Source organism: Acidobacteriota bacterium (genome assembly GCA_022562055.1).
GTDB lineage: Bacteria > Actinomycetota > Acidimicrobiia > Spongiisociales > UBA5794 > BMS3BBIN02.
On sequence record JADFQA010000017.1, the window covers coordinates 1 to 56,362 of the forward strand.

Here is a 56,362-nt window from a genome sequence, read left to right on the forward strand (position 1 = left end):
CTCGCAGGGTTTCCGGTGGCACGCCCGGAGGGACTTGAACCCCCAACCTCCTGATCCGTAGTCAAAAGGTTTATCCGGGTCGGTGTTCCGCCCGGTTGGTATCTCAGGTCATGTGGCTTCGGTTATGAAGGACCGCATGTCGCTGGCGAGTTTCTCCAGTGACGGGAGGTGCACATACATCATGTGGCCTGCTTCATAGTATTCCATCGTCACGTTGTCGCGAATCTCGGGGTCGAGATCCATGTGGTTGAATGTGTACTCGGTGGCAAAGTACGGTGTTGCCAAGTCGTAGTACCCGTTGGTGACCAGCACCTTCATGTGACGGTTGCGTGACATAGTGTCTCTCAGTGTTTCTGAGACGTCGACGTAGGCGTTCTGGAACGCCTCATAGTTCCAGGGATGCACCCGATCCGACAGAATCTCGTAAGGAAGGTCGCTCTCGTAACCCAGGTCGGCGGGTAGGTAGTGGTTGAGCGCCGAACTGTATGCACTCGAAACAGCGTCGATGGAAGGGTCGTTCTCCATCGTGTCACCGTCCGTGAACCGGTCGATGCCGGTGTACCGGCTGTCGATCCGCCCGACCGTTCGGTTGCGGTCCCGCAACACTTCCCGGCAGTAGCGGAGGATCTCGATTCTCATGTTGTAGCGATCGAGATACTCCCGGCTGAGACCGGTGACACGTTCGAGCTCGTCGAGGATCGCAGCCTCGTCCTCGGTATCGATGCTGGTCCCCGCGAACAGTCCAAGCTGGTACGCAGAGGCGGCGAACTTCTCGACTACATCGAGCAATTCCCTCAGACTGAGCGCTTGCTCGGCGTCGCCAAGGGCACCGTGATAATGCGACGTGGCCGCGTACGTCGGCAGGAAGAGCGCATAGGGCAGGTCGTTGCCGCGCTGAAAGGTCCATGTCTTGCGGTCAAAACCGGCGGTCTGAAAGTTCAAGATGGCCGAAATCAGCAGCAACCCGTTGAAAGCCACCCCGTACCTGTTGAAGAGATGACCCGCCAAACCGACCGCACGGGTGGTCCCGTACGACTCGCCGGCGATAAATTTCGGTGAGTTCCACCGCATGTTGCGTGTGAGATAGAGTCGGATGAATTGGCCGACCGACTCGATGTCCTTCGTGAAGTGGTGGAAGTCTTTTGCTTTCTTTTCTGGGATCGCACGCGAATATCCGGTGGAGATCGGGTCGATAAACACGAGGTCAGCAACATCGAGAATCGAATGTTCGTTTGCAACAAGCTTTGACGGTGGCGGTAGCGTCCAGCCTTCGTCGGACATCAACACACGTCTCGGGCCGAGCGCACCGAGATGGAGCCACACCGAGGCCGACCCCGGGCCACCGTTAAACGAGAACACGATCGGGCGCGCGCTCACATCCTGAACGTCATCCCTGGTATACGAGACGTAGAAAAACGACGCTCGCTTCTTGCCTTCTTCTTCGGCGAGGATCATCCGTCCGGCGGTTGCCGTGTAGTTGATAGTTTCGCCACGGATCTCTACCGAATGCTGGGTGGCTACGGACTCGTCTTCGTGATGCGGCGGTGAATCGTCCTTGGAGGAGGTTTTGTTACCGTCGTCGGCTTGTCTTTGCTGGCTTTGTCTTCGTGCGCCATCACATCTCCCGCGGCTCGTTACACGGTCGCCAGACTGGAAGACTGAGCACCTCCGAAGTCCGACACACTGGCCCTGCTCGGCTGCCAAAGCAGGGGGAGAGGGAATCCTAGGCAGCGGTCATGAGATAGCGGTAGGCCACGACGAAGTGGAAACTCGACGCAACGATTGTGAGGATGTGGAACACTTCGTGGTACGAGAAGACCCGTGGCCACAACCGAGGTCGCTCGGTGACGAGGAACACCATCCCGACCGTGTACACCGCCCCGCCGATGCCGAGTAGCACAACTGGGAACATGCCCAGGCTTTGCGCGAGCGGATAAATCACCAGCACCGCCAGCCAACCAAGGGTCGCCTTGAGCGCGATTGAGAGCGCCATACCGGGAGTTTTCGTCAACATTTGATGGACGATGCCAACGATCGCAATCGTCCACCCGGCGACCAGAGCGATGATACGGACCTTCCCTTCGAGGCCGACCAGCGCGACCGGGGTGAATGTTCCGATGATGAGCACGAAGATCATCGAATGGTCAAGTCGACGCATCCTCTTCTTCCATACTTCACCCCACGGGATCGCGTGATACAACGCGCTCGTGAGGTAAAGCGCTACCAGGGCAATGCCAAACACGAGTCCACCAGCGAGTGTCACGCCAGAGTTCGCCCGTATCACGAGGAGGGGAAGCCCAACGGTCGCCGCCAAGAGGGCGGCACCGCCATGGAGAAACCCGCGTACCGGGTTTTGCATTCGGCCGAGTGATATTCGAGGTGTTTCCATCTGCATAGTGTACCGATGTAGGTGTGTAATGAGCCGTTGCTGATTGGTCTCGATCAACCAGTCGACGACTGCCACAAGGGATTGAGGAGTTACAAGAACCGGCAGTGCAAAAAGCAGCTGCCGGTTCTTGGGGGCTGGTGCCTTCGACGTCCAGGGGGGACGAGACGCCTCAGATGCACCAAATCTGTTATTACAAAGTCTACATAGTGCAAACCGAAAAGGGAACAGATTATTTCAAAACTTCCTCACCTCCGGTTGGCGGATCCGCGTCTCGTTATGCCGGACCTGACCGCTCGGGCGTCGTGATCCCACGCCCTCCCGCAAGCCGAGTGGTTGCGTGGTCGGCCTTTTTGTAGCTGCTGGAGGCTACTTCAGCAGGCTCTTGCCCGCCGAGCGAAGCTCCACGCATGCCTGCACAACTCGGTCAGCCATCCCGATTTCAGCCTTTTTCAGATACGACCGCGGGTCGTAAAACTTCTTGGTGCCGACGCCGCCGTCGATCTTGAGAACGCCGGCGTAGTTCGAGAAGAAGTGATCCGCAATCGGTCGCGAGAACGCGTACTGGTTGTCGGTGTCGACATTCATTTTGATGACGCCGTAGTCGATGGCTGCATGGATGTCTGCAATGTCTGAACCCGACCCGCCATGGAACACATAATCAAAGTGGGCATCGTTACCGAACTCGGCCCTGATTGCATCCTGACCTTCTTGTAAGACCTCTGGACGCAGTTTGACGTTGCCTGGTTTGTATACGCCGTGGACATTGCCAAATGTCGCGGCGAGCAGGTAACGGCCGTTTTCTCCGAGACCGAGCTTGTTTACGGTCTCGATCAGATCTTCGTTGGTTGTGTACAGCTTGTCGCGGGGCACGCCTTCAGCGCTCACGCCATCTTCTTCGCCACCCACGACGCCGACTTCAAGCTCGAGGATTATGTCCAGCTCTTGCATTTCGCCGAGCAGCTCGTGGGAGATATCGAGGTTAGGCGTCAACTCTATTGCGGAGCCGTCGAACATGTGACTCTGGAAGAGGGGACTTTCGCCGTTTGCTTTTCGATCACGACTGACCTGAAGCAATGGTCGGATGAAGGTGTCGACCTTATCCGCTTGGCAGTGATCGGTGTGGAACGCGACCAACACGTCATAGCGCTCGGCAAGGAGGTGGCCCATTTCGGCAAGCGCCTGGGCCCCGAGCGCCATGTCCTGCACGGCAGATCCTGATGCAAACGATCCTCCTCCATGGCTGATCTGGATGATGCCGTCCGACTCCGCTTCGGCGAAACCCCGTAGGGCGGCGTTCAACGACTCCGAGGATGAAATATTGATGGCCGCATAGGCGTACTTGCCAGCTCGAGCTGTGTCGAGCATTGCGCCGTATTGGTCCGGGCTTGCGACCGGCATGGTTTCTCCTTGTGAATTGTCATCAGTACACCCAAACCGTACCCAAGCAACGCTTGGCAACACAATTGCACGGCATCGGGCATACTGACCTCATGGCCCAGTACTCGTATCGTCCGGTGTTGCTCTCTGACGTTGAGGAACTCGCGGCTGTGCAAACGATCTCAGACGGTCACGACGGCAGGACTTGGGCGACAACGCCCCGGCAATTCGAAGAGATGCTGCTCAAATCATACGTCGACCTGCAACGGGACACCATCGCCGCCGTTGATGGATCTGAGATGATTGTGGGGTTTGGTTTTGCAACATACGATCACGGGGATGGAGCTGACCCCTTCGTTCAGCTCAGCGGGTCTACACACCCCGCCCATCGCGGGAAGGGTTTAGGGACTCACATGGTCTGCCATCTCGAGGAAGTAGCTGAAACTCATCTGCGAACCAACGGGGTCTTGGAGGCCGGTGGCGTTCGCACCTTCATCTTCGAAGGCGACGCGGTTCGCGACTCGCTGCTGTCGGACCGTGGATTCACCCTTGCGCGAATCTGGAGCGAAATGTCGCTCACACTCCCGGCCTACGTGAACCCGCGGGTGTTGCCGAGTGTCACGATTGTGGGTTGGAACGATGTGGACATCGACGTGCTGTACAAGGTCGAACAGGCCGCATTCCGCGGTCAGTACGCGGTCACACAGTTGTCGTTCGATGCCTGGCTTGAGTATTACGACTATCCGGGTTTTCGTCCCGACCTCTCCTTCGTGGCGGTCGACGATGAAGGAGAGGTTCTGGGGTTGTCCTGGAACTATGTCGATGTTGCCGACTTCGAGGTGAGTGGTCGCAAGGAAGGGTGGATCGGGCAGCTAGCCGTTGCCAAGGAAGCGCGAGGCCGCGGTATTGCGTCATGTCTGTGCGAGCACTCCTTCTCGGCGTTTCGTCGCGACGGTCTGGACTTCGCCATGCTCGCAGTCGACACTGACGACTCGACTGGTGCTTTACGCCTCTACGAGGGACTCGGTTTCGAGCGCATCCACGCCTCCATTGCATTCGAGAAGACCTTCTGGTCCGGTTCATGACACGCCGTGCAGTTCGGATTGCAAACTGTTCCGGGTTCTGGGGCGACAGGGCCACGGCGGCCCGAGAGATGGTTGATGGCGGTCCGATCGACGTACTCACCGGCGACTACCTTGCAGAACTCACCCTCGGAATCCTTGCTCAGCGGGTTAGCGGCGGCGGCAAGGGCTGGGTTCCGACCGGGGTAGCCCACATCGGCGGCGTGCTCACCGACTGTCTGGACCGAGGCATCAAAATCGTGATGAACACCGGCGGACTCGACCCGCTTGGCGCGGCGGCCGCTGTGAAGTCCACAGCCGACGCGGCAGGACTCACCGTCAGTATCGCTGCGATAACCGGCGATGATATGACCGCTGAAGTGGCGCAGTCACCCGAAGAGTTCTTCCACATGGATGAAAAGTGGTCGATCGCCGACCGACGGCTAACCGTCCTTGCTGCAAACGCCTACCTGGGTGCCTGGGGTATTACACGGGCTCTCAGCGAGGGTGCCGATGTCGTCATCACCGGCCGGGTGACCGATGCCTCCTTGGTCATCGGTGCAGCCGCCTGGTGGCACGGTTGGGCACCCGATGCCTGGGACGAACTGGCGGGAGCGCTGGTGGCCGGGCATCTCATCGAATGTGGGACACAGGTGACGGGTGGCAACTTCGCGTTCTTCCAAACCGTTGGGCCGCTCGACCACCTCGGTTTTCCGATAGCGGAGGTGGCTGCCGATGGGTCGGCGACAATCACGAAACATCCGGGAACCGAGGGGAGAGTCACCGGCGACACCGTGCGTGCCCAACTCCTATATGAAATCGGGTCGCCGGGGTACTTAAACCCCGATGTCGTTGCCGCACTCGACACTGTCGAGATAACCGATCACGGAGACGACCGGGTCGAGGTTTCCGAGACGGTCGGAAGCGCCCCGCCCGTAACGACCAAGGCTGCCTGCGTGACTCTTGCAGGGTTCCGCAACCAGGTGACTTTCCTCATCGCAGGTCTCGATGCCGACGCCAAAGCCGAGGCGGCTCTCTCTGCGCTGTGGGCCGGACTCGGTGGACGCGAACAGTTTGGTGATGTTGAGGTGCGATGGTCGCAAACCGCGCCCGTCGACCCGCCATCGCACGATGCCGCCATCAACCGGCTGACCGTACGTGTCACCGATCGTGACAGGGACAAGGTCGACAAGGGCTTTTCGCGTATCGCCGTCGAGTTGGCATTGGCCAACTACCCGGGTCTTGCATTGGCCGCGCCGCCCGGCGGGGCCACTCCCCATGTTGTGTACGTGCCATGCCTCGTCCCCCAGCGCACCCAAACCGTCCACGTGGGCGGCCGGACGATTGACATCGATCCAGCGCCGACGGCTGGTCACGATTTTGTGCCACAGCCCGCTCTTGAGCAAGCGGCCGAAACGGATGTTGCGGGTCGTAATCTGGTGAGTGTGGCGATCGGGAGGGTTGTTGGTGCTCGATCTGGAGACAAAGGCGGCGATGCCAATGTTGGCGTGTGGGTTGCTTCTGAGGCTGCGTACTCCTGGTTGTTTCGGTTTCTTACGGTTGAGAAATTTGCCGAGATGTTCCCGGACCTTGCACAGTTCCCGATTCAACGGTATGAGTTTGCCAATATTGGGGCTCTTAACTTCGTCATACGCGGGTATCTCGGCGATGGCGCACTTGCGTCAACCGCCGTGGACCCACAAGCGAAAAGTCTTGGTGAGTACCTGCGTGCCCGCATCGTCGAGTTACCAGAGGCGCTGCTCGCCATCTAGATGTGACAACCGCCTTACGTTGGCATCGATCTGTGCGGGTAGCTTCATGATCTAGTGCGCGGACGCACCCCGAACCATGAGCAGGTAGGTAGCATTCGGGTGGGCGCCCTGCGCGACGTTGTCGACAGAAAGTGTGTGGGAACCAGTGAGTGTTCGTGAGAGAGTCAAGTCGGTCCTGTACCGGGTGTATGAGCGACGTCTGCTCAACCAGCTCGACCGCTCAGCTCTGCCGCACCACATCGGGGTGATCCATGACGGACACCGTCGGTACGCCAAACAAGCTGGCCTGCCCGACTACGCCGCCAGTTACCAAGTTGGCATGGACAAGGTTCGTGAGTTCTTTGGGTGGGTAGAGGAGCTTGAGATACCCGCCGTAACCTGCTGGCTGCTGTCTCAAGAAAACTTGCAGCGACCGGCTGAAGAGTTGGAGCCGTACTACGACGTGCTGATCGATCTGTTTGCAAGCCTCCCCGGGGCGCTCCATGGCGCGACCTCCGTGAAGTTTGTGGGCAGTCTCGATCTTCTTCCCGAACGTCTGGTGTCCGCAGCGAAGGATCTCGAGTCCGAGTGCCCCACCGGCCACCGCCGGATCACGATTGCCCTGGGTTACGGGGGCCGTCAAGAAATCGTCGATGCAACCAAGGATCTCATCCGGTCTCTTGCCGATCAAGGTCTGGACGGACACAGCATTGCGGACCGGGTTGACGCCGATCAGCTTGCCAAACACATGTACATTTCTGACGTCCCCGACCCGGATCTCGTGATACGCACCAGCGGTGAGTCTCGGCTGTCAGGCTTTTTGCTGTGGCAGGCGGCGTACGCGGAGTTTTCGTTCGTCGACGTGTACTGGCCGGCATTCCGCCGCGTTGACTTTCTTCGCTCGATGCGAGACTTCACCGGCCGGTCGAGGCGTTTCGGAAAGTAGCGTCACCGGGTCCGCAGGTGTCGCGGCAAGTGTTCCACATCGTTAAAGGTACGGAGAGAAAACACGTGCCCGCCAGCAAGCGGAATGGCTCGAACTCGGGCCATTGAGCAGTGCCCGAGGACGAATCGTTCCCACTCCCACGGTGTCGGTTCGAGACCGAGCAGCCAACCGAGCGCCACCGCGTTGGTGCCACCGTGAGCAACGATCACGATTCTTTTCGCTTGCGAATCCACATGCCAAAGGTGCGGACGACCGCGTGAATCCTGTGTGATGCCCCGCTGGTTTAGTACATCAAGCATTGCGGTGGTAATTCGGTGATGGAAGTCGCCGAAGCTTTCGCCGCCATCAAGCCCGTCCCACCATTGGTCAGGGTCCCTATCCCGCGCCTCGCTAAAGATCTGCATGACCTTTTCCTCCGGCACACCGTCCCAGTCGGGCCTCTTGATCTCGGTGAGGTCATGAACGGTGATCGGCGTCACCTGGGTTGCTTCCGCCAGCGGGGTCGCGGTCTGTTGTGCCCGCAGGGCGGGTGACACGAGAATCTCCAACATGGGTGAGTCCTCGCTGGCGAGGCGCTGGGCAGCGAGCCGTGCTTGCTCGGTACCGCGTTCGGTGAGATTGGGATTCGCCTGGCTGATCCCCCCAACGGACCACGCGGGTTCGCCGTGCCGCAAGAACACGATCTCCACAGCTAGCCCTCGAGGTCAGCGAACGTGTCTTGCATGTTCGTGGCGCTGGCGAGCGCGAGGGATGCAGCGACCGCAACCTGCTCCGCTGGAACATCCCACATATCAGCGTTCAAGAAAATCGTCTGACTTACCACGTCCGCGTTGGATACCCTGCCCGGCGGGCGTACGTCGTCTCTGAGTTGCACCGCAACGCTGGGGCGCACACGACTCCCAGCGCCTGGAACACCGCGGTAGCCGACCGTAAGAATATCCTCCCACGGGATAAACACCAGGTCACCAGGTGCGATATTCATCTCAAGACCGTCGTCTGTGATCGCGAACTGGGTGGAACGTCGCACCAAACTGCCGACGCCGGCAAAGACCATCGCTGCCCCACCGACTCCGAGCACGCCTCCCCACATCAGGTCCGTACGCCTCTGTGTCTGGCCACGCGTCGTAAGGACGCCAGCGTCGTTGGTCTCGGGAAGCTCGGTGTACTTGCGCAGAATCGCCACCTCGTAGGCCGTTGCTAGTAGCAGCGCCCCGACGAGAACGAGCAGAACCAGCACATCCTTTCGGCGGCGAACAAGCACGTGTGTCATGCGACGATCCTAGCGCTGCTGGTAGTAATGGTCGTCAAGGGTAAGGTCGCGAAAAACGTCCTTACGTTTCTGGAAAACCCTTAAGGATCTACAAATATGGTCGATAACACCTTCAGACAGGATGCCTTCCTACCTCCCGTCTAAGCCCGAACCGATGGTCGCCTTTATGGCGGCCTTCGGTTCTATCTGGGGTCAGTTTCGGGACCTCGGAATGGCTCCTCGTGCGTGTTTGAGCGGTCGAAGTGTGCTCTATCCACATTTTTCATCCACCTCAATTCACAGTGCGCTGTTGCAGTCGTTTGCGATGAGAACAGCCTCAAGAGTTCGATTGTCGTCCGTCGGCGCCTGGTTTGGTGGTGCGTTACGGTATGTCCATGCTGATTGGCGCCCACACTCCCGCACAAGATCCGCTTGCCGAAGCTCGCGTTCGCGGTGCTGACGTGATTCAACTGTTCCTGTCCGCGCCGCAGTCGTACAAGAAGCCGGTTCCTCGTGATGACGCCGATGAGTTGCGTGCGTCACCGTTGCCGATTTTCGTTCATGCACCGTACGTCATCAATGTCGCGTCGCCAAACAACCGGATCCGCATACCCGCTCGTAAGACGCTGGCCAACGCCTGTGCGGCTGCGGAGAGCATTGGTGCGAGCGGTGTCGTTGTGCACGGTGGTCACGTCGGTGATGGTGAGGACATCGCCGTCGGGTTCGAGCGCTGGAGAAAGGCGATCGATTCGTTCACGACGACCGTGCCGATCCTCATCGAGAACACTGCCGGCGGTGACCATGCCGTCGTCCGATCCATTGCAAACTATGCACCCCTGTTTGCAGAGCTTGGCGACCGCAACGTCGGCGTCTGCCTTGACACCTGTCACGCCTGGGCGGCGGGCGAGGACTTGGCAACCATTGCTCGGACGATCCACGAGACTGGCAGCCGCATTGGCTTGGTGCACTGCAACGACTCGAAGGACCCCCTGGACTCGCGTCGCGATCGTCACGCCAACCTCGGCGCCGGGATGATTCCGCATCAGCTGCTTCTGCAATGTCTCAGGGACGCAGGCGCTCCTGTTGTGCTTGAGACACCCGGCGGCGCTAACGAACACACCGCAGACCTCGCCTGGTTGCGGGATCGCCTTGACGGCTAGCGCGGCGCTTTGACCCACCAAGATCGGGTTGCCACTGGTCAGGTCGCGCCATGTGTCGTTCGATTTGTCCGGACATCCAAAGCTGAACCTGACGTCGATCCCGATCGCGAGTCAGAAAGCGTCGCTGTCGTACTGCATTGCACCGATCGGATTACCGCTGGAGTCCTCGAAGAAAATTAGATGACCGACTCCAGCAATGGTGAACCGGTCCACGAGGATTTTCCCTCCGGCCGCCTCGACCGGGTTCAGAATGGCGATGCATAAAGTCGTCGGTCGTTGCATAACGGCGGCCAAGTGACTACCTTCGCGGGAGCTATGTGGGGACGAGAGCCACAGACAACGGACGGCTCCTTCGTGGGGGAGGGGCCGTCCGTTGTTGTCGTTCTGATGTGCCTAGGACGCCCGCAGCTTCCTGGCCAGGGCCTTGCCTTCCTTGGTCAGTGTGTATAGCCGTTTGGGCTGGGCACCGTGCTCTGGTGTGGTCCATTTGCTCGACATGAGGTCACGGTCTTCGAGCCTCACCAGGCAGCGGTACAGCGTGGTGTACGCCATGGGTCGCGATTCGGTCTTTTCCTTCAGCCCTCGGCTAATTCGATAGCCATGGAAGCTGCCTTCCCCCTCGTCGAGAAGGCCCAGTGCCAGCACAAGGACCGTCTCTTCATTCTTTACGAGCGAGTCGTTGGTTTTTCTTCGCATGCCACTGATTGTACCCGCGTGCGAACACGTTTCGCTTGTGCAGACTGCGCAACTCATTAGCACTCCGCCTGCCGAGCCATTGTCCACCGGTGTTGCTCCGTCACGACGAGATGAATCCTCCTTCGAGTCCCGCCGGAACTGCGTTGTGCTTCGGGCAACAAGTCTTAACCAAGGTACGCAGTGGTTGCTGCGGCGGTTGGGTCGTTGCCATCAATGAATTCTGTAAGGTTTTGTTTGGCGACGACATCGCGGTATTGGACCGGTGGGGATTTCATGAAGTACGACGACGGTGCCAGTAGTGGGCCGCCGATACCGCGATCGATCGCGATCTTGATACAACGGACTGCGTCGATCACAACACCAGCGCTGTTTGGCGAGTCCCAGACTTCAAGCTTGAGCTCGGCGGACAGGGGCACATCCCCAAAAGATCTGCCCTCAAGCCGGATGTATGCCCACTTGCGGTCCGTGAGCCACGGGATGTGGTCGGACGGGCCGATATGGACGTCGTCATCGGCAATGCCGTTGTCGAGCTGCGACGTCACCGCCTGAGTCTTGGAGATCTTCTTTGACTCGAGACGTTCGCGTTCCAACATGTTTTTGAAGTCCATGTTGCCGCCCACGTTGAGCTGATAGGTCCGTTCGACAACAACGCCGCGGTCTTCGAAGAGACGGGCAAGGTTACGGTGGATGATTGTTGCGCCGACCTGGGACTTGATGTCATCGCCGATGATCGGCACACCGGCGTCTGCGAATTTCTGTGCCCACTCAGGGTCGGACGCAATGAAGGCCGGGATGCAGTTGACAAAGCCGATTCCCTCATCGATTGCTGCTTGTGCGTAGAACCGCGTCGCTTGCTCTGAGCCGACGGGTAGGTAGGACACCAGGACATTTGCACCCGAATCTCTCAGCACCTGCGCGACGTCGATTGGTTCGCCTGCTGACTCTTCGATTGAAGTCTTGTAGTACTTGCCGAGCCCATCGAGAGTTGGCCCGCGATGGACGATGCATCCGGTGTTGGGGATGTCGGAGAACCGAACGGTGTTGTTTTCACCCGCCCACACTGCCTTGGCCATGTCCTCACCGACTTTTGACGCGTCGACGTCGAACCCGGCAACGAATTCGATGTCGCTGATGTGATAGTCGCCGAGAGTCACGTGCATGAGGCCGGGGATGTCAGTCCCGTTCGGCGCGTCCTTGTAATATTCGACACCCTGCATGAGGGAGTTGGCGCAGTTGCCAAGCCCTACGATTGCTACTTTTACTTTGTTCATAACGCCCCTCCTGGGGATAGTTCTGTGGCTGTTAGGCGGGCCTGCTCGCCTCGTTCGGCGGCAATCAGATGATCGAGCCACGCAATGTCCGCCTCGGTTGTCCTGACCCCACGCTCTATCAGTGCACGGGTATAACGGTCGAGTTTGCCACGGCCGTGGTTAGCTGCCCGACGCATCAGTCTTTTGGTCCGCGTGAGCTTCTCGACAAGTTCGTTTCTTCTGCGCAGCAGCGACCTTGTTCGATGTGCGGCGTCCAGATAGCGGAAGAACGCGAGTCGAAGGTGGAAATGGCGTTCCTCCTCCGGCGCGTCTGAGTGCTCCATCAGCAGAGACATGAAGTGCTTCTGGCCTTCGGTGGTGAGGGTGTACATCTTCTTACGCCCTTCACGATCGGATGCGATGAGTGCGCGACGGTCAAGCCTTTTCAGCCCCGGGTACAGCGAGCCGAAGGAGACGCGCCAAAACCCAAGTTCAGCGAGCCGTCGTTTGATTTCGTACCCGTGGAGACTGGTATCGCAAAGCAGTCCGAGGACCGCAAATTCGAGCATATTCCGCTCCGTATTCGACAACGATACGGCACTATATCGAACCGATATATCAAAGGCAATATGACAGCGAGATGTGCGGTCTCCAAGGGCGGCAGATGATCGGCAACAAAAAGTCGAATTTGTGCGACATCATGACTTGCATGACCGCGACGCTTGGCGAGAGCCCAGCGGACTGCTCTCCCACGCACAAGGCTCGTCGGGCGGCGCGACAGCGCCTTTCGGGCTATCCCCTTTCGACGATCGTGACGCGGCCGTCTGCATCGACCGTGACCAGGACCGCCAAACCTTCGCTGCCACAGGGCAGGCTGAGCACTCCTCGGGCGATGCCGACCGATACTCCGCTACCGGCGACTCTTGTCACCGAGTACGCCGCAGTTGTTGGATGAATGGCGGGAAACAGAACGCTTACCGAGGCGTCGGGTGACTCGTCCTCGTTGCAGAGTCCGTCGACGCAGACCCTGAGCCAACTACCAGGTTGTGCCTGCGCCACCGCGTCGACGCGGTCCGACACCTCACTCGAAGTTTCTTCGCACGCGGATGCGTCAGCGCAGGAACTTAGGAGAATGGCCAGGGCGGCGATGATGGGCAGCGCTAGTGCTCTCATTCTCAAAATAGGTCCCTTTACGTTGCCCGGTCCCGATGTTCAATAACTCCCGTCGAGTTTGCGGTGGTCCCAAGTAGCGATTTTCACGGGTTCGACCACAACGGCCGTATTCTTTGACGAAAAGCGGCCAAACGCCGACTCGAGTTCTTCTCTGGTCAGTTCTTGGGGTGCCCCGCCGATCATCGCGTACTTTGCCGCGAGGGTCCCGTAAATCTTGAGGATGTAGGCTGGGTCGGTCACGAGTTTCGCAGTTCCACGGATCATGAGACCTCTTAGTTCGTCGTAGTTTTCTCCAACTTCGATGAGGACACTCAGCTTTGGGTCTCGTTGAAGGTTGACGATCTTCTGCGACTTCGTAAAGGACCGGAAGACGATTTTTCCGCTGTCTATCACGTACCACATGGGTGCGATATGGGGGTACCCGTCGGCGCCTATGGACGACACCAGCAACGTGTGGCCTTCTGCGAGAAATTCGTCCATTTCGGATTGCGACATAGTGATGTTTTTGCGCGCCATGGCGGCAATGTAGCGCATCGCTCGCACGTAGCGGGCCATCGTCGGATGACCCGGGAGGCGGACATAGAAGTACTACTCTGCAAGTCTTCAAGGCTTATCCGTCAATGCCGACGTTTAGATTACATGGCAGATACAGCATGTGAGGTCATAGGATGAGCCAGATTCGCGCTGGCGATCCGTCACGCTGGTTGGTCGCCCTGTCAACCGTCGTGTTGCTTTCGAGCGCTGCGGCGTTGGCGATCGTGATGGTTCGATACGCCTCTTCCACCTCTGCTTTTGGCCTCGAGGTCGACCGCCAACTCCTCATTACCGATCTCGAAGCTGCCGTTCTTGTGGAAGCCGACATCGCGGTCGAACTTGTCAGTGGGATGGTCGCTGACGGCAGTCTTGAGGACGCTGGACCGGGTGGGACTACCGGATTTGCCGCTGACGGCATGGACGATATGGGCATGGACGATATGGGCAGCCATCTGAGCCCGGCCGCCTTGTCGGATATGACCGCGTCCGAGCTGGCAGCCGCCATGTCTCTCTCACACCATGGTGGTGGCACAGACGCGGCTAATGATTTTGCTGCCATTGTGCAACGACTCCGCGGGATTACTCCAGACCAGGGGCTGAAAAGACTCGATGAGGTCGTATCCCTGCAGCAGACATTCCTGACGTCGATCGCTCAGCTCGATGCGCAATCGCACCAAGCATCGATCTCCATGGCGTTCTATCACTCCGATACCCAAGTCGCTGAGGTCGCTCTTCGCGGAGACGTGCAGGCGCTTTACCGGGAGGCGCTGCTGGGTCTCGAACAGGCGGTTGCAGACACCCGCGTTGCTGAAGGGCTTCTCCGTGTCGTGACCCCAGTCGTTTTGATTGCTGGGATCATCGCTGTGTTGGCGCTTGTCAGAACGCAAGCTACTCGGCGACGGGTCGTAACGCTCGAGCGCCTTGTAGCGGAGAAGGGCGAGTTCATTGCATCTGTCGGTCATCGGCTAAAGACACCACTGACTTCGATCATCGGCTTTGTCGACATGCTCCGCGACCCTAATGGAGCTTTCGATCAGCGTGAGCGTGACGAGTTTCTGGCCACGATTGCACATCAGTCGCGACTAATTGGTGGAACGGTCGACGATATGGAGGTTGCAGCGAGAAACCAGAACGGCGGGTTGGTAGTCGTGAGCGAGCGTGTGGATCTTCTCGCCGAGACCCAGAAAGCCCTCCAAACGTTGTCCGAGGCGCGTGCGGACATGGAGATCATCGGCCCTGCGCTTCCAGCCGTACGCGGAGACTCGGCTCGAGTTCGTCAGATCTTGCGCAACTTGCTGACAAACGCCGAACGCCACGGCACGGGCGAAATTCGGGTGGAGACAGGGATCGAGCTCGGAGAGGGATGCATACGCGTGAGCAGCAGTGGGCCGCCGATTTCCGAAGTCGACGAGGCTCGGATCTTCGCGTTCTGCGAGCGAGGTTACGACACCCCGGGCCTTGTAGCTGAGTTGGGGATCGGCCTTGCCGTGTCCTGCGAGCTCGCCCGACGGATGGGTGGCGATGTCACCTATTTACGCAAGGACGGACTCAATGTGTTCCAGCTTTCTCTGCCCTGCGATCCGCTTAAGCCGGGCGAGTCGCGCATTTTTGCCTTCGGCGCCGAACAACCCTCGATCGGTACCCACCGAGAGGGCGCCGTCGGTACCGTTCACTAACATGTCTGCATGGATGAGCGGTCGGTGGGCACGTGGGTTGTAAGCGGAGGGCGCTCGTCTGACCGAGGTTCGCCGCTCAATAGCCCGGTGGTTTTGGCATCGAACTTTCGAGCCGGTGGGCTGCGCACCTATTCTCGCGAGCACGGCACCGCCACGATTTCGGCGCTGGAAGAACTCGTAGGTCAACTTGAGGGTGGGCACGCCGTGGCGTTTTCGTCGGGCATGGGGGCCTGTGCGGCTGTGATCAATCTTCTGCCTGTCGGTGCGAATGTGTTGTTGCCGACCGACTGCTACCACGGCGTCTCTGCTCTCATTGACCAAGGCGTCGAGCAGCGGAGATGGTCAGCAACCCGCATCGATGGTGCGGACACACCAGAGTGGATCGAAGCCGCTGCAAATGCGGACCTCATCTGGTTGGAATCGCCGTCGAACCCGCTGCTCGCCGTATCAGAGATACCGTCCATCGCCGCAGCGGACCGCAAGCCGGGCGCGTTGGTCGTTGTTGATAACACTTTTGCAACGCCGCTCAATCAGCGTCCGCTTGACGTCGGAGCGGACATTGTGATGCATTCGGCCACAAAGTTTCTCGGTGGCCATTCGGATTTACTCTCTGGAGTGCTCGTGACGAAGGACCAGGATCTTGAGGAGTCGCTGCGCAGGCAGCGCACGATCGGCGGCGCAACACCGGGGGCGCTCGAGTCGTATCTGGTGACGAGGGGGATTCGGACATTGGTGGTGCGGATGCGTCGTGCTGAGCAGAACGCCGTTGTCCTGGCTGGTCGACTTTACGATCACCCCGAAGTAGTCAAGGTGCGCTATCCCGGTTTGCCGAGCCACGAATCGTACGAGATCGCTCAGCGCGTTCTTGATGGGCCCGGTGCAATGATGTCCTTCGACGTTTCTGGAGACGGTTCGCGGGCGACAAGGCTCTGCGATGCTCTGGAAATCATCCAACACGCAACGAGCCTTGGAGGTGTCGAGTCGACGATGGAGCGTAGGGCGCCGATTTCGGGGCAGGGGCATCTTCCCCCGACCTTGATCCGTTTCAGCGTTGGGATCGAGGACGTCGATGACTTGTGGCGGGACATTGTGCAGGCGCTTGAGGTGTCAAGGAGCCGCTGAAGATGTCACGGGGGGCGGTAGTCTTAATCGTATGACTTCACCAGTCGCATACGCAGAATCCTTGGTCAAAAAGTTTGGCGATTTCACCGCCGTTGACGGTATCGACTTCGAAGTCGCACCCGGCGAGGTGTTCGGATTCTTGGGCCCCAACGGTGCCGGCAAGAGTTCCACAATGAGGATGATCGGTGCGGTATCTCCTGTGACGGACGGCAAGCTACGTGTGTTCGACCTTGACCCGAGGACCGACGGTCCCGAAATTCGTGGTCGTATTGGTGTCGTCCCGCAAGAGAACTTGCTCGACATGGATCTCACGGTCTCAGAGAATCTGCTCATCTACGGCCGCTATTTCGACCTACCGCGCTCGCTGATCAAAGAGCGCATCGTGGAGCTGCTCGACTTCGCCCAACTCACCGACAAGAAGGATGCCAATGTCGATGCGATTTCTGGTGGCATGCAACGCAGGTTGACGATTGCAAGATCGCTCATCAACGAGCCGAGGCTTGTCTTGCTCGATGAGCCGACGACTGGTCTCGATCCGCAGGCTCGGCACATCCTGTGGGATCGGCTTTACCGGCTCAAACAGCAGGGCGTGACCCTGATAATCACGACCCACTACATGGATGAAGCCGAGCAACTCTGCGATCGGCTTGTTGTCATGGACGAAGGAAAGATTGTTGCGGAGGGTTCTCCGCGGGAGCTGATCCGCAAATACGCGACGCGTGACGTTGTCGAGCTGCGTTTCCCGGTCGGTGTCCAGGAGACCGTTGTTGCATCGTTGGAGCCCATGGCCGACCGACTTGAGATCTTGCCAGACCGCGTCCTCATGTATACGACCGACGGCGATTCCACGATGCGTGCGGTGAACGCGGCGGGCTTGGAACCAGAGACAGTGGTTGAGCGGCGTTCGAGCCTTGAGGACGTGTTCCTCAGGCTCACGGGACGGAGCCTGACCGACTGATGGCGACCCCAGGTGCGTTCCGCGCCCTCGAACACAACATCATCTCGTACAGACGTGTCTGGAAGGGGAGCCTGTTCTCGAACTTCGTCAACCCCATCCTGTTCCTGACGGCGATGGGGTTAGGACTCGGGTCCCTTGTCGACTCGGGCGAGCGCGTCGGGACGCTTGGAGCGACGTCCTATCTAGCGTTTCTCGCCCCGGGTCTGCTGGCTGCGACCGCCATGCAGACAGCGGCCTTCGAGTCGTCCTATCCGGTGATGGCGGGGATGAAATGGCGCAAGACCTATCACGCCGCCCTTTCCACCCCGATGCGGCCCTTCGACCTTGTCGGCGGGCAACTGGTTTTCGTCACGTTTCGACTTGTGGTGACGTGTGTGGTGTTTGCGATTGCTATCAGCCTTTTTGGAGCGGCGGATTTTGGCAGGGCGATGTTGGCGACTATCCCTGCGGTTCTCACGGGACTGGCGTTTGCCGCACCGATTACCGCGTTTGCGGGCAATCTCGAGCGGGACCAGGCGCTGGCCTCGCTATTCAGGTTTGGCATCGTTCCGATGTTTCTTTTTTCGGGGACCTTCTTCCCGGTCGATCAGATTCCCGATTGGCTAGAGCCACTCGTGTACGTGATCCCGCTGTGGCACGGCGTCGAGCTCACTCGCGCCGTCGCCCTGGGGACCAGCACGACCCTGTATCCGGCGGTGCATGTCGCTGCGCTGATCGGCGTGACGGCTGCGGGGTTCTTTCTTGCTGTGAAGGCGTTCGAGAAGAGGCTCATCAAATGACCTCTGGGACTCCCGTCGCCCGCATAGTCCCGGCGTCCGGGTTTGCGGGCAGGCGTGCGCGACATCTCGTGGAGCGCAATTTCATGGTGTACCGCCGAGCATGGATGGTTGTCTTCAGCGGATTTTTCGAGCCTATTTTCTACCTGTTCTCGGTGGGGATCGGCATCGGCCAGCTCGTCGGTGACGTAACCGGTCCCGGAGGTCAGCCGATCTCGTATGCAGCGTTTGTGGCGCCAGCACTGCTGGCCTCCTCAGCGATGAACGGTGCGATCTACGAGTCGACGATGAACATCTTTTTCAAGATGAAATTCTCCAAGATCTATGACGCGATCCTGGCGACACCGGTAAGTCCCTTGGACATAGCCGTCGGCGAGATTTCGTGGTCCCTGCTGCGAGGAGCCCTGTACGCCGTTGCGTTCTTGACAGTTGTCATCGTCATGGGGCTGATGCAATCCGTATGGGGCCTATTGGCAATACCGGCGGCGTTGCTTATCGGGTTTGCGTTTGGAGCCGTCGGGATGGCCGCGACGACCTATATGAGAACGTGGCAAGATTTTGACCTCATACAGCTTGTCACCTTGCCGCTGTTTTTGTTCTCGGCGACGTTTTACCCCCTCGACGTCTACCCCCGCACCATGCAGATCATCACGCAGTTTTCGCCTCTCTACCACGGCACAGTGCTGATTCGCAGTCTGATGCTTGGAGATGTGAGCGTCGGTCTTCTTGGGCATGTGCTGTTCCTCGTGGTCATGGGTCTAGTCGGCACTGTCGTTGCGGGCCGCAGGCTGGGGACTCTGCTCCTCAAGTAGTTCGAGCCGCCGTCCGTGGACGGCAGTGTGTGATGAGAACGCGACGGCTTGTGGCAGCGGCAACTGCTTGCGCGACTGGTCCTCGGACCAGCATTGTTTGGTGAGGTGTTTAGTGTCTGTACTTGCATCGCTCCGTAGCGACACACCGTCGTCACCTTTCACCTCAGGAGCCACCGATGTCCTACTCGAAACGCCGTCGCAGTTTCTTTGCCTTGACCGTGGTACTTGTCCTCATCGCCGCTGCATGTTCCAGTTCCACCAGCGAGAGCGACATCCGCGACTTCACCGAAATCCAGACGTCCGATTTCGAGTTCACCATTGACGCTAGCGGCGTCGTCAAAATGAACACGACCACGAGCGCCGAGGCGGCGTGTTCGATTGCGTGGGGTGAATCGGGCGAACTCGGGTTTTTGAATACCGACCTCGACATGCAGGGCGGTGGCCACAACAACCACGAAGTGATCCTCGTCGGAGCAGAACCAGGCAAGACATATTCGTTCAGAGTGCAAGGCGCCACTCCCGATGGGTCGCTGTTCCAGAGTCCGATATCGACATTCACGGTGCCCGAGCTACCCGAGAGTGGTGACAGCATGGGTGCTGACGATGCGACGGAAGATGGCGATGCCATGGCCGATGACAATGCGATGGCAGTGCATGGCGCAAACCTTGCCGAGGGCGCCGAGGTTCTCAGTGTCAGTTCAGAGTTTTCGGTTGCGTGGGCTGGTAGCAACGCGGTCGATGGTGACATGTCGACGGAGTGGGCGACCGCAGGCAGCGGTGACGACGCCTTTATTGAGATTGACCTTGGATCATCACAGCAGGTCGTCGGTGTCGAGTTCATCACCCGAACGATGAGCGACGGCACTGCAACTACCACGGAGTACACCGTGACGGTTGATGGTGGCGAGACCTACGGACCGTTTTCGGCAGGCGACCCGGGAGACGCCCGTTTTGCCGAAGCGATGTTCGAGGGCCAGGTACTCAGGTTCGAGGTTGTTGCATCGACTGGTGGAAACACCGGCGCTATCGAGGTGCGTGCCTTTGCCCCACCTGCTGGTTAGATGGACACCAAAACAGAAAGATGGTGCCGTGCTGCGATTGGGATGGTGTGAACCTATGCTGACACCGTGGGTCCGTGGATCGGAACACCCCGCGAACCGCTAGCTAGAGAGGTGTGACTGTGACAACCACGAAGAACCGATACGGAGTCTTTGTCGATGTTGAGGGATCGCTGGCGGACGTTCGTCCGCGCGTCGAGAGCCTTCTTGCGGGAGAGGGTTTCGGGATACTCAGCGTGATCGATATTCAGGCGACATTCAAGGCGAAGCTCGACAAGGATGTGCCACCCCAAGTAATACTTGGTGCATGCAACCCACCGTTGGCATATCGGGCGTTGACAAGCGAGGTTGATGTCGCTCTGCTGCTTCCATGCAACGTGACCTTGCGCGAATCGGGCGAAGGTCAGACGCGAGTGGGTTTTCTCGACATCGAAGCAATGGTCTCGATGGTCGACAACCCCGTCATGGACGAAATCGCCGCCGACGTCTCAGCACGGTTCGAACGTATCCAGCAAGCCCTTAGCTGAGACTGTGGCGTCCGCCCGGGCGCCAGACAGCATGAACCCGGCTGCACGGATGGACGCCAAAGCGGTGATTGTCGCGGGGCTTAGTAGTCGAGAACTACGGCGAGTGTGCCACGTGTGAACGACGACGTCTGCTCGAAACTCCCGCCGATACTTGTCACGATTTCACTGACGAGGTCGAAATCAGAGTCGGGAGCTACTTGAGCGATCAGCTGTAGGTCGGCGAAGAAGAACATGCCGTCCGAACCGAGCAGCTTGCGCACGTCGGCGAATGCCTTGCTGATCTTGTCGACCGAGGCACCTGGTGAAAGGGAGTCGATGAGTGCTCTGCTCGTCCCGGCCACGAGAGCATCGTCTTTGACTCCGAAGGTCACACCAGCCGCTCCGAACCCGAACGTCAGGAGTCCATCATCTTTGGCGAAACCAAACCCAAAGTCGTCAGCCGACGTCAACGATTCGAGCAGAGTGTCCACGGGTCCGGTGTCACCAAGCCCAATGCTGAGAGCGCCCGCGAGTTCGATATCCACGACGGCACTCAGAAGGCTGGGCTCATCTGCCACGATCAGTTGAAAAGGTCCGCTAATGGATCGGATCAGGTCAGCAGCGCTAACACCCGCTAGGAGTTCGGCCGAGGGATCGAATCCGAAGCTACCCAGACCGCTTGACAGGCCTCCTTGTTCAAGCTGGTCAAGGATCTCCTCCCCATTCAAGATGAACGACAGATAGGCCAGCGTACCGTCTGGCAGTTCCGATAGCTGCGGCAGATAACCGTCGAACCCGGGGACAGATGCTCCACCGCTTGCAACAATGTCAAATGTGAGGCCTGCGTCGCTCAGTGTCGCGGCGAACGCAACCTCCCCTACGTCGTCGATGTTGGCGAGGTCGCCAATGGTGTCAAGGAGCGAAGGATCGATACCCGCCGGTAGCTGATCGATACCTTGCGATCGAAGTGCGTCTCCGAGCGTTTCCAGAGAGAGCGCCACCACCGCCCCAGCGTCAACGTAGGCCGTGAGGAAACGGTTGTCGGGAAGCTCGTTGACAGCGTCAGTGTACGCATCGAGGTCTACAATGGAGTCTCCGTCGAGGGCTGCGAGGGCCGCGTCAATCATTGCACGCGTTGGCGAGATGAGCACCAGGTCGTCCGTGAGCAGGATGATGCCGCTGTCGTCCGCCCATTCCACTCCGTCTGCAACTGTTGTCGCAGTCAGCCCTTCTTTCGCCGCAGCAGCGTCAAAGAAGGCCTTGGCTTCGCCATGGTTACGCACTGCAATCACCGTGATCACCTCGACCGTGTCACCGTCGCGCCCGGGAAACACCGCCAATGCGCTTGAGCGTCCGAGCCACGGGAGCAGGTCTTCCCTGATTGAGATCCCAGAATCATCGTCGACTTTGTCGAGAAGTTCGTTCCAGCTCTTTGGGGAGTCGGCATCATTGGGAAACTGCGCCGCCAGTCTGTTGAACAGGCGCTCAAAACGACCACCGTCGACAACCTCGGTGAGGTTGATCGAGAGAACGATCGGCGCATCAGCCGGAATCGCCTCGAGCGCGGCATCGTCAACTCCCTTTGCTCTCGCTGATGTCCACGAAGCTGCTGCAAGAACTAACAACACGACTGCAATCCCGATACCGACGAACAACGCCCTCTTACTATTGCTTCCGCCGCCGTTGTCGTCGACGGATCCGGCCGTGGTCGTCGCTGAACCCCCCTCCGCGTTGGTGGATGTCGAGGGGGCGTCAGCTGCACCCGGGGACTTCTCTGCGTGCTCGGGAGCTGCTTCAGGTCCGTCCGTCTGGGTGGCGGCGTCTTTGGAAGATTCAAGTGGTTCGCCCCAACCGGGGTCGGCAGAATCCGGGATATCCGCGGGTTCTTTGGGTGTGTTGTGTTCGCTCATACTTCCCCAAATATCGGCATATTCTTGGTGCCTCTACAGCGAAGCGTAGGCCCAAGTATTGATTATCCCCTACACCGGTCGATAGTCAAGATTGCGCATTGCGTTGGCTCAACCGATAAGTCGCGCGATAATGAGCGGGTGTGCGATTCGCACGGGCGACCTTGATGGCGGCCGATGTCCTGACACGCATGAGAACACGTCGATTTGAGGACGAGGCAATCCCCCAACCCGTAGCGGTGGGGAGAAAGGCAAGAAAATGTCCGCTGGTTCTACAGCCCCACAGGGCACACCCGCTAAGAGCACACGCCCAAAGATGACGGCACCGAAGATCCGGGCGCTCAAGGGCATCCGGAAAATCAAGATGGTTACCGCATATGACCATCCATCGGCACGGGTCGCGGACCGCGCCGGTGCAGACATCATCCTCGTGGGTGATTCGGTTGCCAACGTCGTCCTCGGACACTCTGACACGCTGTCGGTTTCTGTTGACGACATGGTGGGGCATACCGCCGCCGTCACCTCGGCGAAACCAATAGCTTTGGTCGTGGGTGATATGCCGTGGCTGAGCTACCACTCCTCGCGCGCGGAAACCGTTCACAACGCGGGCCGGTTCATCCGCGGCGGCAAAGCAGAAGCGGTAAAGCTCGAAGGTGGGCGAAAACGTATCGATATGATCGAAGCGGTGCGCGATGCAGAGATCCCTGTGATGGGCCATCTGGGTCTCACCCCGCAATCGGTGCACACCATGGGAGGGTACCGCGTACAAGGCAAACAGGCGGGAGTCGCATACGACCTGATATCTGACGCAAAGGCGCTCGAAGAGGCCGGTGTGTTCGCGATCGTGCTTGAGGCCGTTCCAGATATCCTTGCCAACATGATCACCAAGGAGGTCGCTATTCCCACGATAGGTATCGGCGCAGGCCCAGGGTGCGATGGCCAGGTGCTCGTCTATCACGACCTACTCGGTTACGGCGAGGGCCATTTGGCCAAGTTCGTACGCCAATACGCAAACCTGTCCGACATTGCAGTCCGCGCCATGGAGGCGTGGTTTGCGGATATTGATAGCGGCGCGTTCCCGTCTGAAGATGAGACCTATCACATGCCCGCGGAATCGGCAGAAATGCTGGCCGCGCTCGGCCAATCCGGGTCCTCGAACCTGATGGCTGACGAGGCAATGGAACACTGAACACATCCGTGCCGCGAACTCTCGCGCTGATCGTGGCTAGTTCACTGGTTGCAGCGGCCTGCGCCTCGGGAGCGGACTCCGCGCCGGCATCAGATGGTCCCGGCGGTCCTCAACAAATCGATACCCAGGCCCCAAACCAAACATCTGCCGTACCCGGGCCGGAGTTCGTCAAGGTGGATCCGTTATTTGATCGGGCGACCATCGTTGTAGGTGGGGAGAGCCTCAACGTTGCGATCGCAGACACCGCTGGCAAACGTTCTCAGGGACTTATGTTCGTAACCGATTTGGGCGATATCGATGGAATGTTGTTCGTGTTTCAAGGCGGCGAGGTTCGGAGTTTTTGGATGAGTAACACCCCACTCGCTCTCGACATCGTTTTCTTTGACAATTTCGGGAACCCAGTCGGAGAACATTTGATGTTGCCGTGTTCCGACACGGCCGATGACTGTCCCAGTTACCTGTCGGATGGGTCTGCGACGTACGCCCTCGAGACTGCGGCTGGAGTGTTCGATTTCGGTGCGTCAGTTCTGGACGTCGCGACCGTTCCCTAACCTCGAGCGCAAGAACTCAGCCTGAGACGAGCCCGCCGTGCCAGACAGCATCGTTAGTTCCAGCTAATTCTTTGGGTTTGGACGGGTGCTGTGCCGCGCAACGGTTGCCAACTGGTGAGTGGTCGAGACCGCCGGTTCTCCCAGGGCTGGCCCGTGTTGGGCTGGGTGCCGCTGGGTTAATACCAAACCCGCTAGGACGATGACTGCCAGCGAAGCACACCAAGCTGCTGGGGTTATCGAACGCCGCCCTATCGCTGACCCTTGCACTGTTTGAGGGCCAGAAGATTCGGACTCCGGGGGGCGGGAATCTTGGGTTGCCCGTTGACAATCGTGAGCTCGATACCGCTCAACGTGGTCGTGTGGACGGTGTCGTCATCGCGTAAAGCACGGTACTGGACAACGGAGGCGAGGAAGCAATCGCCGTCTGCCAGCACGATGGGGTAGTCGATGTAGTAAAAGGTCGGATCCTTGGCGAGGACCATGTCGACTTCAAAGGGGATTGACGCGAGTTCGTTGTTCTGTCGATCGGAGATGGTGAGCGTACCGGTACCGTCAACCATGACGTTGCCGTCGTTGTCGACTGCAACCTCGAAGATCGCTCGTCCTGCTGACTATCTCCCTAAACGGATATCGGTCAGGGTGAGGTCGGTGACGATTTCGTCCCCCCCGCAATGACAACCGCTACCCCGACTCGTTGTACCACGTCGACCGCGAACTGCGGCTGGCCGTTTTCGGCCATTGTTTCTGGATTGCTGTCAGTCGCTACTCGCGCAACGAGGATTCCGGCAACGTGGTCGCCTGACCGAGCATCCTGTGGAACTGCGATGGTGAACCGGACGATCTGGGTTGCGCCGGGCTCAAGTAAGACCTCGTCCACGTCGAGCGTCACCCAGTCGGCTACACCGCCAGTGCTTCCGTCCGGGGTCCCGAACGATGTCCCACCATTGACCGCGGTAATCGCGTTGGCAACAAACACCCGTAGACGAACTTGCGACTCGCCTTCGTTGATCACGAGCGCGGTATCGACGAGGGTGTCGCCTGGTTCAAGACGATGGGTGAAATAGCTAAATGACGTAGCGTCGCCTTCTGATGCTTGGGCGGGGCGGATTCCAAATCCACCTCCGGGCTGGCTGCCGGCTTCCGTCGGCTCTTGGGCATGCGCAATCCCTGTGGTCCCATCGACAACGGAGAGAAATACAAGCAACATTGCAAAGACCCACGGCGTAGCAATTCGGACCGTTCTGGGTATCGCAGTCATGGGCCGACCGCTACGTCGACCGTCAACGTAGCCGAGTAGGTACCCGTGCACGTTTCGGCCAGGATTCGTGAGTTCAAGGCCGGGGGTGAGGTCGTACACGCCATTTCCGTCTCCCGTTGCTGCAGATGCGATCTTGAGGGGTGTGCCACCCAGGGACACAAACGCGGTCTGGGTGGACACCGGTCCGTTCGTGTCGCCCGACACAACAACAATGTCCGCATCCAACAGCCGGGAGGCTACATTCGAGACTGCAATGGTTCTTGATCCGGTGACGAACTCTGTCGATGCCACGGTGAGATTCCAGCCCCCGGTTTCGCCGTTGGCGTTGACCCGCCATGCGCTGGTGGACCCGGAAACCAATTGGGATGTGCCGTCCAGAGTCACGGAGGAGAAGGTTACGGCCGCAGTGGTCACGACGAGTGCCCGCGCTTGGACAACGTGTGCGAGCATTGCAAGCAAGAGTATTGCTGTATATACGCCTGCTCGACTAAGAGATTTTCTCCCGGAGATCGGAAGGGCTCCAGATGGCCTCCCGGAGATCGGAAGGGTTCCAGATGGCACCGCTCGGTACGGCTGGTAACCCAGCCGCCGCGTCCCTTCATCCGCATGTTGCACATCCTCCACGACCGGCTCCGTGTGTTGGTGTCGTAACCGTCGTTCGGGCCTGTTTCGGGCCGCTGTGAATTCGATCGGTCCGAACCATTCTCGGGAACGGTCGGCTAATTCAATAGGTTAGGACCCAGTGCCCGCCGTGACCGTGATTGTCGCTGTGTAGGTTCCGCTACCGACGTATGTCTCTGCGGCAACGTCAAGCTCGAAGTCGGGCGCCATCGTGTAGGTACCCATTCCCGTGTCTGCAGCTATCGAGGTGAACTTCAGCGTTGAGACGCCTGTGGTCGGGATCGTGGTCAACGCCGTTACCGACGACGTCGGCTGGGTGTTACCCGCGGTCACGCCAATTTTGGCATCCAACAATTGGATTCTGAACTCTTGGCCGACCACGGATATGTCGATCGTTCGCAGCGGAGATCCTCCGTCGGTGAAGTCGGTCGAGTCGATCGTTAGGTTCCAACCTGCGCCGGTACCGCGACTGTCTTGCGCTGACAAGCTGTTTGATCCTGAAGCTGATGTCGATATCTGATCGGTACCATCGAGAGTGACTGAACTCAACGGCACATCGGCCACAGTTGCGGAAAGCGTTCCGCCTGACACCGTTACAGTTGCGGTTTCCGCGTACGCCAGGCCAGCGGTAACGATCACCAGGCTCAGCGCGGCGAAAGTCGCTCCGATTCTACGTTTTGTATTCACAACAGCCTCCGGTCGCGTTGTGGCTTCCACCCCCGTGGTGCCCGTGTCGGCCACAACCGCTGCAGCTTTACGACATGGTCTTGGGACTATCGCTTGGAGTTGTCGATTGGGGAGCCCTCACCAGGCCATCTGGCACCGCACCACAGCGGGGTAGTGGCACTGGCGATATAGCTTCCCCCGAGCGGAGTCCGGCAGATAGCGTGTCAGCGGGGTGGCGTTTCGGGAAGCCCGAACGCGGCGAAAAGCGCAGTATCGTCGAACCCGCAGATCGAAGATATTTTCGACCCACTAACCGTAAGAACCATGATGCCGTGGGGCCGGTGGCTCTGCGATGAGTCGAGGTAGTCAGCAAAGGCTGGCTGCCCATTCGCTCTGGTGGCGATCAGTGGTAGTGCCCCGATGTCTCCTTCAGGGTGCAACGAAGCGAAGAAGTCGGTGACGTCTTTGCGTCCCTCCCACTGCAAAGTTCGGCCGGGTGGATATCGGATCCGGACATCGAGTCAGGAACGCGATGTTATGTTGCCTGGACCTACCTACTGCTAATGACCAAATTGAACAGGCCGGCTTCGTTTGTGTTGGAATCGGATCGATAGAACTGTGCGAGGTCGGGTGCCCCGTCGTTGTCCGCGATCTTCTCGAAGCGAAGACGGAACTGGACGCTGTCTCGACTCTGTGCCACTGCCTCGCTCACGGATTTCGTCACGTCGCACTCGAGGGTTGTGCTGCCGGTCACTCGACATGCGGTTGCCTCTGCGTCGGCGGAGAGGTCGAACAACTGCGGCCCGAACTCGGAGTAAGTTATCGGCTCAATCAGCAGTGATCCGAGATCTTCAAAAGGCGCTCCGGCGGTGCTCAACACGTCGGATCTGACTATCGCCGAGACCACGTTGATGCCTTCGGGCAGTGCGAAGGTCAAGAACGTTTGCACACCGTCACCTTCGGGGAACGACGGGTTGAGGTTGTCGCCTACGAAGAGGCCTGTGCCGGTGCCGGCAAATCCGATGGGCGTGTGGCCTTCGAGTGTTCCCCCTTGGTTTGCGATGCTGAGGGTTCCAGAAGCTGTGGGGCTGGGTACCGAATCTCCTGTGGTAGTGGTTGCGGTTGTATTTCCACACGCGGCAGCGACCAGCATGAGGCCGATGATCATGCGGCTCTTAACGTACGCCATCGAGGATCCCTTCTGCAGCGTAGCGGGCGACTGATTGTTCAAGCACCGTGAGATCGGTTCCATTCGTGCCACCAAACATGAGCCTCATCGAGTCGTCGAGCACATGATGCAATCCGAAGATATGGCCCACTTCGTGGCTGCTCACGCGTTCATCGTTGACGGACGGTTCGTCGATGACGAAGAAGATTCGCGAGCCGACAGGTGTTACCCCGTTTGCTCTGCCAACGCTGCGGACATAGAACCCGTTGATACTGGCCGGGTCCGGGACAGCGATTGCTCCGATGGCCGCGGCATTGAGAAAGGGAGATGTGTCGCCTGCGGCAAGTGAGTTGAGCACGTCGCCTGGGACGCTAATCCGAGTGACGGTCTCCACGGAGAGTTCGATCCCCGCTTGACTCCAAATGGTGTTCATCCGGTTGGCGATTTCTGCGACTTCGGCTACCTGGCGTTGCGACGAGAGGGGGGATTCGGCGTCGCTATTCGCATCGTCGACAATGTATAGAGACATCGAAACGATGATGGGCTTGTAATCGGTGGCCCGTTCCTCGGTGATTGCTGCGGCACCCGTCGAGCTGCATGCGGCCGCGACGAGAGCGAAGGAAACAAGAAAGCGCATCTCACTGCAACACCCCACCGGCCGCCGCCATTTCGTGTTAGGCGAACCGGTACCAAAGTCGGAGCTGTTGCAACGATCTTTCGAACGTGGAATGACTAAGTAGCTGAAGGTTGGTCTCAGGTCGACCGCTAGAGCCTATCAGTCCGGCAGTGCGATTCGTTTGTGCAGCACCATGGATTCGGCGTGTATTGAAGCAAGGAACGGCTGATGTCCGAGAGATCGAACATGTTGAAAACAATCCCACGCTTAGGTTCCATGCCACTGCTGGTCAAGGTTTTTGTCACCGGGACTGCCGTTATGGCATTCTTGGCTCTGTTGGGTTTTGTCGTCAATCCCGACTGGGATCTCGTCAAGGTTGGCGAAGAAAACAACATTCCAACCTGGTTCTCTTCAGTGCAACTTTTTGCCATTGGTGCTGTGTTGTCGATAATTGTGGTTCGCGACGCCTCGCCAAAAAGACCGTTGACATGGACGATATCTGTCGTACCAGGGTTGTTCGTGCTGTTGTCGCTCGACGAGGTCGCCATGTTTCACGAGCGTCTTGGCGATTGGCTTAGAGGGAGCACCGACGTTGGGTCTGGGGTGCTGAGCGGTCCGTGGGTCCTCATCTTTGTTCCGGTAATCGGGTTGCTTACCGTCGCCGCCGCAATCGTGTTCCGGCCATATCTCCGAGGTCGGAGTGACGTCGTTGCACTCGCCATTGTCGGATTCGCAATGTTGGGATTCTCGGCTGTCGGGCTTGAGCTAGCCGGAAACTTTCCCGCAAGCGGATCGCTGCTCCAGAAGCTGCTCATCTTCGCCGAGGAAATCGGTGAGATGCTCGCCGCGAACATGATTCTGTGGTCGGCGGTGCTCGTGGTGCAGCACGAAGGCATCCGCATCGACCTAGGGAGCCGCCGTTCCCTGCAGCGGGTGTCGTAGGGCATTCTTTTTGCGTTTCGGGCTGAGGACGGTAGGAGGTTGTCGGCGCAGTTGAGGGTTCCTCCGGTCGCTGCGTCCCCACTTTCGTTGCGGCGGCCCGCTTCGGGCGTACAGCCATAGTTCAGCGGTCAGGTTGTAGTGGGGACAATGGATCTTGGCGCGTCATCCGGGATATGAGCGGGTCCGTTGCTTGCAAACACGCCACCGGGTGACAAGGATCGCCTCGACTAGCAAGACAATCGGCGCATGCCTCCGTGCTGATCAGAACACATTCTTTTCTTGGATGAGCTCTGCCGCAGCAGGCGGCGGTGGTTATTGCTTCGGCCCATGTCGCGACCTTCGTAGCCGTCCGTGTAGTAGCTGGTGTCTGTTGCGGCAGGGGATTGCTCAGTGTGGCTGTGGGGACGTTAGAGGTCGAGAGTCTTGCTCGCCAGGGTCAGCATCTGGTCGAAGTACGCCTCGTTGTCCGCAATGACGTTGTTGAAGTGGCCGAAGATTTCGAAACTAATGGTGCCCAGAATCTGAATCCATGCTGCGAGGCCCAGCGTGAAGAGCGACGGAGGGACTGTCGCGGCGTATTCTCTTGCGAGCTTTGTAAAATCAATCTCGAGCGATTCGCCTAGGTCGGGTTGGTTGACGCCAGCCTCGGGCTCCGAACTCTTGGCACTCTGAAGGATTGCGAGTAGTCGTCTGGTAACCCGCGTTGCCGGCACGATCGTGTCTTCTGGTGCTTTGTAGCCTGGGACAGGGGTGCCGTAGATGAGGGCGTACTCGTGGGGGTTGGCGAGGGCCCAGTTGCGCACGGCGTGACCGATCGTCTTGAAGCGCAACCCGAAGTCGTCGCGAGCGACCTTTGCCTCCGCCTTTTCGGCCGCAGCGCCAAGGGCGTTGTATGCATCGATGATCAACGCGGTGATGAGCGCTTCCCTGCTCGGAAAATATCGGTAGATAGCGGATGACGACATTTCTAAATCGCGGGTGATAGCTCTCACAGACAGCGATGCAGCGCCCACTTCCGCGAGTTGACGGCGAGCGGCAACCAGGATCTCTCGTGTCATTTCGGCGCGGACTCTCGCCCTTGCTGTTTGAGTGGCGTTTGGTGGCATGGTCCCATTGTGGCGGATAACGAGAGCGGTGGCAAGAAACGAGAGCAGTGCTCTTGCGAAACTGCGAGCACCGTGTCATACTGTGAGCAGTGCTCTCGCAGGGAGATCACTTTTTAGGAGGAAATTCATGGGGACACACGTTGTTGTCGGTGCCGGGCCTACCGGTGCTGGGACTGCCCGCAAGCTCGCTGACATGGGGCATGAAGTGGTTGTTGTAACCCGATCGGGTACAGAGATCAACCACTCCGAGATCAAGGCTAGGGCTATCGATGCCAACGACGCCGCGGCCCTGGCGGGTGTTGCTGACGACATCGAAGCCATATACAACTGCGCGAATCCTCCGTACTACGCATGGAGTGCGCAGTGGCCGCCGCTGGCGCAGTCTTTGTTGAGCACCGCCGAGCAGCACGACGCCGTTTTGGTAACGATGAGCAACCTTTACGGGTACGGACCTGTCAGCGAGCCGATGAGGGAATCCCATCCGTTAGCGGCTACGTATGCCAAGGGGCAGGTGCGGGCGCAGATGTGGCGCGATGCGCTTGCAGCCCACGACGCTGGGCGAGTCCGCGTGACCGAGGCGCGAGCTTCCGACTTCTTTGGGCCGGGTGTTGGACAATCGGCACACATGGGGTCCCGCATGGTCGATCGGGCGCTTGCCGGCAAGCCGGTTGCCGTAGTCGGAAATCCTGATGCCATACACAGTTGGACCGCAATGGACGACACAACAACCTTGTTGGCGCGGCTCGGCACCGACGGGCAGGCCTGGGGGCGGGCATGGCACGTTCCATCCGCACCACCAATGTCGCAGCGCGAGTTCATCCACCTTCTCTGCGAGGTCGCCGGTATCGATCCTGTCAAGGTCCGTGGCCGAACATCGTTCGAACTCTGGATTGCAGGCGTTTTTTCAAAGACCATCCGTGAGGTGGGCGATGTGCTCTACCAGTTGGAGAGTCCCTTCGTTATTGACTCTTCCGCCGCCACCAAGACTTTCGGACTCCAGGCAACGCCGACCAGAGACGTCCTGTCTGAAGTTGTCGCGTTGGCTAAAAGGTAGTTTGGCGTTGCGTCGTCGTCGCGCAACACTGCAAGGTGCGGGACAACGTTAATCGTGTCAGCTTGGAGGATTCGGTGTCTGAGATCGAGATTCGCAAGGCCACCCCGGATGACGCGGCCCTGCTCCTTCGGTTCATAAAGGAGTTGGCCGTCTTCGAAAAGGCCGCGAGCGAGGTGGTTGCCGACGTTGCGGCCATCAGGGATTCGTTGTTCGGCTCTGATTCCAACGCTTCGGGTCTGATCTGTCTCCTTGATGGAACACCGATCGGCTTTGCGGTCTACTTCTATAACTACTCGACGTGGCTCGGGAAACGCGGGCTGTTCTTAGAAGACCTGTTTGTCGAGCCGCGGCACCGAGGCAGTGGTGCAGGCAAGGCGCTACTGAAACAGCTTGCTGTGATCGCTGTCGACGAGGGTTGTGATCGATTCGAATGGAACGTTTTGAAGTGGAACGAACCCGCAATTCAGTTCTATGAGTCGATAGGCGCGCTACCGCAAAACGAATGGGTCGGCTACCGGCTTAGTGGTGATGCGTTGATAACACTCGCCGGTTCGTAGTCAAACCGGCTCGATCCGCTTTCGCGGTCTCGACCGAGGCGCAAAGGTGGTCTACACTCACACCGTAATTCAGTAACTACCCCTGTTCCCGGAAAGTCTGGAAACCTGTCGCCCGAGGGTGACTGTCCGAAGGAGGAAACTTGCGTACATACGAGTTGATGGTCATCCATCGACCTGCGACGAGCGAAGATGACGTCCGCAGCCACATCGAAGAAGTCAACAAGGCGATTGCCGACGGTGGCACTCTTACGACGACCGACTTTTGGGGGAAGCGGCGTTTCGCCTACGAGATTGAGAAGGTCAGCGAGGGCTTTTACTCGGTCTTTGAGTTCGAGGGCGACAACGACTTGTTGGACTCCCTGAACCGTTCTCTGACTCTGCGCGATGCAGTGATGCGTCACAAGATCGTGCGCACCGACGAGGACTAGGAACTCCAAACGTGTCACACCCCGGTCGCATAGTGGTGTTTGTGCGGGTCTCAAATACCCAGTCCGCCGAGAGGGCAAGAAGAGAGAAGCGAGAGCAGTATGAGTGGTAATAGCGTAACCCTGGTTGGCAATCTGGTCGATGATCCAGAACTTCGATTCACCCCATCGGGTGCAGCGATGGCAAAGATTCGTTTCGCCGTCAACCGTCGATACCAGGTCAATGGCGAATGGCAGGAGCAGACGAGTTTTTTCACCGGAACCTGTTGGCGAGAGATGGCTGAGAACGCCGCGGAGTCTCTCACCAAGGGCGCCCGGGTGATTGTGTCCGGGCGCCTTGAGCAGCGCACCTGGGAGACCCAAGACGGTGACAAACGATCTGTTGTCGAGATCCAAATCGACGAGATCGGCCCGTCACTCCGCTGGGCAACCGCGAGTGTCACTCGAACCCAGCGCCAGGGCGGCGGGGACTATGGCGGAGGCGGTGGTGGCGGCAATGTCACTACACCGTCCATGCCGGCGGCTCCGGTTGTAAAAAATGACTTCGGGCCGGATGAAGCCCCGTTCTAAGAACTCAATAGGAGGACCATATGGCCCCGCGTAGCCGTAACAACAAACGTCGTCGCCCTTCGGCGGCTGACGGTCGGCGAAGAAAAAAGGCGTGTCCGTTCTGCAAGGACACCAGCCTGAAAATCGACTACAAAGAGACTGCGCTCCTGCGCAAGTTCATGTCCGACCGAGGCAAGATCAGGGCGCGTCGTGTCACCGGTCTGTGCGCAATCCACCAGCGCCGGGTAGCCAACGCGATCAAGAATGCTCGTGAGATGGCTCTGCTTCCATACACCCAGGTGCGCCAGTAATGCAGGTCATCCTCACGAAGGACGTCTCCGACCTCGGTGGCAAGGGTGAGATTGTGGATGTGAGCAAAGGTTTCGCGCGCAACTTCCTGCTGCCAAAGAAGTTGGCTGTGCTCGCGACTGATGGCGCCTTGGCTCAAGCCGACGAGATGCGCCGCGCGGCCGAGGAGGCCGAGCGCATCGCCAAAGCGGCTGCCGAAGTCATTGCGCAAACCCTCGTTGGTCAGCGCATTGTGGTCGCGGCTCGCTCCGGCGATGAAGGCAAGCTGTATGGCTCTATAGCGCCGCATGACGTAGCCTTTGCGATCGAGAAGTTCACAGGCGTGACCGTTGATCAGCACGACATCATTATCGAGACGCCTATCAAGGAGATCGGGCTTCACGAGGTCGGCATCAGGCCGCACTCGGCTGTGGAGTTTCGGGTGACTCTCGACGTCATCCCGGCGTAAGAGCTTCCATTCATGACTTTTCCGCCGCAAGAGCAAGGCGGCCGATCCCTACGGAGGCCGCCTCACAGCATCGAGGCAGAAGAGTCTGTGCTGGGTGCCGTGTTGCTCTCGTCGGAGGCGATCAATACAGCACTGGAGAAGCTTCATTCTGAAGATTTCTACCATCCGTCGCATCAGCTCATATTCGAGGCGATTACGAGTCTGTTTGATGCCAACGAACCGATCGACGCTGTTACTGTCGCCGAGCAGCTACGGCGCTCCGACTCGCTTGACAAAATCGGTGGCATCGGCTTCCTGACCAAACTGCTCGATTCGGTACCGGTGGCGTCGAGTATCGACTACTACGCGGGCATCGTTGAAGAACACGCCCTGCGTCGCCGACTGATGAATGCCGGTGGCCAGGTGGCCGGTTACGCCAACGAAATGGAGTTGCCGCTCAACGAGGTTCTCGACCTCGCCGAACAATCCGTGTACGCAGTCTCGGACCGACGTGTCGGGTCGGGTCTTGCACTCATCGACCCGGTGCTTGGTCAGGCGGTCGAACTCGCCGAACTTCGCCACCAGCAGGGTGGTGACGTCACCGGCATCTCGACCGGGTATTTGGACATCGATAAGAAGCTCGGCGGCTTCAATAAATCAAACCTCATTATCCTCGCCGCTCGCCCTGGCATGGGCAAAACTGCGTTGGCCTTGAACATTGCACAGAACGTCGGCACTTCCGGGCTTCCCGTAGCGGTGTTCTCGTTGGAGATGAGTCGCGAAGAGATTGTTACCCGCATGTTGTGTGCGGCCGGGCGCATCGACTCGCAGAAGCTCCGCACCGGGCAACTAACCGACAATGACTTCACGAAACTCTCGAGGGCAGCGAACGAGTTGTACAAAAAGCCGATCTATGTCGACGACTCCCCGGGCTTGACCGTGACCGAGATTCGTGCCAAAGCGAGGCGACTAGCGCGTCGCCCCGGGCTGTCGCTGATTGTTGTTGACTACATCCAACTCATGCAGGGTTCGGGTGCCGAGAACCGTCAGCAGGAGATCTCTGAGATCAGCCGCAATCTCAAGAGCCTGGCACGCGAACTTGAAGTACCGGTTCTTGCCCTTTCGCAGCTCAACCGCGCCCTGGAGTCACGCGAGGATCGCCGCCCCCGTCTTGGGGACCTTCGTGAGTCCGGTGCCATCGAGCAGGATGCGGACATCGTCATGTTTATCTACCGCAACGAGTATTACCACCCGGAGGACATGGAGACGAGGGGCACTGCCGAACTCATTATCTCAAAACACCGCCAGGGATCTGTTGGGGTGATCCACATGACGTTTTTCCCCGAGTTCACGTTGTTCGGAGACCTCGCCCGGGTGCCGGTGCCGTGATCCCCACCGCCTTGCTTCGAGGATTCACCCTGTTTTGCAACTGGCGGTCAGAGCCGTATGTCGTGTAGTTCTCGGGACGACAACATCTGGCGAGCCGCCGTCCGTTTACTTCCGCTTGGGCAGCCTGCACCGGCGAGTACTGTCTCTGACCAGTGCGTTCGCTACGATACGTTCATAGATCCTCTATAACGATGGCACCGCGATCACGCTGCGGTCATCTCCTCGCTAATCGTCCATAACTTCTTTGCGTTGGCCTCATTGGTGGCGGCACTGTTGGGGCTCTTCTCTTTGTTGTTGAAGAAGTATTTCCCGGTCACACCCTCAACGTTTGGTGATGTCGCGAGATAGATGGAGGTCTGGGCCCCTTTGGCCGGGGTGCGCATCATTGGGGCGATGGCTTTGATCATCGTCCGCATGAGGCCGGGATTGTTGCGACCGAAGTTGCTCGCTACCGCCCCTGGGTGAGCCGCGTTGGCGGTAACCCCGGTGCCTTCGAGACGTCTGGCCAACTCACGAGTGAACAAGATGTTGGCGAGTTTTGACTTACCGTACACTCGCATGCCGCCGTACCTCTTGGTTGAGTTAATGTCGTCGAAGTCGATGTTGGCCATTTTGTGGGCAACCGATGACACTGTGATGATGCGGCTCGGAGCGCTCTCCTTCAGGCGGTCGAGCAACAGTTCGGTCAGCAGAAATGGGCCGAGATGGTTGATTGCGAACGTCGCTTCGATGCCGTCTTCGGTTTCTTCGCGTTTGTTGAGGGTTACGCCGGCGTTGTTGATAAGTACATGAAGCGGTCGCGATAGTGCGAGAAACTCGGCAGCGACGCTTCTGACCTGTTGCTGTGACCCAAGGTCGGCAAGGAGCAGGTCGGTCGTCCCGTCCCCCTGCTTCGCGATATCTGCCATGGCGGCCTCCCCGCGACCTCGGTCGCGGCATAGGAGCACCACGTCTGCACCCATCTCGGCGAGCGCCAATGCGGTTTCCTTGCCGATTCCGCTGTTGGCTCCAGTGACCATGCATGTCTTGCCGCTCATGTCGACGTGTTGATTGCTGCTCATGTGTCGGTACTCCAGCCTTGCGGTTCTGGCGGACGGTATCCGCATGGGTGTTCTCAGAGTTTGGCGGTTGTCTTGGCCGAACGTGGGCTCAGTTGAGCGCTCCGGTCGCCTGACCAACTTCGATGATATGACCGTCTGGGTCGCGAATGTAACAGCGGATCTCGGGGCCTCTGTCGATCGGCGGCGTCAGGAACTCGGCGCCCTTGGCGCTCCACTCCCTGTAGATGTGCTGAATGTCTGCAACTCTGATGTTGAGGAACGCGCTGACTCGGTTTGGATCTTTCGGAGTTTCGAGAGTCACTTCTGGTTTGTCGTCGGTTGGTCCACCACCGACATTTGCAATGATCCACCCATTCGCCAATTTCATGATCAGCGGGTCTTCGAGCACCGCTTTCGCCCCTAGCACCCCTACGTAGAATTGTTTGGTCCGCTCTAGATCTTCACAGACGATGAAATGCGTCAGCAGTATGCCTTCGCTTGGTGCGGGAAAATCGGAGTCTGTCATGGCACTATTCCTTGCTGTAGCTGCCGAACCCGTGCGTGCACAACCTGGCTCTCAATCAACCATAGTTGGACGTATGTTGCCCGATGACGCGATGCGGCCACGCTTGGGGACCATCCAGTGTCGTCTGTTCGCCAGTTAATGGCGCCCTAACGGACCGCTTGTGCGAGTAGACCGGCGGCGAGCAGGTAGATCGCCCCGATGCCTGTTTGTAACACGATGGTTCGTCGAGCGTTGAGGTGCGCCGAAATTTTCGACGCCGCGAGCGTGTAGATCGTGTAGTTCGTCAATGCGATCGGCACTCCGATGGCGCCGAGGATTGCAAACTGAACAGCGGCTGGGCCATCGGATGTGACGAACTGCGGGAGCACGGCCGCGTATTGAAGGATCGCTTTAGGGTTTGACAGCGATACGATCATTGCACGCCGTGCGATCTCGTCGCGGGTTGGTGCGGTCTTAATGTCACTGACGAAGCTTCCCGGCGACCCAATCTGTCTCACTCCGAGCAACGCAAGATACGCAACGCCCAGCCACTTCAGCGTCGAGAACGCAGTGGGTGAATTCGCGAAGATCGTCCCAGCACCGGTTGCCGCCACACTCATGTGCACCACTGACGCCAGCGCGATCCCCATCGGCGCAAAGACGGCACCGCTACTACCGCATTTCATCTCCCGAAGTGGCTCGGTTGCTGGAAGATATGGACTCGATCACGTTGCCCACGATCGCAGCGCCGAAGCGGCCGAACCCCGGATCTGAACTCTCTTTCGCCCGCTGTTGTTACGACCACCTGGCTGGGCGTCTGGGCGTTCAACTTTACGAGTCGCTCGTACGGCAGGGCGTCATCGACGTTTCGAGTGGCGGTGCGTTCCTAACAACCGCCGGAGCGAGCCGGTTCGAGCTGCTTGGTATCGATGTTTCGGATTTGGAGCGCGCGCAGCGAGTTCTCGTCCGACCTTATCTTGACTGGCCTCAAAGAAAACATCACTTGGGGGAGCGCTCGGTGCTGCACTGTTGAGTCACATGATTCGCAATGGGTGGCTGACAAGGCGCGTCAATCGACGGGTACTGCGGCTTACACGGATTGGACGGGACGAAATGGAACGCCACTTTGCGCTCGTTCCGAGCACCTAGAAGCGACAGAGGCTGAGTCGCAGCACGACCGATGGGATCTCGGCCGTACACGAAGCCAGACCCTGATCCACTAAGCGGCGAGCCCGCCGCGACGCTGGAATCAACCGACAAACACAAGAACGCCCCCGCACGGTGCCGTTCTTGTGTCTGTCCTTAGGGGGCGCTCGTGAGGAGAGAGTAACCGGAGAGAAGGGGGACTCCTCCGATTGCTTTAGTGTTCCGGTGGAGTGTGTGTGGAGGAACCGCCACCCTAAGTTGTCATCTCTATCATCGGCAATCAAATAGCCAACTCCTGAGCATTATTGACCCAACGCGCGTTGTGACTAGTCAATTGCACCCAGATTCTGGGATGTGGGTGCACCTACAGGACCGGCGACACGCCGTGTTTGTTGTGCGAACCGCAAACCAAAATAGCCGCGTGTGCAAGCGGTGAAGACGACCGTGCGACCACCTGGGCAACTGCTTGAAGCGTTCCGAGTCGCCAATCCGACAGCAGCGCCTCCGACTTCATTGTCCGATGGCGAGTCGGTTTGGACCGACTCTGGGAGGATCGATTCCGTGAGGGTTCGTCTAGTCGGTGGACTCGAATCCAATCAGCTCCGAGGGGAGAGGCTCCTCGTCGATAGTGCCTCCAGTGTCGTCGCCGAGTGCGTCGACGCGGACCCGTTCGCTTCGTAGGAGGGCGGAGCCCAAGACGGCGAACGACACCTTGTCTGGTGCAACCGACGCACGTGATGCAAAGGCGAGCACGAGGTCGTTGGGGACCGCGAAATAGATGCCCTTGCTCGAGTCCCAGAGCGATGCAGGAACTTCAGCAATCACGACTGGTTCGTTGTCACCAACACCGAAGCGGAAGAGGAAGAGCCGGATGTTCGACTCGGGTTGGAGCAACGCAACCCACGAGGGTCCGCCCAATGTGGATATCGCTGCACCCGTCCACCCGGCGTCTGTATGGACGCCGATCGCGACGTTGTCTAGTCCACCGCCGCCGATAATCTCGACAAGGACGGAGCGCCGTTCGAGCTGGTCGCGGATTTCCTGTGGCGCTTCCTCGACATCGCGGTCATTGATGGCGAGGGCCTCGTACGCCTGGACTGCCGTCAAAGGGCGCTCTACGAGCACGTCGATAAGTTCCAGAGCGGGAACCACCGTGTTCGCTGAGAGGGCAGCCTCGCGGATGCGCAGCTCGCGCGCTAATTCGCCAAGCAATTCGGCCATTGTGCCTTGCCACGAACGTGACAACACCGCGAGGTCCGCGGAGTGCTGTTCAGTACCCGGACCGACGAATGAGCCCTGGGCTCGGGTTTCGACCACCCCCATAAGCGAATAGGGACTGACATTGCTCAGGTCGTCATAGGTATCCGTGTCTCCCTGGAACCCGAGGATCAGGACAACCGGGTCCACGATCGAATCAACCACCGTGGCCGCGTCGGTCCCACGACCCCACAGACGGTTGAGACTTGGCCAGATCATAATTGTGTCCGATGGGGCCTCAATGTCGGGCCGCGTGTTGTCCACGTAGGCAACCTCTATAACGGTTGCTTCGAGAGCGATGAGGCTGCCCTGTTGGTCCGTGAGACGAAGGTCTTTGACTTGAACGACGATGGCGGGCGGAGAAATACGTGCCAGGGACCCCGAACGAGGCTCAGAGTTGAACTGATTCGCTGCACTCTTTGGGGTTGTTGGATCTCCCTCCGCGGTGTCGGACTCGTCCACTTCGGTGCCGGTCGTGGTTGTCGCCCCGACTTCCGCTGTCGTTGTCGACGTGAAACCGGTAGGTGTCGTGGAACACGCCGCACCCACGATCGCTAACACGATGATGGCGATGGAAGTGCGGGGCCGGAAGCGCAATGCATTAGCAACCATGATCAATTCTATGACGTTTTCTCCCGTGAGCGAGAGAATGTGACGTGGTACTGAGTGATGCCGCTGTCATATTTTCGGACGAGAGCAAGCGGTTTAAGCTCGCACGATGCTGCGACGCTTTCCGCCTGTTCTTGTGATCGCTGGGGTCGCTCTTGTGTGGGGTGCTATTCCACTCATAGTTCGCGAGGAGATCCCGGCTACGCAGCTTGTCGCTACCCGAGTGCTGTTCGGCGGGATCGCGATGTTTGCGATCCTGGCTGCCAAGGGCGATGTATCTATTGCCAGGGAACAGGTTCCGCGCGTCATCTTGCTTGGGTTCATTCTCACTGCGCACTGGTTGACGGTTTTTGCGGCGATCAAGACAACGTCGGTAGCTGTGGCGCTGGCGGTCGTTTATCTCGGACCGATGATGGCGTCATTGCTTGCACCCCGATTCCTCGGTGAACGATTCAATGCTAAGGCGGCGCTCGGACTCGTCCCTGCGGTTGTCGGCACGATGCTCGTGCTGTCGCCGGGCTCGGGCGCCACGGCGCAGGGCATAGCGCTGGCTGCCGTGTCGGCAGCGTTCGTGACGGCCCTCATGCTCGTTGGTAAACTGGCCGCTGCTGCGATCGGAGGAATGAAGCTAGCAGCATACGAGATGGCTGTAGCCACCGCGCTGTTGTTTCCATGGAGCGTTGCGGCAGCGCGAGAGTCCGCCCATCTGTGGAAGCAACTTCTCGTGTTGGGGGTACTTCTCACGGGCTTCGCGCTTGCGATCTATTGGACGACGATGGCGAGATTGCCCATGTCTACGACGGTGGTCCTCATGTATCTTGAACCGGCGTCGGCCGCAGTGTTGGCCATGGTTGTACTCGGCGAAGCTACATCGGCATATTCATGGGTCGGCATTGGGCTTGTCATTCTTGGCGGGGTGACTGTCGCTCTATGGAGTGACGACTCGACCGTTGAGGCGTCGCTAGCCGGATAATGTGGGCCTTATGACAGATGCTGCGCCGGTGGTTTTTCGGGCAACAGATCTTCGTGTGTCTCTGTATGACGCGGACGATGTTCCACGCAAGAGGCCCCGGCCCCACGGTGCACAGGACGACGTGTTGTCACCGCCGTGGCGTTCAGCGATTCGCGGTGTGTCGTTCGAGGTTCGACGCGGCGAAGTGCTCAGCATTGTTGGGGAGTCTGCATCTGGAAAGACTCTCTCGATGTATGCGGCTCTCAGGTTGTTGGGACCGGGTGCGCAAGCAACCGGTGGGGAGGTTGAATTGTTTGGGCAGTCCTTCCCGGTGCGCGTGGACAACAATTCGATCGGATCCCCCGGTCGCCACCGGCGGGGCCGTGTTGTCGATCCTGACGATGAATGGCGTCGTCTTCTCGGGTCTCGGGTCGGGATCCTGTTCCAAGATCCGATAGGCGCCTGGACTCCGCAGCTCACCATCGGGGAACAGGCCGGAGAGGCGCTGGACGAACACTTCTCCCTCACAACCGAGGAGATCGAGCGCCGTGTTCGCGACGCTCTTGGATCGGTGAACTTGCCGAAGCGTGGTTTTGGTGCATTCTCGTTCCTGCTCAGCAGGGGTCAAGCTCAGCGAGCCATGCTTGCGGCGGCCATTGTGAAGGCGCCCGACCTCTTGATAGCTGATGAGCCGCTGGCCGGACTCGACCCAAACTCGGCCGCATCTATCCTTGCGCTGCTTCGCGACATGCAAGAAGCGCGTGGCATGGCGATGATCTTTATCACGCACGACCTAGCGAGAGCCGCCAGTTTCTCGGACCGCATTGCTGTGATGTATGCGGGCCGTATTGTTGAGACCGGCCTTGTTGAGGACGTAATTCGGCGCCCTAGACACCCCTACACGGAAGGTCTTATCGGTGCGCTTCCGATGGTGGGGCAGGATCGGTTGCGCCCTATCCGCGGTGCCCCCCCGAGGCTGCTGGAGTCGTTTGCCGGTTGCAGCTTTGCGAGTCGCTGCGACTTTGTCTCGAATAGGTGTGCTGATGTTCCTCCGCTCGTCCACAGTGCGGGCGACTCCGCTGACGCCTGCTGGCGCTCGGGTGAGCTCAGCCTTCAGGGACTTTCGTCGGCACGCTGAAGCCGATCCGAGACCCGACGCCAAACGTCGACGCCGCATGGACCGCACCGTCGTGATCCTCGGCAATACGTTTCACGATCGACAGTCCAAGACCGGATCCTGCGGTTTGGCGAGCTTCAGCCGTGCGGTAGAAACGGTCGAATATCTTTTCGAGTTCCTCTGCTCGGACCCCGGTGCCTTCGTCAATCACGGTCACCACGCCAGCAGCTACTTCGATGTGAATGTCGGTTTTGGCGCCGGACCATTTGATTGCGTTTTGGACCAGGTTTGCTATCGCCCGCCCAAGTTCGATGCGGATCCCGTGAACCACCGAATCATCCGCGGTGACGACGATCGTGCGGTGCGAGCGACGCCGGGCGTCTGCGGCCGCGGTTTCAGCCACCGCGGCGAGGGACACGTCGGTGAATGCAATCTCTGCTCTTGAGTCGGTTGCGGTATCGACGAGCTCAGTGACCAAAGCAGTGAGTTCGTGGACCTCGGTGGATATCTCACTGACGATCTGTCGTCGGGTATCTGTGTCGATATCAGGTGCTCGCTCAAGCAGGTCGGCGTTCATCCGTAGCGCCGTCAGCGGAGTACGGAGCTCGTGGCTGGCGTCTCGTACGAGCTGGTGTTGCACGGCTTTCGACGACTTCAACGCTGCCAGCATCTCGTTGAAGCGGGTGGCCAACTGAGCCAACTCATCGTTGCCATTGACGGTGAGCCGGGCGTCGAGGTCGTTCGTTGACGCTACATGTTCGGCAGCCGCGCTCAGTGCCGCGATGGGGCGAGTCGCCCGAGAGGCAACTGCGACGCCGGCTGCACCGGCGAGGCCAAGGCCTACAGCGCCGGCCAATGCAAGACGGTTTGCCAGCCCCGAGAGAGTTTCGTCTGTCTCGGTGAGGGATCGTGCAAACTGGAGAACAGCCCCTGACGGCGCCGCTATCGAGATCATCCTTATGTGCTCGCCCTCCGCCCAAACGCTTTCAAACGCCCTTGTCATACCGCCCTGCTGGACGAGAGCCGCTGAGCCGTCAACTGGGAGTGTCGGACCGGATTCTCCGATTGACGTAATCGTCCCATCCGGGTTCAGGACCTGCCCATACAACGTGTCGAAATTGCCGCGCGGGCGGTTGAAGGCTTCGCCGATCGTTGAAAAGAGGTGTCGCGCCAGGAGTCTGTCGCGGGATGCGGGACCGGCCTCGCGCAGAGCACTGCTGGCCCGTTCGTCGAGACTGGCGTCGATCTGATTGACGAGTTCTCTCTGGGTGAACAAGTACGCGCTCCACGAGACGAGTAACACCGCGACCGCCACTGCGGCGGATGATGCCAACGCGACCCTGGTACGGAACTTCAAGTTTCCAGCCTCGCTACATAGCCGACCCCGCGCACCGTCTGCACAATGCGCTCGTGGCCCCCCTCCTCGGTCTTCCGACGGAGATAGCCGACGTACACCTCAAGCGGGTTCGAACTCGTATCAAAGTCGTATCCCCAGATCTCCTCGTAGATCCGTGCCCGCGGGATCACGATGCCTGCGTTAGTCATAAGCAGCGCGAGCAGATCGAACTCGGTTTTCGTGAGATTGATCGAGTGACCTGCCCGGATAACGGTACGAGCGTCGATGTTCATTGTGAGGTCACCCACCTGTAGCACTTCTGTCGTCGTGCCCGTGGAGCGACGGAGTAGCGCGCGAATGCGAGCGAGAAGTTCTTCGAGGGCGAACGGTTTGACAAGGTAGTCGTCAGCCCCGGCGTCTAAACCTGCCACGCGATCGCTTACTTCGTGTCGTGCTGTGAGCATGAGAACCGGTGTTGTTATGCCGCGACTGCGGATGAGTCGACAGGTCTCAAGCCCGTCGAGAAAGGGCATAAGTACATCAAGGAGGATCAGATCGATGTGCTCGGTACGCAGCTTCTCAAGAGCCTCGGCACCGTCGTTCGCTGTCAGAACTTCGAATTCCTCAAATTGCAGCGCACGCGACACAGCCTCGCGGATTGCCGGATCGTCTTCAGCGATCAGAATCGTCGGTGCGGTGGTCGTCATGCTTTTTTCCCGGTGCTTATTGGTATCTTGGTCGACTGTGCCATGGCTGGCGTGACAATCACATGAGAAACACATGAGAGTGGTCGTGCAAGATAGGTCATGCGGGGTCTTCTGTCAGGCTCAATCGAATTGGATGATCGTTCGGGCTGGCGCGGTACCTGAGTCCAGGGCGTCGAGCACGCCGTTCACTGACTTGGAAGTGAACGTCACTGAGTTGGTGACCAACGTGTCCGCAGCGAAGAGGCCGGATTCGGCGAGGCCCATCAGTTCCTCAAGGTCCGCGATCGTATGGTCGGAGCACCCGATCAGTTCCTTTTCTCCCGCAACGAGATCGGTGTATGGGCCGACTGCAAAGGTGTCAGGCGTGAGTCCGACCGCGACCGCCCGACCGAGCGGCCGGAGCACGTCGAGACAGGTGCGCATGAGCGCGGGCGAACCGACCAATTCGAGAGCAACATCGGCGCCGCCGGCTGCGCTGATCGCAGTGGCGGGATCGTCGTCTCCGTCGATTGGTATCGCACCGAATGTCTGTGCAGCAGTGAGTTTGTCCTCGTCGATATCCACGGCGAAGACCTTCGACGCACCAAGTAAAAGGGCGAGCTGGATCGCTGACACCCCCAGTCCACCGGCGCCGACAATTGCAACGACCTCACCGGCAGCCAACCGGCCCTTTCTCAGAGCGTGAAGCGAAGTAGACGACGAGCAGCCCATGACCGCCGCGGCGCCGTAGCTCACCGATTCCGGGATGAGCACCGTGTTCTGGGCGGGGACCCCCAGATATTCGGCGTAACCGCCGTCGCGATCTTTTCCGATCATCTCGCCAGATGAGCAGAAGCGCTCCTGCCCGGCGACGCAGAACCGGCAGGTGCCGCATCCGACGGTGTAGTGGACGACGACACGGTCGCCAACGGTCCGTCCGCGTGTTTGTGACCCGACGAATACGATCGCCCCCGCGACCTCGTGCCCAAACACGGTGCCATCTTCAACAGGCGGGAAACCCGATCGGTAATGGGCGTCAGACCGGCAGATGCCAGCGGCCTGGACCTGTATCAGAACGTCGCCGCTTCCAGCGACGGGTACATCGACGTCCGCTTCGATCAGCGGCAGGTTCGCTTGGGAGAATCGCAAAACGCGCATGCAGAATCGTAGCCCCGCCGCTAGCGCTGATCGCCCAAGACCGGGTCCTGGGGCTAAGGTTGCGGCGACTGGAGGCAGAGGGGTACGCATGCGATTCGTCACATACGGCGGGCTCGTTGTCCGCAGAGTATGGGCAAAACGAGGGACGCTGGCAGGGTCCTTCGCCGGAGCCGCGATCGTCATAGCCTTGTTTGTGGTCGTCCCTCTGTACGAGGACTCCATCAAGGCGATCGACCTTCAGTTTGCGATTTCCGGCACCGGTAGCGACGAAACCGCAGTCGAAATGAACGCCTCGATGACGGACTTTGTGCTTTCCGACGTAGTTCGCAACAGGACCGTTGTCGACACGAACGGTGCGGCATTCCTGCTGCCGTGGTACACGAAGAGCTTCGAATGGGTGAGATCTCGTGAGTTCGTCGTGATCCCTCCCTCCAGCACAACTGACTGGGAGGCCGACGCCTATGCGTGGCGTCAACGCAAGGACGAATTTGCGGACACAAACCCTGGCGAAGAGTTCGACGAGAACATCGTATACCCGCGGCCACCCCGAGAACCGCTCCAGTTTCGGACCTGGTCGGGTGTAGACGTCGAGTCACGACTGAACATTGTTGAGGGCTCGTGGCCCGATCCGATTGTGCAGCAGACGAAGGGTGAGTCCGTTCCTGTGCTCGGGGTCGTCCTCGGCACCGACCTGGCGAGACTGGCGAACTTAGACATCGGCGATCGCTTTTACACGCGAGCATTGACCAGCATCCCCGAGTCGTTTGCCCTTGTTGAGGTTGCCGCGATTGCTGAGGCGGTTGCACCGAATGACGCCTATTGGGGTTTCAGTATGCCTAGCAGGCTCGTCTTTTACTCTCTGGCCTCGTTCGAGGCGTGGATGACCGGTGTGCCTGTTAATCCCGAGGACGACGCGTGGGGTCGAAGATCGGTCGGGTTCTCGGGCGCCGATGTCAACCAGCACTTTCGGTTCGATCTCGATCCGGCGACTGTGGCCTTCGAGGACATACCCGCGTTGCGCAACGGCTTGTCTCAGATGCGGACGGTGTCATCTCGAGACACTAAGGGTGATGTGTCTGTCGAAACGCCCATCATTGGGTTGTTGGATCGGTTTGACACCCGGTCGGTGGTTGTCGGTGCCCCGATACAGGGTATTTTGGCTCTCGTCATCGGTGGCGCGGTCTACTTTCTCGTGTATACGGCGTCGATCACGTTGGAACGCGAGGGTACAGAACTCGCGTTGCTTCGATCCAGAGGCGCGAGCGCTTGGCAAACTGTGGGGATTCACATTGCCCAATCAGCAGTGGTTGTTGGTGCCGCGACGGCTATTGCGCCAACACTTGCCCGCGCGTTGGTTGCAGTGACTGGTCGCGTTCCACCTATGTCCGAGCTGACTGGTGGAGCCGCGCTCGGTGTGACCGAGGCACAGGAGCTGACGCGGTTCTTGTTCGCCGGCGCAGCGTTGGCTTTCATTGCGATGGGTCTCGCCATAGTTCCGTTTGCTCGCAAATCTGTGCTCGAGCTCCGCCTCCTCACGAGCCGCCCGACCCTGAAGTCGGTATGGCAGCGATACAACCTCGACCTTTTTGCAGTCGGTCTGTCAGCTGTGATCCTCGCTCAGCTCGCGCAACGAGGGTTCCTCATCCTCGACGGCGACACGGTTGAGTTGGACCCGGTTGCGATCATCTTTCCCGCGTTGGTGTTGTTCACCGGCGCTCTCCTGTTGTTGCGCATCCTTCCGGCGGTGTTGCGGGTCATTGGATGGACAATGGCGAGAAGTAGCCGCCTCTCGCTTGCGCTACCTGGTTGGCACTTGGCTCGAAACCCCGTCGCGTACGGCAGGCTCGCCCTTTTGGTGTGGCTGACGTCTGGCTTGGGAGCGTTTGCGTTGACATACGCCAATACACTCAACACGTCGTTCGAAGACCGGGCCGTGTTTACCTCCGGTGCCGATGCCAGGATCGTCGGGGAACATGCCGGCTACTTGCAGGTTGGCGACGGCTTTGTAACAACGCCTGTCATGCGGACAACTGGCGGACCGAAGGCCCGAGGCCGCTCGGCGCAGATACTTGCGATCGACCCGTCAACCTTCGCCGGAGTTGTTGGATGGAGAGATGACTATTCGCCAACGCCACGCGACAAGTTGTTTGGTCTGCTCCGACCAGATGACGAGATGGCTCGTGTGGGGTTCCCATTGCCCGCGGACACGCTCAGTATTCGTTTCGAGGGCATGGTCCAGCCACAGACCGTGAGACAAAGAGAAACGAATCCGTCGGCCAGCCGTGATTCGGCCACGGCGGTGGTCATCAAGGTTATGGATGCAACGGGGCGTCTCTGGACGATGAGTACCACCGAGAGCTTCACTGATGAGGGGTGGAGCACGATCGAGATCGATTTCTCGACCGGGCTTAACCTCGCTAGTGGTAAGAGGAGGTACATTGACCTTCCCATCGGACCGTATGAACTCCACACAATGTGGTTTGAACTCTCGGACAATCGTAGTGGGCTCAAGGCCAATGGAGATGCTGTCTTCATTGACTCCATGACATTGGTGACCTCATCGGGGGAGACGCCCTTGAATATCTCGCAGCTCGGCGCCACCAACGCTCTCGCGGTGAGCAAGGATCGGCCAAACGCAAGTCTTTTGCGAGCCGTGTACGCCGACGTTCCCAACGATTTCGAAATACCGACCACCGCTGAGCAGCGTCAAGACAAGTGGTTTCGCGAAGGGGAGTCGGATGTTTTCACAGCCCCGATCGGACGGGCGAACTCGCGGACCGTGCCCGAGCTTCGTTTCCGCCTGCAACCACTGTCAGCCCTTGTCGACCAGGATGTGAAGTCCTCCGCTGGGCTTGACCTCGGAGTCTCGGTGCAAATGTCGGCTGGCGGCGTCAACTTTCCCGTCGTCATGGTCGGTGAAATCGACCGTGTACCGACGATGACAGACAATCGGTTCACCGGCAAGATCATCTTCGATCAGCGGCCCTTCGTTGCTTATCTCAATGGTGCGGCGACCTGGAGCATTGACAGACCCCTTGCCGATGTGGCCGGTGCAGATGAGCTGTGGGTGAAAACAGACGACCCCGACGCGGTCATTCGTCGTGCGACCGGTCTACTCGGGTCTGGACTCGATTTTGTAGTGACCGCCCGCGGTTCCGCTGCTGACTTTGCGGGGCGACCCGTGCAGATAGGTCTTGTCGCCATTCTGTTCGTAGGTGCCGTGACGTCTGTCGTGTTGGCGTTGGCGGGAGTCGTCGGGTACGTGCTACTTGCTGTCTCGCGCCGTGCGCGCGAGATGGGAGTTCTCAGGGCGATGGGCTTCCCCCGTCGTGGGGTTGCGATGACGTTCGCTCTTGAGCAAGTGGTGGTCCTCGGCCTTGGTTCGGTGGTCGGCGTGTATGGGGGTGTGCAACTGATGCGGCTCATGGGGCCGTTTCTCCAGCTTGGCGAGACGGCCACGATCGTCGAACCGCCGGTTCGCCTCGCAGTCTCGATCCCGGTTCTGCTTGCTTATGTGGGGGTTGTTGCCGCACTCCTGGTTGGTGCGGTCCTGTGGGCAACCCGGCGAGTGTCTGCTTCGCGCATGAGCGAGGTTCTGAGGGAGGTCGAGCGATGACAGCGGCGATGGTCGAGTGTGTTGATCTCATCAAGATTCATAAGCAGGGCAACCTTGAAGTGGTGGCATTGCATGGCCTCAATTTCGCAATGGAGAAGGGGGAGTTCGTTTCGGTTGTTGGGAGGTCCGGCGCCGGCAAGTCGACTCTGCTTAGGGTGCTGGCCGGTCTCGAACAGCCGTCGGCCGGATCGGTCACCGTTGACGGAGTTCGCCTGTCCGGTATCGACCGGCGCGATCTCACCAACTACTACCGCCGCAATGTGGGCTTCTTGTGGCAGGACTTTCACCGCAACCTTTTGCCATACTTGAAGGTGCGCGCCAACGTTGAACTGCCCATGCTTCTCGCGGGCGTCGGCACTCGAAAGCGAAAAAAGAGGGCCTTCGACTTGCTCGATGCGGTCGGTCTACGGAATCTAGCCTTCGCCAAAGTGGGCACAATGTCGGGAGGCGAACAGCAGCGCCTGGCAATGTGCGTCGCGCTCGCAATGCAGCCAAAGCTGCTGCTTGCTGATGAACCGACGGGCGAGCTTGATACGCCTGCCTCGATCGGTATCTACGACTTGTTGCGCAGCATGTGCGAAGACAGCGGACTGACAGTCCTGGTGGTCACTCACGACGTGGCGCTAGCAACTCGCACAGACCGGATTGTTCGGCTCGCCGACGGCAGACTTGTGACAACCCAGGGCGGTGTTGACGAAACAGTTGTCCAGGTGTCAACGGACGGTGCGGTCCAGTTTCCTCGCGAAATGCTGCGAGCTGCCGGAATCGGCTCAACAACCCGAGCCAGACGCACGGACGAAGGCATCGTCATACGTCCCATGGATAGTTTCGATGCTTGAACTTCGCAACGTTTCCAAGCAATACCTCCGCGGCGCTGTCGGCGCGGCCGATGCGTCGTTTCGGGTCGAACGAGGGGAGTTCCTTACGCTGTTCGGCCCGTCGGGTTCGGGCAAGACCTCACTTCTCCAATTGGCGGGCCTGCTCATTCCGCCAGATCGTGGAGAGGTCTGGATTGATGGAGCTCGTGCAGACAACCTGTCTGAGGCAAGCGCGGCCGAGATCCGACGGACCAAGCTAGGTTTTATCTTTCAGACATCCGGTCTCCTGCCGCTTCTGTCGGCTCACGAAAACATTGAGGTTGCGTTGCGGCTGCTTGGTGTCGGCCGGAGGGCGAGATCGAGTGCAACCGACCTTGCTCTCGCCACAGTAGGGATGAGCGACCGAGCGGAACACCGGCCGGAGGAATTGTCCGGAGGAGAGCAGCAGAGGGTGTCGATTGCACGGGCGCTGGTCCATGAGCCCGCGTATCTCCTGGCGGATGAACCCACCGGCGAACTCGACACAGCCACGGGGGCGGCCATTCTCGGCCTCCTGCGTGATGTCGCTCGCAACGATATGGCGATCATCATGGCATCACACGATCCGGCGGCGGTCGAGTTCTGCGATCGTGCGCTATATGTGAAAGATGGCAAACTATTCCACCCACCCAAGGATGAGCTGGTGCGGTGGCTCACCGATGGGACGCCGATCAGCGTCGAGTAGCCGACTGACGGCCGCGACCTAACGTGTTACTGGGTGGAATCGGTGACGCCGATCGGTCTCGGGAGCACATGCATGGCGGGAAGGTTGTTTGCGGTCGGGGTCGTCAACTTCTTACGATGAGTCACGAGTGACACGCAATTGAAGGAAGACGAGCATGCATGGAATCGACTGCTCGCTCTAGTGGGCGTCATAATCGGAATCATCGGCCTATCCATGGAAGGGCTGACAACCGCCGGTGAGCCGTTCATGGCAGACCTCAGCAAAGCGATTGACGGATTCCCAGACGGGATCCCCACTATCTGGGGAGGGCTAGCGTCCTGAGCACAGCCCATCGTCGCGCTCTTGATCCTCGCGGTAGTCGTGTTCGCCTTGTCGCCCCGACAGGGCCGTTGCCATGGACCGCAATTCGACGATGACGGTCGCCGTGATTGGTGTGGCACTGCTCGCCTACGCGGCGTACAAGATGATCGACACAGGTACCGATGCCGACAACCTTGCGGCTGCCTTTGCCGGTGTTGCAAGCCAGGGCGGACTCCCAGCAGCCTTCCCGGTCGACCTGGGGTTCGGGTTCCTAGTGCTCATCGTAGGTGCCGTTCTGGTGACGTTTGGCGGCGCAATAGGCTTTATGGCGAGCACCGACGACTAATCATCTCGATGTTCAGCTGAACATCGAGACCAACGCACCGTAAGCGAAGCCTCCCTCACTAGGTGAAGGAGGCTTCGCTTGGACCAATCGGACCGACGCTGCGGGGGCTCCAAGTTCGGTTAGGTAGACGGTGTTGTTGCAGTTCGAAGGTCTGTCCAGCGTGCAACTTCGGCCTCCAAGTCGAGGGGATCGATTGGGGCTTCCGATTCGTATGCACCCCACTCATCGTGGGGCAGCATCCACATCACTTCGAACTCGTTGCCGTCGAGGTCAACTCCGTAGACGCTCTTCGTAGCGCCATGACTCGATTCGCCGGTGTAGGCGCCGTTGCGAACCAACGTGGCTCGGGCGTCAGCAAGCTGCTGAATCGTGTCGACTTGCCAGGCCAGGTGATACAGACCTAGAGAGCGCCCACCCTGTCTGCTTGCACTTTCACCCAGACCGAACAGCCCTAGGTCATGGTGATTCTCACCATGACCTAGGCGCAGGAAGGCTGCGTTGGCCCGCGGTTCGCGGGCTATCACTGTCATGTCGAATGTCGTCGTCCAGAAGTCAACCGAGCGTTCCAAGTCTGACACGAACAGCACCGCGTGGTTCAAGCGAACCGCAGGGATGCTCACCCCTCGTCTGTCTGTTTGATGGCTTCGATGTCGATCTCCAGTTTTGCGATCTTGCCCACCATCATGCCACCTGCTTCGAGGGCCTGGTTCCATGTGAGGCCGAATGCTTCGCGGTCGATTTCTGTCGATGCGGAGAACACCGCCCTCGTGCTACCCCACGGATCGGTTGCTTCGCCGCCGTACTCCAGCTTGAGAGTCACGAGGTTGGTTGTTTCGCGAATCGTGAGTTGTCCGTCAATGGTGAAAGTGCCATCGCCGGCGTCAACGACAGTCTTGCTTTCGAATGTGGCTGTTGGATACTGCTCAACATCGAAGAAGTCGGCCGAGCGCAGATGATCGTCTCGATCGCTGACACCGGTGTCGATCGATGCAACATTGATGGAAATCGTCGTCGTCGACGCGAGCTGGTCTTCGGTTACGTTGATCTCACCGGAAAAGTCAGTGAAACGTCCTCTGACCTTTGCTACGACCAGGTGCCGGATGGTGAGGCTGATCGCTGAATGTGCTGGGTCGATCACGTAGCGACCGGGGGCCGGCAGCAATGATCGGCCGTCTGGTGCTGGTGCTTCGGTTGGTGATTGCTGGGTCATGAGGGTCCTTACGAGTTAGTAACTGACTTCGTAATAGTTGACTCTACAGCGATAATAGTTGACGTGTCAATAACTTTTGTGATAAATTTCCTTTCATGGTCGAAAGCAGCATCTTTGACGATCGGATTACATCCTTTGGCCGCCTCATCGAGGTCAGAGCGCGACTCGACCGCGAGTTTGGGCGGTCGCTGGAGGAGGCTCATGGCCTTTTGCAGACGTGGTTCGAGGTGCTTCTCCGTATCGGAAGAGCCGGGGAAGCGCGACTCAAGATGTGCGACCTAGCCAATGAAATTGCTCTCACCACCGGCGGAGTAACTCGGTTAATCGATAGAATTGTCGAGGCGGGTTACGTTCAACGAACGCCATCGGATTCGGATCGTCGGGTGTTGTATCTGGAACTCACGGAATCGGGTCACGACATCCTCGAGGCCGCATGCCGCACCCATCTCAAGGATCTAGACGAGCAGATGTTTTCACGTCTCACCCGTCGCGAGGCTCAGCAACTCGACTCGCTGTTGGAGAAACTGCGCTGAACCGGCGGTAGCACGGTCGGCGGACCGTGTTGCTAGATGATGTGATCGTCCATGCCGGAGATCTGACGCAAGAGGTCCGTTCGGTCGGTGTGACACGTTCCGGGTCAGTGCAACACCGAGTCTCGGCAAGCAGGAGTATGGCCTGCTGCCTAATTCACATAGTTGATGTTGACAGCGCTCGGAACAGCGCCTACTCGGGGTGGATCACATGCCAGTCATCGATGAGTCCGATATGAATCGATCGCCCGTCTCTAGCGAGTATGTCAACCGTGCATCCTTGGGTCGACACGAAGCGGATGGTCGGCGGGACCGGTCGTTCTTCCGTTTTTTCCCGATGCTCCTAGGATCTCAGCAGCAGTTCTTCAGCGCTACGACCCAGCACCCATTCGAGGTCTTCATCGGGGAGTCCGCACCGTTGTACCTTGAGCAGCTCGACGACCGAGTCGTGAAACGGGGTGTCGGAACCAAACAGGACCCGCTCGCGGCCCACACGTTCAACAGCTTCAACAATCTTCGTGGGCATTGGCATGCCTGATGTCTCGAGATAGACATTGGAATTGCGCTCCGCAACGTCGATCGCGGCGTTTATGTAGATAATGTTGCCGTGACCCATATGTCCGAGAATGACGGGCACGTCAGGGAACTCCACCACAAGCTCTTCGATACTCCACGGCAAGGTAAATATGGGGTGTCCACAATGAATGAGAACCGCTCCGCCCTGGTCCCGGACTACCTCCATGATGGGGTGAACGAGCGGATCGTTGGGGTGGTATCCATCGAGCAGGGGATGGAGTTTCACACCGACGAAGTCCTCAGAGGCGAGAAACCGCGAACACTCAGCAACAACATTTTCCATCCTGGGGTTAGCCCAGTAGAGAGCGTGCACAGTCCCGATCGAGTCGACGGTACGCTGGACAAGGTCGTTGTCGGGATGAAACACCACCCCGCCGTCGATTCCCGCATCGCGCATGACGACACCAAGACCAGGACCGTCTAAAGATACGCCGAACATGGGGAAGTCCCCTACATGCATGTGTGCGTCGAAAATCATTTTCTATTTCCCTTCGTGGCTGAGTGACTCAGGCGTTGCTTAACCCCGCAAGTCGCTGCCCGTTTCGCCCAGTGGAGGTACCTGAAAGACGAGAGTCGGTTGCGAGGCAACAGAAAGCGACGGCAGGATGAGTCTTACTCCTTGTTCCGAGAGGCCATGGTCATCAAATGTGATGAGGAACGGCGCTACATCCTCTGGTCCGGGAGGACCCACTTCGGAGAAGGACGTTTCTACATCCCGCGATCCGTCATTGGGCACGAGGCGAGCGTCACGCAATGCCCACCGATCCACTCCAGCCCTAGTGATCTCGCCTGCGATCATGTAGCGACCAAGCGAAGATCGTACGACTGCGACGATACGCACTGCGCCGCTATCAGTCCCAACTGGTTCAACGCTGTCGCCAGGAACGACGAGGTTGGAAATCCATGTACCGTTCCGTTGAAAATCAACCAATTGAAACTGCAAATTGGAGTTCAGTTCCATCACGAACTGGTCAAATGTTGTCCGGTTTGCCTGGCCAGACCCTGTGCTGCGGTCTTCTGTAATCTCAGCCTCGAACAACACTTCTGAGGCACGCTGACCGTCGGCAACGCGAGGCACTTGTTGCAAGATCACTTCCTCCATGGGGTGCTGCCCGCTGACCGCTTCCATCACGCTCATGAACTCAGCGAACACTCTCGCAGCGCCTGTCGAGACAGAAAGCATCGCATCCGCAGAGTCTGACCCAAAGAAGGTCTGAAGAACTTCAGTGGCTGCTCTCTCAGCTGGATCATCGCTCTTCGGGGCTTCGTCAACCCGGCGCGCCAGCCACCACCGGGGCGATACTTCTCGGGCTGCATCCGGATACACGCGAGTGTCTCGAGATATTGTCTGCGTCGATACGGTCAGAGGGGCAGTGGCGCCGTTCGCTTTCGTGGCGCAACCGGTTGCGATTACAGCCGTGGCGAGAGCCAACAAGGTCAGAATTCCTCGGTTTATGCGCCTGGATCGGGCTTTCGTCACCGTTCTCCCCTCACATACGGTACAGCGAGCGATTTGGGCAGGTAATCGTTGCGACCGAAGAGTGCTAGTGCGACAAGCACCACAACGAATGGCAAGCTGTTGACGATCTCCGGTCGGACATCGATGCCGAAGAGTTGGAGTGCTGTCGTCGCGGCCGTGGCGAATCCGAAGAGCAGTGCGCCTGCCGCGAGCCACACTGGACGTCCTCTGGCGAGCATCGCGAGAACGAGAGCCATGAATCCTCGCCCACCTGTCATGAATGGGATGAAGTTACCGGAACTGATCAGCGAAAGATATGCCCCGCCCAAGCCGGCGAACACACCCGCACCGGTTGCAGCTAGAGATCGAACGAGAACAACATTGACACCTGCTGTATCAACAGCCTCCGGCAATTCACCCGTTGCGCGGATCGCTAAGCCCCACGGAGTCTTTTGGAGCATCCAGCCAGCAAGCAGAATAGCTAGAAGCGTTAGATAGACCATATACGGTTCCCCAAAAACGACTCGACCAACTACCGGAATGTCGGACAGCCATGGGATGTACACGGTCGCCGGCTTGCCGAGCCTCGGATAGGTGTCGGCGAACAAAGCTGCATGCAGCAGACTTGTCAGACCCTCGGCGCCCAGCAGGACGCCGATACCCACAACAATCTGATCGAGGCCCCATCGCACGGACAGGACCACCATCACAAGAGATGCCGCCGCGCCGGCGACCGCTCCCCCGAGGAAGCCCAACCATATCGAATCAGTGGCGACGGCGACGGCGAAGCCACCAAATGCCCCCATCAGCATCATTCCTTCAAGCCCGACGTTGAGTACTCCGGCGCGCTCTGATACAAGTTCTCCGATACCTGCCAGCATCAACGGAATTGCTGCTGCAACGGCACCAACCAGTAACGCGGTTATCAGGGTTTCACTCATCGCTTAAACCTCCCTTGGGGAGGAGTCGGTCTGACATTGCGTTCCACACGGATCGATCGCCCCGAACTTGTTTCGCTTCGAAGTACTCAGCGACAGTCATGAACAGCAGAACGAGCGCGACTATGAGCAAGCCGAAATCGTTGGGTAGGCCTGCATTGCGGGTCGCTAGCTCGCCGCCAATGGAGAGCACCGATAACAAGAACACCAACGCAATCGTCGCCCACCCATTCATCCGCGCAAGGAATACAAGCGGTACCACGACCAGACCAAAGGCAGGGTTCCAACCCGCCCGCACGAACCCTTGCACACCGAGCACCTCTACACCACCCGCCAACCCCATCAGCATTCCACTCACAAGGAAAGTCACAACGATCAGTTTGGGGACCTTTAAACCCGAATGGTGCGCTGCCTTCACGTTAGCGCCGAGTACTTTCAATTTGAGGCCGAAGGATGTGCGGGTGATCATGAGGTGTACGGCAATGACGGCGACAAGTCCTACGACAACCCCTAAGTGCACCCGTGTACCAAACAGTGTCGGTAAACGATCGGATACATCCAAGACCCTGGTACGAGGGATTTGCAGGCCCTGTTCATCGGTGAGGAACACGACTTTGACGAGAAGACTGGCAAAGTTGACACCGATACTGCTCATCATCAATGTCGTAATGATCTCGTTGATCCCGTACCGGGCCTTCATCATGGCGGGGACAATCGTCCACACGGCGCCGACGGCTGCTGCCAACATGAGCAGGAGAACCAACATGAGACTGCGTGGTATCGCATCAGACACGGTAGCTGCGAGACCGCC

The 56,362-nt window shown here is 58.9% G+C and carries 60 protein-coding genes and 1 pseudogene (1 of these 61 cut by a window edge); 29 read left to right on the forward strand and 32 right to left on the reverse strand.

Translation table 11 applies throughout. The features are described from left to right. Window positions 1–108 precede the first annotated feature (108 nt). The 3 genes from IIC71_07350 to fbaA all read right to left on the reverse strand — a co-directional run bounded on the left by IIC71_07350 (window position 109) and on the right by fbaA (window position 3,787). Entirely contained in the window at window positions 109–1,455 is a 1,347-nt protein-coding gene (locus tag IIC71_07350; protein ID MCH7669000.1) for a peptidase S10, read from the reverse strand. 268 nt (window positions 1,456–1,723) lie between these two features. Continuing rightward, complete coding sequence (locus IIC71_07355; GenBank protein ID MCH7669001.1) at window positions 1,724–2,389, reverse strand: hemolysin III family protein; 666 nt, start codon at window positions 2,387–2,389, stop codon at window positions 1,724–1,726. Between the two features lie 366 nt (window positions 2,390–2,755). Beyond that, entirely contained in the window at window positions 2,756–3,787 is a 1,032-nt protein-coding gene (gene fbaA, locus IIC71_07360) for a class II fructose-bisphosphate aldolase (GenBank protein ID MCH7669002.1), read from the reverse strand. Window positions 3,788–3,840: 53 nt separating this feature from the next. Here fbaA and IIC71_07365 point away from each other — a divergent pair, with 53 nt between their 5' ends. From IIC71_07365 to uppS, 3 genes are all read left to right on the forward strand, one after another. Then, complete coding sequence (locus IIC71_07365) at window positions 3,841–4,851, forward strand: GNAT family N-acetyltransferase (GenBank protein ID MCH7669003.1); 1,011 nt, start codon at window positions 3,841–3,843, stop codon at window positions 4,849–4,851. Next, window positions 4,848–6,599 carry a DUF1446 domain-containing protein gene (locus IIC71_07370; GenBank protein MCH7669004.1) on the forward strand — a complete coding sequence of 584 codons (1,752 nt, stop codon included), beginning with the start codon at window positions 4,848–4,850 and terminating at the stop codon, window positions 6,597–6,599. The genes IIC71_07365 and IIC71_07370 overlap by 4 nt, the downstream gene beginning before the upstream one ends. Before the next feature lie 145 nt (window positions 6,600–6,744). Further along, a complete protein-coding gene (gene uppS / locus IIC71_07375; GenBank protein MCH7669005.1) occupies window positions 6,745–7,524 on the forward strand; it encodes a di-trans,poly-cis-decaprenylcistransferase in 780 nt (259 codons plus the stop codon). Window positions 7,525–7,526: 2 nt separating this feature from the next. Here the strand turns inward: uppS and IIC71_07380 are convergent, their stop codons facing one another. Beyond that, window positions 7,527–8,213 (reverse strand): histidine phosphatase family protein, encoded by a 687-nt coding sequence (locus IIC71_07380; GenBank protein MCH7669006.1) that lies wholly within the window; start codon window positions 8,211–8,213, stop codon window positions 7,527–7,529. Between the two features lie 2 nt (window positions 8,214–8,215). Then, the gene (locus IIC71_07385; protein ID MCH7669007.1) at window positions 8,216–8,794 is read right to left on the reverse strand and encodes a hypothetical protein; all 579 of its coding nucleotides are present in this window, start codon (window positions 8,792–8,794) and stop codon (window positions 8,216–8,218) included. Between the two features lie 374 nt (window positions 8,795–9,168). Here IIC71_07385 and IIC71_07390 point away from each other — a divergent pair, with 374 nt between their 5' ends. Further along, a complete protein-coding gene (locus IIC71_07390; protein MCH7669008.1) occupies window positions 9,169–9,933 on the forward strand; it encodes a deoxyribonuclease IV in 765 nt (254 codons plus the stop codon). A 111-nt stretch (window positions 9,934–10,044) separates the two neighbouring features. On the opposite strand, the pseudogene IIC71_07395 reads toward IIC71_07390, so the two are convergent. The 6 genes and pseudogenes from IIC71_07395 to IIC71_07420 all read right to left on the reverse strand — a co-directional run bounded on the left by IIC71_07395 (window position 10,045) and on the right by IIC71_07420 (window position 13,568). Beyond that, window positions 10,045–10,164 (reverse strand): annotated as a pseudogene (locus IIC71_07395) (VOC family protein). 162 nt (window positions 10,165–10,326) lie between these two features. Next, complete coding sequence (locus tag IIC71_07400; protein MCH7669009.1) at window positions 10,327–10,629, reverse strand: helix-turn-helix transcriptional regulator; 303 nt, start codon at window positions 10,627–10,629, stop codon at window positions 10,327–10,329. Window positions 10,630–10,793: 164 nt separating this feature from the next. Beyond that, the gene (locus IIC71_07405; GenBank protein MCH7669010.1) at window positions 10,794–11,900 is read right to left on the reverse strand and encodes an inositol-3-phosphate synthase; all 1,107 of its coding nucleotides are present in this window, start codon (window positions 11,898–11,900) and stop codon (window positions 10,794–10,796) included. Further along, complete coding sequence (locus IIC71_07410; GenBank protein MCH7669011.1) at window positions 11,897–12,448, reverse strand: PadR family transcriptional regulator; 552 nt, start codon at window positions 12,446–12,448, stop codon at window positions 11,897–11,899. Before IIC71_07410 ends, IIC71_07405 begins: the two co-directional genes overlap by 4 nt. A gap of 223 nt (window positions 12,449–12,671) precedes the next feature. Next, a complete protein-coding gene (locus tag IIC71_07415; protein ID MCH7669012.1) occupies window positions 12,672–13,052 on the reverse strand; it encodes a hypothetical protein in 381 nt (126 codons plus the stop codon). A gap of 39 nt (window positions 13,053–13,091) precedes the next feature. Beyond that, the gene (locus IIC71_07420; protein ID MCH7669013.1) at window positions 13,092–13,568 is read right to left on the reverse strand and encodes a pyridoxamine 5'-phosphate oxidase family protein; all 477 of its coding nucleotides are present in this window, start codon (window positions 13,566–13,568) and stop codon (window positions 13,092–13,094) included. Between the two features lie 152 nt (window positions 13,569–13,720). On the opposite strand from IIC71_07420, the gene IIC71_07425 reads away from it, so the two are divergent. From IIC71_07425 to IIC71_07455, 7 genes are all read left to right on the forward strand, one after another. Continuing rightward, window positions 13,721–15,262: a HAMP domain-containing histidine kinase gene (locus IIC71_07425; GenBank protein MCH7669014.1), complete on the forward strand. Its 1,542-nt coding sequence runs from the start codon at window positions 13,721–13,723 to the stop codon at window positions 15,260–15,262. Between the two features lie 9 nt (window positions 15,263–15,271). After that, window positions 15,272–16,384 (forward strand): aminotransferase class I/II-fold pyridoxal phosphate-dependent enzyme, encoded by a 1,113-nt coding sequence (locus tag IIC71_07430; GenBank protein ID MCH7669015.1) that lies wholly within the window; start codon window positions 15,272–15,274, stop codon window positions 16,382–16,384. Between the two features lie 31 nt (window positions 16,385–16,415). Then, window positions 16,416–17,342 carry an ABC transporter ATP-binding protein gene (locus IIC71_07435; protein MCH7669016.1) on the forward strand — a complete coding sequence of 309 codons (927 nt, stop codon included), beginning with the start codon at window positions 16,416–16,418 and terminating at the stop codon, window positions 17,340–17,342. Beyond that, window positions 17,342–18,121: an ABC transporter permease gene (locus tag IIC71_07440; GenBank protein MCH7669017.1), complete on the forward strand. Its 780-nt coding sequence runs from the start codon at window positions 17,342–17,344 to the stop codon at window positions 18,119–18,121. The genes IIC71_07435 and IIC71_07440 overlap by 1 nt, the downstream gene beginning before the upstream one ends. Further along, the gene (locus IIC71_07445) at window positions 18,118–18,930 is read left to right on the forward strand and encodes an ABC transporter permease (protein MCH7669018.1); all 813 of its coding nucleotides are present in this window, start codon (window positions 18,118–18,120) and stop codon (window positions 18,928–18,930) included. Before IIC71_07440 ends, IIC71_07445 begins: the two co-directional genes overlap by 4 nt. A 176-nt stretch (window positions 18,931–19,106) precedes the next feature. Then, on the forward strand, window positions 19,107–19,991 hold the full coding sequence (locus IIC71_07450) for a discoidin domain-containing protein (protein MCH7669019.1): 885 nt from the start codon (window positions 19,107–19,109) through the stop codon (window positions 19,989–19,991). 170 nt (window positions 19,992–20,161) lie between these two features. Beyond that, the gene (locus IIC71_07455; GenBank protein MCH7669020.1) at window positions 20,162–20,515 is read left to right on the forward strand and encodes a DUF302 domain-containing protein; all 354 of its coding nucleotides are present in this window, start codon (window positions 20,162–20,164) and stop codon (window positions 20,513–20,515) included. 80 nt (window positions 20,516–20,595) lie between these two features. Here the strand turns inward: IIC71_07455 and IIC71_07460 are convergent, their stop codons facing one another. Beyond that, window positions 20,596–22,404, reverse strand: coding sequence for a DUF3352 domain-containing protein (locus tag IIC71_07460; protein ID MCH7669021.1), 1,809 nt, complete (start codon window positions 22,402–22,404; stop codon window positions 20,596–20,598). Between the two features lie 256 nt (window positions 22,405–22,660). On the opposite strand from IIC71_07460, the gene panB reads away from it, so the two are divergent. Next, entirely contained in the window at window positions 22,661–23,590 is a 930-nt protein-coding gene (gene panB / locus IIC71_07465) for a 3-methyl-2-oxobutanoate hydroxymethyltransferase (GenBank protein MCH7669022.1), read from the forward strand. Between the two features lie 173 nt (window positions 23,591–23,763). After that, the gene (locus IIC71_07470; protein ID MCH7669023.1) at window positions 23,764–24,141 is read left to right on the forward strand and encodes a DUF192 domain-containing protein; all 378 of its coding nucleotides are present in this window, start codon (window positions 23,764–23,766) and stop codon (window positions 24,139–24,141) included. A gap of 248 nt (window positions 24,142–24,389) precedes the next feature. Here IIC71_07470 and IIC71_07475 read toward each other — a convergent pair whose 3' ends face one another. The 6 genes from IIC71_07475 to IIC71_07500 form a co-directional block, all read right to left on the reverse strand. Then, a complete protein-coding gene (locus tag IIC71_07475) occupies window positions 24,390–24,701 on the reverse strand; it encodes a hypothetical protein (protein MCH7669024.1) in 312 nt (103 codons plus the stop codon). A gap of 74 nt (window positions 24,702–24,775) precedes the next feature. Further along, entirely contained in the window at window positions 24,776–25,849 is a 1,074-nt protein-coding gene (locus tag IIC71_07480; protein ID MCH7669025.1) for a DUF916 domain-containing protein, read from the reverse strand. Window positions 25,850–26,131: 282 nt separating this feature from the next. After that, window positions 26,132–26,707 (reverse strand): WxL domain-containing protein, encoded by a 576-nt coding sequence (locus IIC71_07485; GenBank protein MCH7669026.1) that lies wholly within the window; start codon window positions 26,705–26,707, stop codon window positions 26,132–26,134. A gap of 203 nt (window positions 26,708–26,910) precedes the next feature. Continuing rightward, on the reverse strand, window positions 26,911–27,171 hold the full coding sequence (locus IIC71_07490; protein ID MCH7669027.1) for a hypothetical protein: 261 nt from the start codon (window positions 27,169–27,171) through the stop codon (window positions 26,911–26,913). Window positions 27,172–27,236: 65 nt separating this feature from the next. Then, window positions 27,237–27,875, reverse strand: a complete 639-nt coding sequence (locus IIC71_07495; protein ID MCH7669028.1) for a hypothetical protein — start codon at window positions 27,873–27,875, stop codon at window positions 27,237–27,239. Beyond that, window positions 27,862–28,491: a hypothetical protein gene (locus tag IIC71_07500; GenBank protein ID MCH7669029.1), complete on the reverse strand. Its 630-nt coding sequence runs from the start codon at window positions 28,489–28,491 to the stop codon at window positions 27,862–27,864. The genes IIC71_07495 and IIC71_07500 overlap by 14 nt, the downstream gene beginning before the upstream one ends. Window positions 28,492–28,716: 225 nt before the next feature. Between IIC71_07500 and IIC71_07505 the strand changes: the two genes are divergently transcribed. Continuing rightward, complete coding sequence (locus tag IIC71_07505; protein MCH7669030.1) at window positions 28,717–29,412, forward strand: hypothetical protein; 696 nt, start codon at window positions 28,717–28,719, stop codon at window positions 29,410–29,412. Between the two features lie 407 nt (window positions 29,413–29,819). Here the strand turns inward: IIC71_07505 and IIC71_07510 are convergent, their stop codons facing one another. Then, complete coding sequence (locus IIC71_07510) at window positions 29,820–30,518, reverse strand: TetR/AcrR family transcriptional regulator (GenBank protein MCH7669031.1); 699 nt, start codon at window positions 30,516–30,518, stop codon at window positions 29,820–29,822. 127 nt (window positions 30,519–30,645) lie between these two features. Between IIC71_07510 and IIC71_07515 the strand changes: the two genes are divergently transcribed. The 7 genes from IIC71_07515 (at window position 30,646) to dnaB (ending at window position 35,228) form a co-directional block, all read left to right on the forward strand. Continuing rightward, the gene (locus IIC71_07515; protein ID MCH7669032.1) at window positions 30,646–31,572 is read left to right on the forward strand and encodes an NAD-dependent epimerase/dehydratase family protein; all 927 of its coding nucleotides are present in this window, start codon (window positions 30,646–30,648) and stop codon (window positions 31,570–31,572) included. A 74-nt stretch (window positions 31,573–31,646) separates the two neighbouring features. Beyond that, window positions 31,647–32,129 carry a GNAT family N-acetyltransferase gene (locus tag IIC71_07520; protein ID MCH7669033.1) on the forward strand — a complete coding sequence of 161 codons (483 nt, stop codon included), beginning with the start codon at window positions 31,647–31,649 and terminating at the stop codon, window positions 32,127–32,129. A 140-nt stretch (window positions 32,130–32,269) separates the two neighbouring features. Then, window positions 32,270–32,557, forward strand: a complete 288-nt coding sequence (gene rpsF, locus IIC71_07525; protein ID MCH7669034.1) for a 30S ribosomal protein S6 — start codon at window positions 32,270–32,272, stop codon at window positions 32,555–32,557. A 99-nt stretch (window positions 32,558–32,656) separates the two neighbouring features. Next, window positions 32,657–33,124 carry a single-stranded DNA-binding protein gene (gene ssb / locus IIC71_07530; GenBank protein ID MCH7669035.1) on the forward strand — a complete coding sequence of 156 codons (468 nt, stop codon included), beginning with the start codon at window positions 32,657–32,659 and terminating at the stop codon, window positions 33,122–33,124. Window positions 33,125–33,144: 20 nt separating this feature from the next. After that, entirely contained in the window at window positions 33,145–33,414 is a 270-nt protein-coding gene (locus IIC71_07535) for a 30S ribosomal protein S18 (protein MCH7669036.1), read from the forward strand. Then, entirely contained in the window at window positions 33,414–33,860 is a 447-nt protein-coding gene (gene rplI / locus IIC71_07540; GenBank protein ID MCH7669037.1) for a 50S ribosomal protein L9, read from the forward strand. The genes IIC71_07535 and rplI overlap by 1 nt, the downstream gene beginning before the upstream one ends. A gap of 12 nt (window positions 33,861–33,872) precedes the next feature. Then, the gene (dnaB, locus tag IIC71_07545; protein MCH7669038.1) at window positions 33,873–35,228 is read left to right on the forward strand and encodes a replicative DNA helicase; all 1,356 of its coding nucleotides are present in this window, start codon (window positions 33,873–33,875) and stop codon (window positions 35,226–35,228) included. Between the two features lie 203 nt (window positions 35,229–35,431). Here dnaB and IIC71_07550 read toward each other — a convergent pair whose 3' ends face one another. The 4 genes from IIC71_07550 to IIC71_07565 all read right to left on the reverse strand — a co-directional run bounded on the left by IIC71_07550 (window position 35,432) and on the right by IIC71_07565 (window position 39,788). Continuing rightward, window positions 35,432–36,265, reverse strand: a complete 834-nt coding sequence (locus IIC71_07550) for an SDR family oxidoreductase (protein MCH7669039.1) — start codon at window positions 36,263–36,265, stop codon at window positions 35,432–35,434. Window positions 36,266–36,377: 112 nt separating this feature from the next. Continuing rightward, window positions 36,378–36,794: a VOC family protein gene (locus IIC71_07555; protein ID MCH7669040.1), complete on the reverse strand. Its 417-nt coding sequence runs from the start codon at window positions 36,792–36,794 to the stop codon at window positions 36,378–36,380. A 146-nt stretch (window positions 36,795–36,940) separates the two neighbouring features. Continuing rightward, complete coding sequence (locus tag IIC71_07560) at window positions 36,941–37,459, reverse strand: LysE family transporter (GenBank protein MCH7669041.1); 519 nt, start codon at window positions 37,457–37,459, stop codon at window positions 36,941–36,943. Window positions 37,460–38,492: 1,033 nt separating this feature from the next. Next, window positions 38,493–39,788 (reverse strand): hypothetical protein, encoded by a 1,296-nt coding sequence (locus tag IIC71_07565; GenBank protein ID MCH7669042.1) that lies wholly within the window; start codon window positions 39,786–39,788, stop codon window positions 38,493–38,495. A 106-nt stretch (window positions 39,789–39,894) separates the two neighbouring features. Between IIC71_07565 and IIC71_07570 the strand changes: the two genes are divergently transcribed. Together IIC71_07570 and IIC71_07575 are read left to right on the forward strand one after the other, a co-directional pair. Continuing rightward, window positions 39,895–40,758, forward strand: coding sequence for an EamA family transporter (locus IIC71_07570; GenBank protein MCH7669043.1), 864 nt, complete (start codon window positions 39,895–39,897; stop codon window positions 40,756–40,758). A 10-nt stretch (window positions 40,759–40,768) separates the two neighbouring features. Next, complete coding sequence (locus tag IIC71_07575) at window positions 40,769–41,875, forward strand: ABC transporter ATP-binding protein (GenBank protein ID MCH7669044.1); 1,107 nt, start codon at window positions 40,769–40,771, stop codon at window positions 41,873–41,875. Here the strand turns inward: IIC71_07575 and IIC71_07580 are convergent. From IIC71_07580 to IIC71_07590, 3 genes are all read right to left on the reverse strand, one after another. Then, window positions 41,844–43,211 (reverse strand): HAMP domain-containing histidine kinase, encoded by a 1,368-nt coding sequence (locus IIC71_07580; protein MCH7669045.1) that lies wholly within the window; start codon window positions 43,209–43,211, stop codon window positions 41,844–41,846. The genes IIC71_07575 and IIC71_07580 overlap by 32 nt on opposite strands. Continuing rightward, on the reverse strand, window positions 43,208–43,897 hold the full coding sequence (locus IIC71_07585; GenBank protein MCH7669046.1) for a response regulator transcription factor: 690 nt from the start codon (window positions 43,895–43,897) through the stop codon (window positions 43,208–43,210). Before IIC71_07585 ends, IIC71_07580 begins: the two co-directional genes overlap by 4 nt. Before the next feature lie 120 nt (window positions 43,898–44,017). Then, window positions 44,018–45,034 (reverse strand): alcohol dehydrogenase catalytic domain-containing protein, encoded by a 1,017-nt coding sequence (locus IIC71_07590; GenBank protein ID MCH7669047.1) that lies wholly within the window; start codon window positions 45,032–45,034, stop codon window positions 44,018–44,020. Between the two features lie 88 nt (window positions 45,035–45,122). Between IIC71_07590 and IIC71_07595 the strand changes: the two genes are divergently transcribed. From IIC71_07595 to IIC71_07615, 5 genes are all read left to right on the forward strand, one after another. Beyond that, window positions 45,123–48,650, forward strand: a complete 3,528-nt coding sequence (locus IIC71_07595) for an FtsX-like permease family protein (GenBank protein ID MCH7669048.1) — start codon at window positions 45,123–45,125, stop codon at window positions 48,648–48,650. After that, window positions 48,647–49,489, forward strand: a complete 843-nt coding sequence (locus IIC71_07600) for an ABC transporter ATP-binding protein (protein ID MCH7669049.1) — start codon at window positions 48,647–48,649, stop codon at window positions 49,487–49,489. Before IIC71_07595 ends, IIC71_07600 begins: the two co-directional genes overlap by 4 nt. Further along, the gene (locus tag IIC71_07605; protein ID MCH7669050.1) at window positions 49,482–50,192 is read left to right on the forward strand and encodes an ABC transporter ATP-binding protein; all 711 of its coding nucleotides are present in this window, start codon (window positions 49,482–49,484) and stop codon (window positions 50,190–50,192) included. Before IIC71_07600 ends, IIC71_07605 begins: the two co-directional genes overlap by 8 nt. 138 nt (window positions 50,193–50,330) lie before the next feature. Then, window positions 50,331–50,513 carry a hypothetical protein gene (locus IIC71_07610; protein ID MCH7669051.1) on the forward strand — a complete coding sequence of 61 codons (183 nt, stop codon included), beginning with the start codon at window positions 50,331–50,333 and terminating at the stop codon, window positions 50,511–50,513. A 73-nt stretch (window positions 50,514–50,586) separates the two neighbouring features. Then, window positions 50,587–50,838, forward strand: a complete 252-nt coding sequence (locus IIC71_07615; protein ID MCH7669052.1) for a hypothetical protein — start codon at window positions 50,587–50,589, stop codon at window positions 50,836–50,838. 119 nt (window positions 50,839–50,957) lie between these two features. Here the strand turns inward: IIC71_07615 and IIC71_07620 are convergent, their stop codons facing one another. Both IIC71_07620 and IIC71_07625 read right to left on the reverse strand, forming a co-directional pair. After that, window positions 50,958–51,551 carry a VOC family protein gene (locus IIC71_07620; GenBank protein ID MCH7669053.1) on the reverse strand — a complete coding sequence of 198 codons (594 nt, stop codon included), beginning with the start codon at window positions 51,549–51,551 and terminating at the stop codon, window positions 50,958–50,960. Beyond that, window positions 51,455–52,048, reverse strand: a complete 594-nt coding sequence (locus IIC71_07625) for a polyisoprenoid-binding protein (protein MCH7669054.1) — start codon at window positions 52,046–52,048, stop codon at window positions 51,455–51,457. The genes IIC71_07620 and IIC71_07625 overlap by 97 nt, the downstream gene beginning before the upstream one ends. 95 nt (window positions 52,049–52,143) lie before the next feature. On the opposite strand from IIC71_07625, the gene IIC71_07630 reads away from it, so the two are divergent. Next, entirely contained in the window at window positions 52,144–52,581 is a 438-nt protein-coding gene (locus IIC71_07630; GenBank protein ID MCH7669055.1) for a MarR family transcriptional regulator, read from the forward strand. A 340-nt stretch (window positions 52,582–52,921) separates the two neighbouring features. Here the strand turns inward: IIC71_07630 and IIC71_07635 are convergent, their stop codons facing one another. The 4 genes from IIC71_07635 to IIC71_07650 form a co-directional block, all read right to left on the reverse strand. Then, window positions 52,922–53,632, reverse strand: coding sequence for an amidohydrolase (locus tag IIC71_07635; protein MCH7669056.1), 711 nt, complete (start codon window positions 53,630–53,632; stop codon window positions 52,922–52,924). A gap of 39 nt (window positions 53,633–53,671) precedes the next feature. Continuing rightward, complete coding sequence (locus IIC71_07640; protein MCH7669057.1) at window positions 53,672–54,481, reverse strand: hypothetical protein; 810 nt, start codon at window positions 54,479–54,481, stop codon at window positions 53,672–53,674. A 149-nt stretch (window positions 54,482–54,630) separates the two neighbouring features. Continuing rightward, on the reverse strand, window positions 54,631–55,554 hold the full coding sequence (locus IIC71_07645) for an ABC transporter permease (GenBank protein ID MCH7669058.1): 924 nt from the start codon (window positions 55,552–55,554) through the stop codon (window positions 54,631–54,633). Then, window positions 55,547–56,362: the 3' portion of an ABC transporter permease gene (locus IIC71_07650; protein MCH7669059.1), read on the reverse strand. Its footprint extends 255 nt past the window's final position; 816 of the gene's 1,071 nt are visible here — the last part of the coding sequence; its start codon lies beyond the right edge, outside the window; the stop codon is at window positions 55,547–55,549. The genes IIC71_07645 and IIC71_07650 overlap by 8 nt, the downstream gene beginning before the upstream one ends.

Coding starts and splice junctions, on each gene's coding strand:
- IIC71_07445 (MCH7669018.1), top strand. CDS start 18,118: ATGACCTCTGGGACTCCCGTCGCCCGCATAGTCCCGGCGTCCGGGTTT.
- IIC71_07620 (MCH7669053.1), bottom strand. CDS start 51,551: ATGGAACCAGGCCCTCGAAGCAGGTGGCATGATGGTGGGCAAGATCGC.
- IIC71_07550 (MCH7669039.1), bottom strand. CDS start 36,265: ATGAGCGGCAAGACATGCATGGTCACTGGAGCCAACAGCGGAATCGGC.
- IIC71_07390 (MCH7669008.1), top strand. CDS start 9,169: ATGCTGATTGGCGCCCACACTCCCGCACAAGATCCGCTTGCCGAAGCT.
- fbaA (MCH7669002.1), bottom strand. CDS start 3,787: ATGCCGGTCGCAAGCCCGGACCAATACGGCGCAATGCTCGACACAGCT.
- IIC71_07560 (MCH7669041.1), bottom strand. CDS start 37,459: ATGAAATGCGGTAGTAGCGGTGCCGTCTTTGCGCCGATGGGGATCGCG.
- rplI (MCH7669037.1), top strand. CDS start 33,414: ATGCAGGTCATCCTCACGAAGGACGTCTCCGACCTCGGTGGCAAGGGT.
- IIC71_07500 (MCH7669029.1), bottom strand. CDS start 28,491: ATGCGCTTTCTTGTTTCCTTCGCTCTCGTCGCGGCCGCATGCAGCTCG.
- IIC71_07570 (MCH7669043.1), top strand. CDS start 39,895: ATGCTGCGACGCTTTCCGCCTGTTCTTGTGATCGCTGGGGTCGCTCTT.
- IIC71_07450 (MCH7669019.1), top strand. CDS start 19,107: ATGTCCTACTCGAAACGCCGTCGCAGTTTCTTTGCCTTGACCGTGGTA.
- IIC71_07355 (MCH7669001.1), bottom strand. CDS start 2,389: ATGGAAACACCTCGAATATCACTCGGCCGAATGCAAAACCCGGTACGC.
- IIC71_07635 (MCH7669056.1), bottom strand. CDS start 53,632: ATGATTTTCGACGCACACATGCATGTAGGGGACTTCCCCATGTTCGGC.
- ssb (MCH7669035.1), top strand. CDS start 32,657: ATGAGTGGTAATAGCGTAACCCTGGTTGGCAATCTGGTCGATGATCCA.
- IIC71_07425 (MCH7669014.1), top strand. CDS start 13,721: ATGAGCCAGATTCGCGCTGGCGATCCGTCACGCTGGTTGGTCGCCCTG.
- IIC71_07615 (MCH7669052.1), top strand. CDS start 50,587: ATGGACCGCAATTCGACGATGACGGTCGCCGTGATTGGTGTGGCACTG.
- IIC71_07420 (MCH7669013.1), bottom strand. CDS start 13,568: ATGGCGCGCAAAAACATCACTATGTCGCAATCCGAAATGGACGAATTT.
- IIC71_07385 (MCH7669007.1), bottom strand. CDS start 8,794: ATGACACACGTGCTTGTTCGCCGCCGAAAGGATGTGCTGGTTCTGCTC.
- IIC71_07645 (MCH7669058.1), bottom strand. CDS start 55,554: ATGAGTGAAACCCTGATAACCGCGTTACTGGTTGGTGCCGTTGCAGCA.
- IIC71_07475 (MCH7669024.1), bottom strand. CDS start 24,701: ATGGTTGACGGTACCGGTACGCTCACCATCTCCGATCGACAGAACAAC.
- panB (MCH7669022.1), top strand. CDS start 22,661: ATGTCCGCTGGTTCTACAGCCCCACAGGGCACACCCGCTAAGAGCACA.
- IIC71_07460 (MCH7669021.1), bottom strand. CDS start 22,404: ATGAGCGAACACAACACACCCAAAGAACCCGCGGATATCCCGGATTCT.
- IIC71_07350 (MCH7669000.1), bottom strand. CDS start 1,455: ATGATCCTCGCCGAAGAAGAAGGCAAGAAGCGAGCGTCGTTTTTCTAC.
- IIC71_07510 (MCH7669031.1), bottom strand. CDS start 30,518: ATGCCACCAAACGCCACTCAAACAGCAAGGGCGAGAGTCCGCGCCGAA.
- IIC71_07400 (MCH7669009.1), bottom strand. CDS start 10,629: ATGCGAAGAAAAACCAACGACTCGCTCGTAAAGAATGAAGAGACGGTC.
- IIC71_07555 (MCH7669040.1), bottom strand. CDS start 36,794: ATGACAGACTCCGATTTTCCCGCACCAAGCGAAGGCATACTGCTGACG.
- IIC71_07630 (MCH7669055.1), top strand. CDS start 52,144: ATGGTCGAAAGCAGCATCTTTGACGATCGGATTACATCCTTTGGCCGC.
- IIC71_07600 (MCH7669049.1), top strand. CDS start 48,647: ATGACAGCGGCGATGGTCGAGTGTGTTGATCTCATCAAGATTCATAAG.
- IIC71_07585 (MCH7669046.1), bottom strand. CDS start 43,897: ATGACGACCACCGCACCGACGATTCTGATCGCTGAAGACGATCCGGCA.
- IIC71_07595 (MCH7669048.1), top strand. CDS start 45,123: ATGCGATTCGTCACATACGGCGGGCTCGTTGTCCGCAGAGTATGGGCA.
- IIC71_07515 (MCH7669032.1), top strand. CDS start 30,646: ATGGGGACACACGTTGTTGTCGGTGCCGGGCCTACCGGTGCTGGGACT.
- IIC71_07535 (MCH7669036.1), top strand. CDS start 33,145: ATGGCCCCGCGTAGCCGTAACAACAAACGTCGTCGCCCTTCGGCGGCT.
- IIC71_07605 (MCH7669050.1), top strand. CDS start 49,482: ATGCTTGAACTTCGCAACGTTTCCAAGCAATACCTCCGCGGCGCTGTC.
- IIC71_07625 (MCH7669054.1), bottom strand. CDS start 52,048: ATGACCCAGCAATCACCAACCGAAGCACCAGCACCAGACGGCCGATCA.
- IIC71_07590 (MCH7669047.1), bottom strand. CDS start 45,034: ATGCGCGTTTTGCGATTCTCCCAAGCGAACCTGCCGCTGATCGAAGCG.
- IIC71_07565 (MCH7669042.1), bottom strand. CDS start 39,788: ATGGTTGCTAATGCATTGCGCTTCCGGCCCCGCACTTCCATCGCCATC.
- IIC71_07495 (MCH7669028.1), bottom strand. CDS start 27,875: ATGGCGTACGTTAAGAGCCGCATGATCATCGGCCTCATGCTGGTCGCT.
- IIC71_07435 (MCH7669016.1), top strand. CDS start 16,416: ATGACTTCACCAGTCGCATACGCAGAATCCTTGGTCAAAAAGTTTGGC.
- dnaB (MCH7669038.1), top strand. CDS start 33,873: ATGACTTTTCCGCCGCAAGAGCAAGGCGGCCGATCCCTACGGAGGCCG.
- IIC71_07415 (MCH7669012.1), bottom strand. CDS start 13,052: ATGAGAGCACTAGCGCTGCCCATCATCGCCGCCCTGGCCATTCTCCTA.
- IIC71_07505 (MCH7669030.1), top strand. CDS start 28,717: ATGTTGAAAACAATCCCACGCTTAGGTTCCATGCCACTGCTGGTCAAG.
- IIC71_07480 (MCH7669025.1), bottom strand. CDS start 25,849: ATGCTCGCACACGTTGTCCAAGCGCGGGCACTCGTCGTGACCACTGCG.
- IIC71_07430 (MCH7669015.1), top strand. CDS start 15,272: ATGGATGAGCGGTCGGTGGGCACGTGGGTTGTAAGCGGAGGGCGCTCG.
- IIC71_07575 (MCH7669044.1), top strand. CDS start 40,769: ATGACAGATGCTGCGCCGGTGGTTTTTCGGGCAACAGATCTTCGTGTG.
- IIC71_07440 (MCH7669017.1), top strand. CDS start 17,342: ATGGCGACCCCAGGTGCGTTCCGCGCCCTCGAACACAACATCATCTCG.
- IIC71_07405 (MCH7669010.1), bottom strand. CDS start 11,900: ATGAACAAAGTAAAAGTAGCAATCGTAGGGCTTGGCAACTGCGCCAAC.
- IIC71_07410 (MCH7669011.1), bottom strand. CDS start 12,448: ATGCTCGAATTTGCGGTCCTCGGACTGCTTTGCGATACCAGTCTCCAC.
- IIC71_07370 (MCH7669004.1), top strand. CDS start 4,848: ATGACACGCCGTGCAGTTCGGATTGCAAACTGTTCCGGGTTCTGGGGC.